This window comes from Mesorhizobium sp. M0587, from assembly GCF_040320945.1.
In the GTDB taxonomy this organism is placed as follows: domain Bacteria; phylum Pseudomonadota; class Alphaproteobacteria; order Rhizobiales; family Rhizobiaceae; genus Mesorhizobium.
In genome coordinates, this window is record NZ_JAMYQP010000017.1 from 1 (window position 1) to 54,490 (window position 54,490).

The 54,490-nt window shown below is 62.7% G+C and carries 59 protein-coding genes, 1 tRNA gene and 1 riboswitch; of the genes, 31 read left to right on the plus strand and 29 right to left on the minus strand.

The window, feature by feature from the left end; all coding sequences use genetic code 11:
• The coding region (locus NKI49_RS16955; protein WP_352695689.1) for an invasion associated locus B family protein at positions 1 to 604 on the plus strand (604 nt) is incomplete at its 5' end.
• 609 nt (positions 605 to 1,213) lie between these two features.
• Here NKI49_RS16955 and NKI49_RS16960 read toward each other — a convergent pair.
• Positions 1,214 to 1,290 (minus strand) — tRNA-Arg (locus NKI49_RS16960).
• Positions 1,291 to 1,374: 84 nt separating this feature from the next.
• Positions 1,375 to 2,538, minus strand: a complete 1,164-nt coding sequence (locus NKI49_RS16965; protein ID WP_352604606.1) for a M20 aminoacylase family protein — start codon at positions 2,536 to 2,538, stop codon at positions 1,375 to 1,377.
• 210 nt (positions 2,539 to 2,748) lie between these two features.
• On the opposite strand from NKI49_RS16965, the gene NKI49_RS16970 reads away from it, so the two are divergent.
• Together NKI49_RS16970 and NKI49_RS16975 are read left to right on the plus strand one after the other, a co-directional pair.
• Complete coding sequence (locus tag NKI49_RS16970; RefSeq protein WP_352604608.1) at positions 2,749 to 3,912, plus strand: D-alanyl-D-alanine carboxypeptidase family protein; 1,164 nt, start codon at positions 2,749 to 2,751, stop codon at positions 3,910 to 3,912.
• A 4-nt stretch (positions 3,913 to 3,916) separates the two neighbouring features.
• Complete coding sequence (locus NKI49_RS16975; protein ID WP_352604610.1) at positions 3,917 to 5,023, plus strand: CobW family GTP-binding protein; 1,107 nt, start codon at positions 3,917 to 3,919, stop codon at positions 5,021 to 5,023.
• Positions 5,024 to 5,034: 11 nt separating this feature from the next.
• Here the strand turns inward: NKI49_RS16975 and NKI49_RS16980 are convergent, their stop codons facing one another.
• The 5 genes from NKI49_RS16980 to NKI49_RS17000 all read right to left on the minus strand — a co-directional run bounded on the left by NKI49_RS16980 (position 5,035) and on the right by NKI49_RS17000 (position 8,984).
• The gene (locus NKI49_RS16980; RefSeq protein ID WP_352604612.1) at positions 5,035 to 5,274 is read right to left on the minus strand and encodes a sulfurtransferase TusA family protein; all 240 of its coding nucleotides are present in this window, start codon (positions 5,272 to 5,274) and stop codon (positions 5,035 to 5,037) included.
• A gap of 11 nt (positions 5,275 to 5,285) precedes the next feature.
• Positions 5,286 to 6,584 (minus strand): L,D-transpeptidase family protein, encoded by a 1,299-nt coding sequence (locus NKI49_RS16985; protein ID WP_352604614.1) that lies wholly within the window; start codon positions 6,582 to 6,584, stop codon positions 5,286 to 5,288.
• A gap of 257 nt (positions 6,585 to 6,841) precedes the next feature.
• Positions 6,842 to 7,792 (minus strand): acetyl-CoA carboxylase carboxyltransferase subunit alpha, encoded by a 951-nt coding sequence (locus tag NKI49_RS16990; protein ID WP_352604616.1) that lies wholly within the window; start codon positions 7,790 to 7,792, stop codon positions 6,842 to 6,844.
• Positions 7,793 to 7,890: 98 nt separating this feature from the next.
• Positions 7,891 to 8,802: a site-specific tyrosine recombinase XerD gene (locus NKI49_RS16995; protein WP_352604618.1), complete on the minus strand. Its 912-nt coding sequence runs from the start codon at positions 8,800 to 8,802 to the stop codon at positions 7,891 to 7,893.
• A gap of 29 nt (positions 8,803 to 8,831) precedes the next feature.
• Positions 8,832 to 8,984 (minus strand): hypothetical protein, encoded by a 153-nt coding sequence (locus tag NKI49_RS17000; protein ID WP_015315495.1) that lies wholly within the window; start codon positions 8,982 to 8,984, stop codon positions 8,832 to 8,834.
• Positions 8,985 to 9,200: 216 nt separating this feature from the next.
• Between NKI49_RS17000 and NKI49_RS17005 the strand changes: the two genes are divergently transcribed.
• Genes NKI49_RS17005 through NKI49_RS17015 form a run of 3 tightly spaced genes read left to right on the plus strand, consistent with a single transcriptional unit; the run spans position 9,201 to position 11,883 of the window.
• Positions 9,201 to 9,812, plus strand: a complete 612-nt coding sequence (locus NKI49_RS17005) for a shikimate kinase (protein ID WP_352604620.1) — start codon at positions 9,201 to 9,203, stop codon at positions 9,810 to 9,812.
• Entirely contained in the window at positions 9,809 to 10,993 is a 1,185-nt protein-coding gene (gene aroB, locus NKI49_RS17010; RefSeq protein ID WP_352695691.1) for a 3-dehydroquinate synthase, read from the plus strand. Before NKI49_RS17005 ends, aroB begins: the two co-directional genes overlap by 4 nt.
• A complete protein-coding gene (locus NKI49_RS17015; RefSeq protein WP_352604624.1) occupies positions 10,990 to 11,883 on the plus strand; it encodes an HlyC/CorC family transporter in 894 nt (297 codons plus the stop codon). The genes aroB and NKI49_RS17015 overlap by 4 nt, the downstream gene beginning before the upstream one ends.
• 54 nt (positions 11,884 to 11,937) lie before the next feature.
• On the opposite strand, the gene NKI49_RS17020 is transcribed toward NKI49_RS17015, so the two are convergent.
• The 4 genes from NKI49_RS17020 to NKI49_RS17035 all read right to left on the minus strand — a co-directional run bounded on the left by NKI49_RS17020 (position 11,938) and on the right by NKI49_RS17035 (position 17,259).
• The gene (locus NKI49_RS17020) at positions 11,938 to 13,470 is read right to left on the minus strand and encodes a SpoVR family protein (RefSeq protein WP_352604626.1); all 1,533 of its coding nucleotides are present in this window, start codon (positions 13,468 to 13,470) and stop codon (positions 11,938 to 11,940) included.
• A gap of 9 nt (positions 13,471 to 13,479) precedes the next feature.
• A complete protein-coding gene (locus NKI49_RS17025) occupies positions 13,480 to 14,793 on the minus strand; it encodes a YeaH/YhbH family protein (RefSeq protein WP_352604628.1) in 1,314 nt (437 codons plus the stop codon).
• Between the two features lie 18 nt (positions 14,794 to 14,811).
• Positions 14,812 to 16,761, minus strand: a complete 1,950-nt coding sequence (locus NKI49_RS17030) for a PrkA family serine protein kinase (protein ID WP_352604630.1) — start codon at positions 16,759 to 16,761, stop codon at positions 14,812 to 14,814.
• 204 nt (positions 16,762 to 16,965) lie between these two features.
• Complete coding sequence (locus NKI49_RS17035; protein WP_352604632.1) at positions 16,966 to 17,259, minus strand: hypothetical protein; 294 nt, start codon at positions 17,257 to 17,259, stop codon at positions 16,966 to 16,968.
• Between the two features lie 369 nt (positions 17,260 to 17,628).
• Between NKI49_RS17035 and NKI49_RS17040 the strand changes: the two genes are divergently transcribed.
• Positions 17,629 to 18,432, plus strand: a complete 804-nt coding sequence (locus NKI49_RS17040; RefSeq protein WP_352604634.1) for an alpha/beta hydrolase — start codon at positions 17,629 to 17,631, stop codon at positions 18,430 to 18,432.
• 114 nt (positions 18,433 to 18,546) lie between these two features.
• Here NKI49_RS17040 and NKI49_RS17045 read toward each other — a convergent pair whose 3' ends face one another.
• Complete coding sequence (locus tag NKI49_RS17045; protein ID WP_352604636.1) at positions 18,547 to 18,849, minus strand: BolA family protein; 303 nt, start codon at positions 18,847 to 18,849, stop codon at positions 18,547 to 18,549.
• Positions 18,850 to 19,033: 184 nt separating this feature from the next.
• On the opposite strand from NKI49_RS17045, the gene NKI49_RS17050 reads away from it, so the two are divergent.
• From NKI49_RS17050 to NKI49_RS17075, 6 genes are all read left to right on the plus strand, one after another.
• Positions 19,034 to 19,654 (plus strand): J domain-containing protein, encoded by a 621-nt coding sequence (locus NKI49_RS17050; RefSeq protein WP_027023331.1) that lies wholly within the window; start codon positions 19,034 to 19,036, stop codon positions 19,652 to 19,654.
• Between the two features lie 123 nt (positions 19,655 to 19,777).
• Complete coding sequence (gene cobS / locus NKI49_RS17055; RefSeq protein WP_027023330.1) at positions 19,778 to 20,764, plus strand: cobaltochelatase subunit CobS; 987 nt, start codon at positions 19,778 to 19,780, stop codon at positions 20,762 to 20,764.
• An 11-nt stretch (positions 20,765 to 20,775) separates the two neighbouring features.
• Positions 20,776 to 22,674 (plus strand): cobaltochelatase subunit CobT, encoded by a 1,899-nt coding sequence (cobT, locus tag NKI49_RS17060; protein WP_352604639.1) that lies wholly within the window; start codon positions 20,776 to 20,778, stop codon positions 22,672 to 22,674.
• Positions 22,671 to 23,690, plus strand: a complete 1,020-nt coding sequence (locus tag NKI49_RS17065) for an esterase-like activity of phytase family protein (RefSeq protein ID WP_352604641.1) — start codon at positions 22,671 to 22,673, stop codon at positions 23,688 to 23,690. Before cobT ends, NKI49_RS17065 begins: the two co-directional genes overlap by 4 nt.
• Before the next feature lie 279 nt (positions 23,691 to 23,969).
• Complete coding sequence (locus tag NKI49_RS17070; protein ID WP_352604762.1) at positions 23,970 to 24,332, plus strand: ArsR/SmtB family transcription factor; 363 nt, start codon at positions 23,970 to 23,972, stop codon at positions 24,330 to 24,332.
• Positions 24,329 to 24,814, plus strand: coding sequence for an SRPBCC family protein (locus tag NKI49_RS17075; protein ID WP_352604643.1), 486 nt, complete (start codon positions 24,329 to 24,331; stop codon positions 24,812 to 24,814). Before NKI49_RS17070 ends, NKI49_RS17075 begins: the two co-directional genes overlap by 4 nt.
• Positions 24,815 to 24,839: 25 nt before the next feature.
• Here NKI49_RS17075 and NKI49_RS17080 read toward each other — a convergent pair whose 3' ends face one another.
• The 3 genes from NKI49_RS17080 to rpmB form a co-directional block, all read right to left on the minus strand.
• Entirely contained in the window at positions 24,840 to 25,520 is a 681-nt protein-coding gene (locus NKI49_RS17080; RefSeq protein ID WP_352604645.1) for a spermidine synthase family protein, read from the minus strand.
• Between the two features lie 22 nt (positions 25,521 to 25,542).
• Complete coding sequence (locus tag NKI49_RS17085; RefSeq protein WP_352604647.1) at positions 25,543 to 26,229, minus strand: queuosine precursor transporter; 687 nt, start codon at positions 26,227 to 26,229, stop codon at positions 25,543 to 25,545.
• A gap of 161 nt (positions 26,230 to 26,390) precedes the next feature.
• The gene (gene rpmB / locus NKI49_RS17090) at positions 26,391 to 26,690 is read right to left on the minus strand and encodes a 50S ribosomal protein L28 (protein WP_352604649.1); all 300 of its coding nucleotides are present in this window, start codon (positions 26,688 to 26,690) and stop codon (positions 26,391 to 26,393) included.
• Positions 26,691 to 26,946: 256 nt separating this feature from the next.
• Here rpmB and NKI49_RS17095 point away from each other — a divergent pair, with 256 nt between their 5' ends.
• The 3 genes from NKI49_RS17095 to NKI49_RS17105 are packed head-to-tail and all read left to right on the plus strand — an operon-like array spanning position 26,947 to position 28,596.
• The gene (locus tag NKI49_RS17095; RefSeq protein WP_352604651.1) at positions 26,947 to 27,735 is read left to right on the plus strand and encodes a DUF3108 domain-containing protein; all 789 of its coding nucleotides are present in this window, start codon (positions 26,947 to 26,949) and stop codon (positions 27,733 to 27,735) included.
• 22 nt (positions 27,736 to 27,757) lie between these two features.
• Entirely contained in the window at positions 27,758 to 27,925 is a 168-nt protein-coding gene (locus NKI49_RS17100) for a hypothetical protein (protein ID WP_352604653.1), read from the plus strand.
• On the plus strand, positions 27,922 to 28,596 hold the full coding sequence (locus NKI49_RS17105) for a lysoplasmalogenase (protein WP_352604655.1): 675 nt from the start codon (positions 27,922 to 27,924) through the stop codon (positions 28,594 to 28,596). Before NKI49_RS17100 ends, NKI49_RS17105 begins: the two co-directional genes overlap by 4 nt.
• Here NKI49_RS17105 and NKI49_RS17110 read toward each other — a convergent pair.
• Positions 28,593 to 29,021, minus strand: a complete 429-nt coding sequence (locus tag NKI49_RS17110; protein ID WP_352604657.1) for a cupin domain-containing protein — start codon at positions 29,019 to 29,021, stop codon at positions 28,593 to 28,595. The genes NKI49_RS17105 and NKI49_RS17110 overlap by 4 nt on opposite strands.
• 21 nt (positions 29,022 to 29,042) lie before the next feature.
• Positions 29,043 to 29,810 carry a hydroxyacylglutathione hydrolase gene (gloB, locus tag NKI49_RS17115; RefSeq protein ID WP_352604659.1) on the minus strand — a complete coding sequence of 256 codons (768 nt, stop codon included), beginning with the start codon at positions 29,808 to 29,810 and terminating at the stop codon, positions 29,043 to 29,045.
• Positions 29,811 to 29,984: 174 nt separating this feature from the next.
• Between gloB and NKI49_RS17120 the strand changes: the two genes are divergently transcribed.
• The 4 genes from NKI49_RS17120 (at position 29,985) to NKI49_RS17135 (ending at position 34,239) form a co-directional block, all read left to right on the plus strand.
• Positions 29,985 to 30,767 (plus strand): class I SAM-dependent methyltransferase, encoded by a 783-nt coding sequence (locus tag NKI49_RS17120; protein WP_352604661.1) that lies wholly within the window; start codon positions 29,985 to 29,987, stop codon positions 30,765 to 30,767.
• A gap of 123 nt (positions 30,768 to 30,890) precedes the next feature.
• The gene (locus NKI49_RS17125; RefSeq protein WP_352604663.1) at positions 30,891 to 32,714 is read left to right on the plus strand and encodes an ABC transporter ATP-binding protein/permease; all 1,824 of its coding nucleotides are present in this window, start codon (positions 30,891 to 30,893) and stop codon (positions 32,712 to 32,714) included.
• Positions 32,715 to 32,799: 85 nt separating this feature from the next.
• Positions 32,800 to 33,603, plus strand: coding sequence for a DUF1194 domain-containing protein (locus NKI49_RS17130; protein WP_352604665.1), 804 nt, complete (start codon positions 32,800 to 32,802; stop codon positions 33,601 to 33,603).
• A gap of 315 nt (positions 33,604 to 33,918) precedes the next feature.
• Positions 33,919 to 34,239: a DUF1330 domain-containing protein gene (locus NKI49_RS17135; RefSeq protein ID WP_352604667.1), complete on the plus strand. Its 321-nt coding sequence runs from the start codon at positions 33,919 to 33,921 to the stop codon at positions 34,237 to 34,239.
• Positions 34,240 to 34,248: 9 nt separating this feature from the next.
• On the opposite strand, the gene metW is transcribed toward NKI49_RS17135, so the two are convergent.
• A complete protein-coding gene (metW, locus tag NKI49_RS17140) occupies positions 34,249 to 34,863 on the minus strand; it encodes a methionine biosynthesis protein MetW (RefSeq protein WP_352604669.1) in 615 nt (204 codons plus the stop codon).
• Positions 34,864 to 34,921: 58 nt separating this feature from the next.
• Positions 34,922 to 36,088 (minus strand): homoserine O-acetyltransferase MetX, encoded by a 1,167-nt coding sequence (gene metX / locus NKI49_RS17145; protein WP_352604671.1) that lies wholly within the window; start codon positions 36,086 to 36,088, stop codon positions 34,922 to 34,924.
• A 105-nt stretch (positions 36,089 to 36,193) separates the two neighbouring features.
• Positions 36,194 to 36,271: riboswitch (SAM riboswitch) on the minus strand.
• 135 nt (positions 36,272 to 36,406) lie between these two features.
• Here metX and hisC point away from each other — a divergent pair.
• Positions 36,407 to 37,516 (plus strand): histidinol-phosphate transaminase, encoded by a 1,110-nt coding sequence (gene hisC / locus NKI49_RS17150; RefSeq protein ID WP_352604673.1) that lies wholly within the window; start codon positions 36,407 to 36,409, stop codon positions 37,514 to 37,516.
• Positions 37,517 to 37,522: 6 nt separating this feature from the next.
• Complete coding sequence (locus NKI49_RS17155; RefSeq protein WP_352604675.1) at positions 37,523 to 38,458, plus strand: prephenate/arogenate dehydrogenase family protein; 936 nt, start codon at positions 37,523 to 37,525, stop codon at positions 38,456 to 38,458.
• Positions 38,459 to 38,572: 114 nt separating this feature from the next.
• Here the strand turns inward: NKI49_RS17155 and NKI49_RS17160 are convergent, their stop codons facing one another.
• Both NKI49_RS17160 and NKI49_RS17165 read right to left on the minus strand, forming a co-directional pair.
• Positions 38,573 to 39,499 carry a sugar kinase gene (locus tag NKI49_RS17160; protein ID WP_352604677.1) on the minus strand — a complete coding sequence of 309 codons (927 nt, stop codon included), beginning with the start codon at positions 39,497 to 39,499 and terminating at the stop codon, positions 38,573 to 38,575.
• 7 nt (positions 39,500 to 39,506) lie between these two features.
• Positions 39,507 to 40,505 (minus strand): DUF2125 domain-containing protein, encoded by a 999-nt coding sequence (locus NKI49_RS17165; RefSeq protein ID WP_352604679.1) that lies wholly within the window; start codon positions 40,503 to 40,505, stop codon positions 39,507 to 39,509.
• A 171-nt stretch (positions 40,506 to 40,676) separates the two neighbouring features.
• On the opposite strand from NKI49_RS17165, the gene NKI49_RS17170 reads away from it, so the two are divergent.
• On the plus strand, positions 40,677 to 41,207 hold the full coding sequence (locus tag NKI49_RS17170) for a gamma-glutamylcyclotransferase (protein ID WP_352604681.1): 531 nt from the start codon (positions 40,677 to 40,679) through the stop codon (positions 41,205 to 41,207).
• On the opposite strand, the gene NKI49_RS17175 is transcribed toward NKI49_RS17170, so the two are convergent.
• Positions 41,197 to 42,177 (minus strand): quinone oxidoreductase family protein, encoded by a 981-nt coding sequence (locus NKI49_RS17175; protein ID WP_352604682.1) that lies wholly within the window; start codon positions 42,175 to 42,177, stop codon positions 41,197 to 41,199. The two genes, NKI49_RS17170 and NKI49_RS17175, sit on opposite strands and share 11 nt — an antisense overlap.
• Before the next feature lie 146 nt (positions 42,178 to 42,323).
• On the opposite strand from NKI49_RS17175, the gene NKI49_RS17180 reads away from it, so the two are divergent.
• Together NKI49_RS17180 and NKI49_RS17185 are read left to right on the plus strand one after the other, a co-directional pair.
• Entirely contained in the window at positions 42,324 to 43,283 is a 960-nt protein-coding gene (locus NKI49_RS17180) for a GlxA family transcriptional regulator (protein WP_352604684.1), read from the plus strand.
• Between the two features lie 160 nt (positions 43,284 to 43,443).
• Positions 43,444 to 44,391 carry an aldo/keto reductase gene (locus NKI49_RS17185; RefSeq protein WP_352604686.1) on the plus strand — a complete coding sequence of 316 codons (948 nt, stop codon included), beginning with the start codon at positions 43,444 to 43,446 and terminating at the stop codon, positions 44,389 to 44,391.
• A 47-nt stretch (positions 44,392 to 44,438) separates the two neighbouring features.
• Here NKI49_RS17185 and NKI49_RS17190 read toward each other — a convergent pair whose 3' ends face one another.
• Positions 44,439 to 45,227 (minus strand): lysophospholipid acyltransferase family protein, encoded by a 789-nt coding sequence (locus tag NKI49_RS17190; RefSeq protein WP_352604688.1) that lies wholly within the window; start codon positions 45,225 to 45,227, stop codon positions 44,439 to 44,441.
• Between the two features lie 122 nt (positions 45,228 to 45,349).
• Entirely contained in the window at positions 45,350 to 46,252 is a 903-nt protein-coding gene (locus tag NKI49_RS17195; protein ID WP_352604690.1) for a LysR family transcriptional regulator, read from the minus strand.
• 115 nt (positions 46,253 to 46,367) lie between these two features.
• Here NKI49_RS17195 and NKI49_RS17200 point away from each other — a divergent pair, with 115 nt between their 5' ends.
• Both NKI49_RS17200 and NKI49_RS17205 read left to right on the plus strand, forming a co-directional pair.
• Positions 46,368 to 46,838, plus strand: coding sequence for a nuclear transport factor 2 family protein (locus NKI49_RS17200; protein ID WP_352604692.1), 471 nt, complete (start codon positions 46,368 to 46,370; stop codon positions 46,836 to 46,838).
• 26 nt (positions 46,839 to 46,864) lie between these two features.
• Positions 46,865 to 47,497, plus strand: a complete 633-nt coding sequence (locus tag NKI49_RS17205) for a pyridoxamine 5'-phosphate oxidase family protein (RefSeq protein WP_352604694.1) — start codon at positions 46,865 to 46,867, stop codon at positions 47,495 to 47,497.
• Between the two features lie 18 nt (positions 47,498 to 47,515).
• Here the strand turns inward: NKI49_RS17205 and NKI49_RS17210 are convergent, their stop codons facing one another.
• The 3 genes from NKI49_RS17210 to ftsE form a co-directional block, all read right to left on the minus strand.
• Positions 47,516 to 48,238, minus strand: a complete 723-nt coding sequence (locus NKI49_RS17210) for a YdcF family protein (protein WP_352604696.1) — start codon at positions 48,236 to 48,238, stop codon at positions 47,516 to 47,518.
• Positions 48,239 to 48,373: 135 nt separating this feature from the next.
• Positions 48,374 to 49,357, minus strand: a complete 984-nt coding sequence (locus NKI49_RS17215; RefSeq protein WP_352604698.1) for a cell division protein FtsX — start codon at positions 49,355 to 49,357, stop codon at positions 48,374 to 48,376.
• Positions 49,350 to 50,009 (minus strand): cell division ATP-binding protein FtsE, encoded by a 660-nt coding sequence (ftsE, locus tag NKI49_RS17220; protein ID WP_027023302.1) that lies wholly within the window; start codon positions 50,007 to 50,009, stop codon positions 49,350 to 49,352. Before ftsE ends, NKI49_RS17215 begins: the two co-directional genes overlap by 8 nt.
• A 304-nt stretch (positions 50,010 to 50,313) precedes the next feature.
• Here ftsE and NKI49_RS17225 point away from each other — a divergent pair, with 304 nt between their 5' ends.
• The 3 genes from NKI49_RS17225 (at position 50,314) to NKI49_RS17235 (ending at position 52,081) form a co-directional block, all read left to right on the plus strand.
• Entirely contained in the window at positions 50,314 to 50,958 is a 645-nt protein-coding gene (locus NKI49_RS17225; protein WP_352604700.1) for a hypothetical protein, read from the plus strand.
• Between the two features lie 134 nt (positions 50,959 to 51,092).
• Positions 51,093 to 51,635 (plus strand): hypoxanthine phosphoribosyltransferase, encoded by a 543-nt coding sequence (gene hpt / locus NKI49_RS17230; protein ID WP_352604702.1) that lies wholly within the window; start codon positions 51,093 to 51,095, stop codon positions 51,633 to 51,635.
• Positions 51,636 to 51,709: 74 nt separating this feature from the next.
• Entirely contained in the window at positions 51,710 to 52,081 is a 372-nt protein-coding gene (locus tag NKI49_RS17235; RefSeq protein WP_352604704.1) for a response regulator, read from the plus strand.
• Here the strand turns inward: NKI49_RS17235 and NKI49_RS17240 are convergent, their stop codons facing one another.
• A complete protein-coding gene (locus NKI49_RS17240; RefSeq protein ID WP_352604706.1) occupies positions 52,082 to 53,029 on the minus strand; it encodes a DMT family transporter in 948 nt (315 codons plus the stop codon).
• A 198-nt stretch (positions 53,030 to 53,227) separates the two neighbouring features.
• Here NKI49_RS17240 and NKI49_RS17245 point away from each other — a divergent pair, with 198 nt between their 5' ends.
• Positions 53,228 to 54,091 (plus strand): LysR family transcriptional regulator, encoded by an 864-nt coding sequence (locus tag NKI49_RS17245; protein ID WP_352604708.1) that lies wholly within the window; start codon positions 53,228 to 53,230, stop codon positions 54,089 to 54,091.
• On the opposite strand, the gene NKI49_RS17250 is transcribed toward NKI49_RS17245, so the two are convergent.
• Positions 54,088 to 54,450, minus strand: coding sequence for a glyoxalase superfamily protein (locus tag NKI49_RS17250; RefSeq protein WP_352604710.1), 363 nt, complete (start codon positions 54,448 to 54,450; stop codon positions 54,088 to 54,090). The genes NKI49_RS17245 and NKI49_RS17250 overlap by 4 nt on opposite strands.
• Positions 54,451 to 54,490: the final 40 nt, after the last annotated feature.

Here is a 54,490-nt window from a genome sequence, read left to right on the forward strand (position 1 = left end):
TCCTGCTCAGGTGGCTGAAGGGTTTTTTGTCCCTCTTGATCGCTCTCTTCCAACTCCGGCCCAAGCCGGTCGCCGCTTAGAGCCCGGATTGTTCACGGTCGACTATGTAGCGGCGGCTTTCATATCGCTCACCGCACCCGCATCCGCCCAGGAAAGCACGCTGCCGGGCGGTGCTTCATCCCTGCAGGAGGCGTACCAGGACTGGAATCTCAACTGTCAAGGTAGTCCCAAAATCGTCTGCGTGGTCTCGCAGCAGCAATCGCAGCAGAATGGACAGCGCGTGCTGGCGGTCGAATTGCGCAAGGGGGAGGGCGATGTCGTCTCCGGCAATCTGGTCCTGCCTTTCGGACTTCAGCTCGATTCGGGTGCAACCCTGCAGATCGATGATGGACAAGCAGGAGAACCAATGCGGTTTTCGACGTGTGTGCCCGGGGGTTGCCTCGTCCCGCTCAACTTCGATGCTCAGGCCGTCGCCGAGCTGCGTGCCGGCACGGTGCTGAAGATCAAGGTCAAAAGTGCCGACCAGAAGGATTTGACCCTTCCTGTTTCGCTAAAAGGTCTGGCAGCGGCGCTCGACAGGCTGCAGGTTCTAGCCGGAGGCTAAGAGGATCAACTGATCCCAGAGACCGAAGATTTGCCACTTCACTTAGGCTCGGTGGCGACGCTGGCGGCCCAAGGCTTCTCACGGGAGAGATTGCTGCATAATGCGGGCACGTCGGCAGGACGAGACTGTGTCGCAGTTCCCGTAGGTGTGCAGCCTGCGCGGCCGGATTTAGTCTAGGTTTTGCGTCGGGAAGCCGACAACATCAACACCCGCTGCCTCAAGCCTGTACCTGGTAGCCAGCCAGTTCGTGCGAATCTGATCGTGGTAGTGTGCTGACCAAGAGGAGAACTGAGGGCCACCATCGCCATGCTGCGATATGGTTCGAAGGAATGTCCGTTCTTCCAACACCGGCTGAATTCTGGAATCCAAGCCGGTGCGGTGGCGTTGGCGTGGCCGAAAATGCAGCAATTTCAATCGATGAAATGGTGCGCCCGAAAAGATTCGAACTCCTGCCCCCCAGATTCGTAGTCTGGCGATTCGTGAGTGAAAGACGCGAATGTGAAATGCTTCTGCAAATGCGTCCTTGGGGTTGGTTGCTGACTCTCAGTACGAACTTTGCCGTACCGATTAAAAAAGCACGGCGGCGATCCCGCATCTATTTGATTTAATTGGTGATCCCGACAGGAATCGAACCTGTGACCTACAGATTAGGAATCTGCCGCTCTATCCTACTGAGCTACGGGACCACGCGGCCCGACACATAGCCGCTTCGGATCGTTTCGCCAAGAGGCCGGGCGAATGCAAATCGCCCGGTCTTCTAGCGGCAGGCGTCAGGCCGCCAGCGCCGTCTCCGCCAGTTTCACCCAATAGCTCATGCCGTGCGGAATGGCCTCGTCGTTGAAATCATACGCAGGATTGTGCAGGCCGGCAGTGTCGCCATTGCCGATGAAGATGAAGGCGCCGGGGCGGGCTTCCAGCATATAGGAGAAATCCTCGCCGCCCATCACCGGCTGGATGCCGCGATGCACATGCGCGTCGCCGGCGACGTTTGCCGCGATATCGCTGGCAAACACCGTCTCTTCCGCGTGGTTGAAGGTGACGGGGTAATTTGCCTGGTAGTCGACCTCGATCCTGGCGCCAAACGCAGTCGCCAGCCCGTCGCAGATCGAGCGGATGCGCTCTTCGGATTTTTTTGCGATTTCCTTGCGCAAGGTGCGCACCGTGCCGGCGATCTCGGCCGTTTCCGGAATGATGTTATAGGCATCGCCGGCATGGAACTTTGTCACCGACACCACCACGGCCTCGACCGGATCGGTGCTGCGCGAGGCGATCGTCTGCAGGGCTCCAACAAGCTGGCTGGTGATGACGATCGGGTCGATCGTGCCGTGCGGCATCGCCGCATGGCCGCCCTTGCCTTTCACGGTGATGGTGAACTCGGCCGTCGCCGCCATGATCGGGCCGGGCCGGATGGCGAACTGTCCGACCGGCAGGCCCGGCATGTTGTGCATGCCGAAGACCTTGGAGATGCCGAAGCGCTCCATCATGCCGTCCTTGACCATTTCGTTGCCGCCGCCGCCGCCTTCCTCCGCAGGCTGAAAGATCACCGCCACCGAGCCGGCGAAATTGCGTGTTTCGGCGAGGTATTTCGCGGCGCCCAAAAGCATCGCCGTGTGGCCGTCATGACCGCAGGCATGCATCTTGCCCGGAACGGTCGAGGCGTAGGGCTTGCCGGTAATCTCGTTCAGCGGCAGCGCGTCCATGTCGGCGCGCAGGCCGATTGTGGCGCCTTCGCCCTGGCGGCCGCGGATGATGCCGACGACGCCGGTTTTGCCGAGGCCGGTCACCACGTCGTCGCAACCGAAGGCCTTCAGCTTCTCGGTGACGAAGGCGGCGGTCTTGAACACGTCGAAGTTCAGCTCTGGCGTCTGGTGCAGATGCTGGCGCCAGCCGGCAACCTCGTCCTGCATTTCGGCGGCACGGTTCAGGATTGGCATGATGGTTCCATTTCGTTGTTGGAGCAGCCGGTTCAGCCTGGTGTAATTGTGATTGCCGGGCACTTTGCCATGTTGACGTCACATAGGGTAAATAGCACCGCAACAATGCGGTCCGGGTTTTGAGGGTCGGACCCATCATGCTGGCGGTCGCGTAGCGAAACCTTACGGAGCCAGAGGCAATCAGGGCAAGAGGCGATTTCGGAATAGATCATGCGGCACAGGCATTTCCTCAAACTATTCTCGGCCGGCGCAATCGTCCTGTCGTCCCTGGCCGGCCCGGCGCTGGCCAATCCGGTGGTTCTGTTCGACCTGAACAGCGGCAAGATCCTGCAGCATCAGGACGCGTTCAAGCGCTGGTATCCGGCGTCGCTGAGCAAGCTGATGACCGCTTATGTGACCTTCCGCGCGATCGCCGCCGGCGAGGTCCAGCTCGATTCGCCGATCAAGGTGACGAAACACGCCGCGGGCGAGCCGCCGAGCAAGATGGGGTTCAAGCCCGGTTCGGTCATGCGGCTCGACAATGCGCTCAAGATGATGCTGGTCAAATCGGCCAACGACATCGCCATGGCCGTCGGCGAGAATGTCGGCGGCTCGCAGGCGGCCTTCGCCGAGCGGATGAATGCCGAGGCGGCGCGACTCGGCATGAACGGCACCCATTTCGTCAATCCGAACGGGCTCTATTCGCCGGACCAGTACACGACCGCGCGCGACCTTGCCGTGCTGGTGATGGCGATCCGCCGGGAGTTTCCACAATATACGTCGTGGTTCTCGATCGAGGGGCTCGCGGTCGGCAAGAAGGCGATCTCGAACTATAATCTGTTGATCGGCCGCTATCCCGGGGCCGACGGCATGAAGACGGGGTTCGTCTGCTCCTCGGGGTTCAACATGATCGGCTCGGCGACGCGCAACGGACGCACCCTGGTCGCGGTGGTGCTTGGCGAGAAATCGGCAATCACGCGCGCCGAGATGGCGGCGAAACTGCTCGACCAGGGCTTTGATACGCCCGCCGCCGGCGCGGTCACCGTCGCCACGCTGGCGCCCTACGGCGACACTGTCTCGCCCAACGACATGCATGACGAGATCTGCAAGAAGAAGGCGCCGGAAGAGCAGTCCGAGGCGCCTGCGGCCGCCGCCAAGGACAAACCGAAATCGCCCTATCAGGGAAAACTCGACCATGTGCCGACGCTTGTGGCTGTCGGACTCGGCGGCGCCACGGGTCCGGCGCCCAAGGCGATGCTCGACCAGGGCGGCCAGGAATACGCCGACGTGCCGATCCCGACCTGGCGGCCCGACCGGCAGGCGCCGGCCGGAGCAGGCCCCGTGATTGCCGGTTCCGCCGTGCAGGGCGACCAGCCGGCCAAGGCGGCGAACTAGCCCGATGAGCGGCTTTCCCATTCCCGTATCGGTGCTGACCGGCTTTCTCGGCGCCGGCAAGACGACTTTGCTCAACCGGCTCCTGAAGGATCCGGCGCTGGCCGACACGGCGGTCATCATCAACGAATATGGCGAGGTGGCGATCGATCACCTGCTGGTCGAGCAGGCGTCCGACGGCATCATCCAGCTTTCCGACGGCTGCCTGTGCTGCACGGTGCGCGGCGAACTGGTCGACACGCTGGCCGACCTTGTCGACCGCCTGCAGACCGGCCGCATCGCACGCCTTGCCCGCGTCATCGTCGAGACCACGGGCCTTGCCGACCCCGCGCCCGTGCTGCAATCGATCATGGCGCATCCGGCGCTGGTCCAGGCCTTCCGGCTCGACGGCGTCATCACGCTGGTCGATGCGGTCAACGGCAGTGCCACGCTCGATGCCCATGTCGAAGCGGTCAAGCAGGTCGCCGTCGCCGACCGCATCGTGCTGAGCAAGGCCGACCTGGTCACCGATCCCAGTGACCTCGAAACGCTGTCGGCGCGGCTGCGGCAGATCAATCCGGGCGCCGAGCTGCGCGAAGTCGCCGATACCGGGACGGCGGCGCTGTTCGACTGCGGCCTCTACAATCCCGCCACCAAATCCGCCGACGTGCGGCGCTGGCTAGGCGAGGAGGCCGAGCACGACCATCACCACGATCATGGCCGTGACCATGAGCATGAGCATGAGCATGGTCATGGCCATCGGCACGACCAGCGCGTGCGCTCCTATTCGCTCGTTCATGATGGAGCGGTACCGTTTTCAGCGATCGAGATGTTTCTCGACCTTCTGCGTTCGACGCATGGCGAGCGCCTGCTGCGCATGAAGGGCGTCATCGAATTGCAGGAGGACCCGTCGCGGCCGCTGGTGGTGCATGGCGTTCAGAAGACCCTGCATCCGCCGGTACGATTGCCGGCCTGGCCCGACGGCCAGCGCGGCACGCGCCTGGTGCTGATCACGCTCGATATGCCAGAGGACTATGTGCGCCGGCTGTTCGCCGCCTTCACCAACCGGCCGTCGATCGACACGCCCGACCGCGCGGCGCTGGAAAACAACCCACTGGCGATTGCCGGGCGATAGGCGTTCCCGAATCAGGCGGTCTCGCCGCGCTCGACCAGAAAACGATGGCCGCCCGAAACCGCTGCGGTTTCGACCAATTGATGGCCGGCATCCGAGCAGAAGGCCGGAATGTCGATGACGGCCAGCGGGTCGGTGGTCTCGAGCCAGAGCCGGCTGCCTGGCTGCATTCCGGCAAGGCGCTTTTTCGCCTTGAGCACGGGTAAGGGGCAGTTGAGCCCTTTCAGATCATAGACGCTCGCACGCTTGGCCAAGGCGAAAAACCTCAGCCGCCGAACATGCCGAGCAGCTTGTTCTTCAGCTTGGTGACCCGGCTCTCGTCGGCGCTTGCAGCCTGCGTTTCAGGCACGGGCGCCGCTTCCGTCGGAGCGGCGATGGTGGCGGTGGCGACAGGTGCCTCCTTGGCGGCCCTGGCCGCTTCCTTTTCGGCCAGCGCCTGCGCCTTGGCTGCTTCCTTGGCTTGCTTGGCAGCCTCTATGGCAGCCAGCCTCTGTTCCTCGGCCTTCTGCTTGGCGGCCTTTTCGGCATCAAGTGCCGCCATCTTGCGGCCGGCCGGCGAATCTATGCGGCCCATGCGCGCCGTCTCGGAAACCGAGCCGTCTGTATTGAGCGACGGCGGGTCGATCGGCACGCGCTCGCCGCGCGCACGGCGCTTGGACCAGTCGGAGACGATGCTGGCTTCCTTGATGCCGGCGATGGTAGGCTTGGGCGGGGGCACGCTGGCCTTGACCGCGCCGTTGAACGCCGCGTCGTAGGTGCTCATGTAAGAGCCGTAGGCGCTCTTCAGCGAATCCGGCTGCGTCGTTGCAGGGCAGGCGCCAGTCGGGTTGAAACTCGTTCCTTCGGGAGCGACCTGGTTGAAGACATAGCGCTTCTCGCAGACATCGACCTTCGGCGGCACCTTGGTGATCTCGAAATTGTCGTAGCCGACCTTCAGCATCTTCCAGAATTCGTAATTCGGGTCGTTGCGGTAGCGCGCCATATTGGCGGCGGTCATGCGGAACGGAAAGGCCTGGATCTGGAATTCGGTCTGGCCGCCCTGGAAGGCGTCGCGGCCGAAGGCATAGATCTGCTCGATCTGTGCGTCGGTCATCGAATAGCAGCCCGACGACGAACAGGCACCGTGAACCATCAGGTTGGAGCCGGTGCGGCCGTTGGCGCGGTCATACGCGTTGGGATAGCCGATGTTGAAGGACAGATGATAGTTCGAGCGTGGATTCATCTGCGCCGGGCGCACCGTGTAGAAGCCTTCCGGTGCCTGGCGGTCGCCTTCGGTGTATTTCGGCCCGAGCTTGCCCGACCATTTGCAGATATCGTAGCTCGCCACCATGTCATAGCGGCCGTTGGTCTTGGCCTTCCAGATTTCGAGCTTGCCCTCTTCCTTGAAGATGCGCGCCATCACCGACGAGGTGCGGACCATGCCCTTGGCCCTCATGTCGGCCAGGATCTTGTCCGGCAGCGGCTTGTTGGCCTCCGGGGCAAAGTCCTTCATCGACGAATCGTTGCAGCCGGCGACGACTATCGAGGCGATCAGGATTCCGGTGCGGGCAAGCTTGGCAAACATGGATACGGCTATGTCTTTTTTCTCGGGCCAATGGCTTCGAAATGCCGAGCCCGCATGCTGAACACCTACGGACCCTAAGCCCGTTAACCTTGAAAATTCCTTACCGCAAGCCTCGGCCAGCCCGTCGCGGCAATTTCCCAACCCTTCGGCAATTTCATTGAACCGAATCCGGCGGCATTTTTGTGGCGAAATTGCTCATAGCCGCCACATTGTCGCGGGCAGGGCTTTCCGATTGCCTTATCCAGCCGTCAGCGAGATCAGAGACTGCGGCCCATCGCCAGGTATTTCTCGCGGCGTTGTTCGCGGAAATCGACGTTGGCGCCGGCAAAGTCCTTCATCGTCTTGGCGATGAGGTCGCCGGTCGCGGCAATCACCGTTTCGGGCGCACGCTGGGCGCCGCCGATCGGCTCGGGGATGATTGCATCGATGATCTTCAGTTCCAGAAGATCCTGCGCGGTGATCTTCATGTTGGTCGCCGCGTCCTTCGATCGCGTCGTGTCGCGCCATAGGATCGAGGCGGCGCCCTCCGGCGAAATCACCGAATAGATAGAGTGTTCAAGCATGTAGACGCGGTTGGCGGTGGCGATCGCGATGGCGCCGCCCGAACCGCCTTCGCCGATGACCACCGAAATCGACGGGACCTGGAGCGACAGGCAGGCCGAGGTCGAGCGGGCGATGGCTTCGGCCTGGCCGCGCTCCTCGGCGCCGACGCCGGGATAGGCGCCGGCCGTGTCGACCAGGGTCAAGAGCGGAATCTTGAAACGATCGGCAAGCTCCATCAGCCGCACCGCCTTGCGATAACCTTCGGGGCGAACCGAACCGAAATTGTGCTTCAGGCGGCTGGTCGTGTCCGAGCCCTTCTCCTGGCCGATGATCGCCACCGGCTCGCCGCGGAAACGGGCGAAGCCGCCGACGATGGCCTGGTCCTCGCCGAAATTGCGGTCGCCGGCGAGCGGCGTGAAGTCGCTGAACAGTCCCTTGATGTAGTCGACGCAGTGCGGCCTGTCGGAGTGGCGCGCCACTTGCACCTTCTGCCATGGAGTGAGGGCCTTGTAGAGATCGCGCAGCGCATCGCGCGAGCGCTTCTCCAGCCTGCTGATCTCGTCGGCGACATCGACCGCCTCGCCATTCTCGGCAAGCTTCTTGAGCTCAAGGATCTTGAGCTCGAGATCCTGCACCGGCTTTTCGAAATCGAGGTAATTGTACATGCGTGGGCGGACCGATGCGTCGGAAGGCAATGACTGCGGAACCGTTGAATCCAAGGCTCCGGGCGGTGAAATGTCGTCCTCACATAGCGATATGAGGCCTAGTCGGCAAGCGGATGATGATCGTTGACCAGCCGCACGAGCCGCTCCTCCAGCACATGGGTGTAAATCTGTGTCGTCGATATATCGGCATGACCGAGCAATTGCTGCACGGCCCTGAGGTCGGCGCCGTTCTGCAGGAGATGGCTGGCGAAAGCATGGCGCAGCACATGCGGCGATATCTTCGCCGAGGCGATGCCGGCCCGCGCCGCCAGCCCCTTGAGGTCGCGCGCAAAGACCTGGCGCGAGAGATAGCCGCTGTCGGACGCGGCCGGAAACAGGAACGGGCTGCCGGCGAAGGCCGGGACCGTGGCGCGTGCGGCAAGCCAGCTGCGCATTGCCACGCGCGCCTTGCCCGACAGCGGTACCATGCGCTCCTTGTCGCCCTTGCCGCGCACCATGAAGAAGCGGTCGTCACGCTGTGCTACCGTCACCGGCAGGCCGACCAGTTCGGAGACGCGCAGACCCGTCGCGTAGAGCACCTCGACCAGCGCATGCAGGCGCAATGCCGCCAGCCTGTCACCGTGGGCAGGGTCGCCAGCCTCTTGTGCAGCGCGGTCGATGAGCCGGCCGGTGTCCGCCTCGCTCATGGTCTTGGGCAGCGGGCGGCCCTTTTTCGGGCTGTCCAGCGTGCCGGTCGGGTCATCGCCGCGCAGCCCCTCGGCGTAGAGGAATTTGAAGAACTGACGGATGGCCGATAGTTTGCGTGCCTGAGATGTCGGAGCGAAGCCGCGCGCGGCGATTTCGTCGAGGTAGGCACGGATAGAGGCGGCGGCCGCGCCGGCGAGCCCGCCATCGATCTCGTTCGACGCGTCTTCGAGGTCGCGGCGATAGGAGGAAAGCGTGTTCACGGCAGCTCCCCGTTCAGCGCTCATCATTTCCAGGAAGGCTTCGATGCGGGCGGCGCTGTTCATTTCCGTCGGGGTCGGTTTCTGCCTTGGAGTCAGTTCTTCTTTGGGTTCAGCTTTTCCGGGGGGATGCGCACGCTCATTTCCGCCTTTTTCGGCTCGACGAACATTACCAGCGCGAACATCGTACCATAGGCAATGCCGGCCAGAATCGCGAGCGTCACGACAAAGCGAAACAGTGTCGGCATCAATTTTCGCCCGTCTTGGTGTTCTGCGTTTCCAAACCCTGTGCCCTTATGGGACGCCAATCCGGCCAATTCAAGCAAGAAGCTGAGGCCTGTCAGCAGCTTCTGATGCAGGCGGCCTCAGCCCGATATCAGCCTCGGACCGCTCGCCACGCTTGACGCAAACGGGCTTTTCATGTCGATACGCCGGCAAAGAGGGCCCAGAAACGTCATGATCTGATGAACGCGCACCCTGCAAATCCTCCAGGCGAGATCCACGCCGCGCTGCTTGGCCGGCTGGGCAGCCGTTCCATCGTCTTTGTCGGGCTTATGGGCGCCGGCAAGACGGCGATCGGCCGCAAGGTGTCGACAATGCTGGCGCTGCCCTTCATAGACAGCGATCAGGAAATCGAAAGCGTCTCGCGCATGACCGTCCCGGAGCTGTTCGAGCGCTATGGCGAGACCGAGTTCAGGGCGCTCGAGCAGCGCGTCATCCTGCGTGTCCTGGAGAATGGCCCACAGGTGCTGTCCACCGGCGGCGGCGCCTTCATGAACCCGCAGACGCGCGAGGCCATCGCCGCGCATGGCGTGTCGGTCTGGCTCAAGGCCGAACTCGACCTTCTGATGGAGCGCGTTTCGAAGAAGCAGAACCGACCGCTGTTGAAAAGCGCCGAACCCAAGGCTGTGCTGGAGCGACTGATGAGCGAGCGCTATCCGGTCTACGCGACCGCGGATGTCACCGTGCCGACCCGCGACGACCGCAAGGAGGTCATTGCGGCCGAGGTGGTGGAGGCGCTGTGCCGGCATTTCGGCATCGACGAGATTACCGCGACGGGCGAGGTCGAATCGTGAGCGGGAATCAGCCGGTCACAGTCGAAGTCGGGCTTGGCGAGCGGGCCTACGACATACTGATCGGTTCAGGATTGTTATCCCGCGCGGGTGCCGAGATTTCGCGTCGCCTCCCTGGCACGCGCGCAGCCGTCATCACCGACGACAATGTCGCCGCGTCGCATCTCGATGCGCTGAAGGCCGGTCTCGAAAAGGGCGGCATCCAGCCAGCCGTGATCACGCTGCCGCCCGGCGAGAAGACCAAGAGCTTTTCCCGTCTCGAAGAGGTGGTGGACGGCATACTCGCCGCCAGGCTGGAGCGCGGCGACGTCGTCGTCGCCTTCGGCGGCGGCGTCATCGGCGATCTCGCCGGCTTTGCCGCCGGCATCGTGCGGCGCGGCATGAATTTCGTGCAGATCCCGACCTCGCTGCTGGCGCAGGTCGATTCCTCCGTCGGCGGCAAGACCGGCATCAACAGCGCGCGTGGCAAGAACCTTGTCGGCGTCTTCCATCAGCCGAGGCTTGTGCTGGCCGACACCGGAGTGCTCGACACGCTGCCGATCCGCGAATTCCGCGCCGGTTACGCCGAACTCGCCAAATACGGGCTGATCGACCGGCCGGAATTCTTCGCCTGGCTGGAAGCGAACTGGGCCAAGGTGTTCGCCGGTGGACCGGAGAGGGCCGAGGCGATCGCCGAGGCTTGCCGCGCCAAGGCCGACGTGGTCGCCCGCGATGAATTCGAGACCGGCGACCGTGCGCTGCTCAATCTCGGCCACACGTTCGGCCATGCGCTGGAAGCCGCCACCCAGTATGACGGAACCCGTCTCGTCCATGGCGAGGGGGTCGCCATCGGCATGGCGCTGGCGCATCGGTTCTCGTCTCGGCTCAACCTGGCGAGCCCCGACGACGCGGCGCGCGTCGAGGCGCATCTGCGCGCCGTCGGTCTGCCCTGGCGCATGGCCGACATTCCGGGCGAATTGCCCGATGCGGAGGCGCTGCTTTCATTCATCACCCAGGACAAGAAGGTGTCGCGCGGTGCGCTGACCTTCATCCTGACGCGCGGCATCGGCCAGGCCTTCATCGCCAAGGACGTGCCGGCGTCGGAAGTGTTGTCGTTCCTCGGGGAGAGCCATCCGGATCAGCGAGGAAGCCATCCGGGCCGGGAAAAAGGCCGTCCGGGCCGGCAACAAGGCCGTCCGGGATGAACGAGCCGGGCTGGATCGTCGCCGCTGCTCTTGCCGTCCTCGTCCTGCTGGCCGTCGCCCTGCGCACGCGCCTGCTTGCCGCTTTCGGCTATGAGCTGACGCGCATCGAGCCGCAGCGCTCGAGCCAGGACGAATTGCGTGGCGCGGTCGATGATTTCCGCCGCGACGGCCAGGTGGTGCGCGAGGATCGCGACCGTGTCGGCGGCCTGTTCGACCTTGAAGAGCTCGAAGTCTCCGACGTCATGGTCCACCGCACAAACATGCGCTCGGTCAATGCCGACAACGCGCCTGAAGCAGTGGTGCGCGAAATCCTGCAGAGCCCGCACACGCGCATGCCGCTGTGGAAGGGCTCGCTCGACAACATTGTCGGCGTGCTGCACGCCAAGGACCTGCTGCGCGCGTTGAACGAAGTCGGCAATGATTTCTCCAGGATCGACGTCATGAAGATCGCTTCGAGACCCTGGTTCGTGCCGGACACCACGACCTTGCAGGAACAGCTCAATGCCTTCCTGCGCCGCAAGGCGCATTTCGCCGTCGTCGTCGACGAATATGGCGAGGTCGAAGGGCTGGTGACGCTTGAGGACATCATCGAGGAAATCGTCGGCGAAATCGCCGACGAGCACGATATCGACATTCAGGGTGTCAAGCAGGAGGCAGACGGCTCTGTCGTCGTCGACGGCACGGTGCCGATCCGTGACCTGAACCGGGCGCTGGACTGGAACCTGCCGGACGAGGAGGCAACCACCATCGCCGGTCTCGTCATTCACGAGACGCAGTCGATCCCCGACGAGAAGCAGGCCTTCACCTTCCACGGCAAGCGCTTTACCGTGATGAAGCGCGACAAGAACCGGATCGCAAGGTTGAGGATCAGGCCTGCCGGCGATGCCTGATCCAGGAAACTGTGAAACGGCTTTCGGCCCAGAATCGCTCCGGGCCGCGCTGCGTCATTCCGGGATCTGGCTGGTCGAGCGTTCGTGGATCGTCGCGCCGGTCTGCGCATCGACGGACGCCAGGCTGACCTCATAGCCCCAAAGCCTGCGGATGTGACGAAGCGTTGCATCGCGGCCGGCATCCTCGAGAAGGATGCCGTCATTCACCTTGTGCTGCAGCCGCAAATGCCTGTCGCCGAGCAGATCGACATCGACCACCTGGATGTCCGGCCGGTTGGCGCCGACGTCGTAACTGTCGGCGAGCGCGGTGCGTATCTTTTCGTAGCCGCGCTCGTTGTGGATCGAAGCGACCTCGCAATGCGGCTGGTCGGCCGCGTCGCCGACCGCGAAAAGCCGCCATTTCCGGATCAAGGCCGGACTGAGATACTGGCGGATAAAGGACTCGTCGCGATGGTCCGCCCAAGCGTCGAGCAGGACCTCGAGCCAGTTGCCGTGGCCGGCGATCTCGGGAAACCAGTCCCGGTCCTCGGCCGTCGGATCGGTCGAGATGCGCTGGATGTCCTGCATCATGTCGAGGCCGAGAGCGTAGGGGTTGATGCCGGAAAAGCGCGGATCGTCGAACGCCGGCTGGAAGATCACGTTGGAATGGTTGCGCAGGATTTCGAACATGGCGCCTTCGCTGATCAGGCCGCGGTCGAACAGCATGTTCATCAGCGTGTAGTGCACGAAAGTGGCGCAGCCTTCGTTCATCACCTGCGTTTGCCGTTGCGGATAGAAATATTGAGCTATGACACGAACGATCCTGATGACCTCGCGCTGCCAGGGCTCAAGAACCAGGCTGTTCTTTTCCAGGAAATAGAGCAGGTTCTCCTCGGGCAGATTTAGCGATTTCTTCCACTCCGGATCTTCGTCCTTGTCGTTGGTTCGTTGCCGCGAAGGCGGCAGCGTGCGCCACAAATCATTGTAGGAGCGCTCTTCATATTCGAGACGCTCGCGAAGGCCTTCGCGCTGGCGCTCGGACGACAGCTTCGGCGGGCGACGATAGCGGAACACGCCTTGCTCCATCAGCGCGTGCGCGGAATCGAGAACAGCCTCGACGGCGGCGAGGCCGTGCCGCTCCTCGCAACGGGCAATGTAGCCCTTGGCAAACTCCAGGTAGCTGAGAATCGCCCCCGCGTCCGTCCATTGCTTGAACAGGTGATTGTTCTTGAAGAAATGATTGTGCCCAAGCGCGGCATGGGCTGTCACCAAGGCCTGCAGGGCCATGGTGTTTTCCTCCATCAGATAGACGATGCAGGGATTGGAATTGATGACCAGCTCATAGGCAAGTCCCCGCCCGCCTTTGCGATACAGCAGGTCCTGGTGGAGGAAATGTTTGCCGAAGGACCAGTGACGGTACATCAGTGGCATGCCGACCGACGAGTATGCGTCGAGCATCTGCTGGGAGGAGATGATCTCCATCTGCACGGGATAGGTGTCGAGATAAAGCTCTTCGACCGCGATCGCCTCGATCGCCTCATGGGCTCGCGACAATTTCTTGAAATCCCAGTCGGACCCGGAAAAAAGCAGACCGGCATGTCTGGCCATCGGCACCCCTCACGCGCTCTTGAGGAGAGCCGGCTGCCTGCCGAAGAGCTGGCGAAAGACCGGGTAGATATCGGCGGGTGTGGCGATGCGGCTCATCTGGAAGTTCGGCCATTTCTGGTCGATTGCGCTATAGGCGCGCCATAGCGACGTTCCGTTTTCGGTCGTGCCGAAAATGTGCGCTTCGCGCTTGTCGATGATCTCGACATAGGCGAAATACTGGCACAGCCGCATCAGCTGATCGTCGAGCAGGGCTATGCAGCGCTCGGAATCGGTGACGAAATTGTCTCCGTCGGAAGCCTGGGCGGCATAGATATTCCACTCGCTGGGCGGATATCGCTGCCTGATGATGCGATGCATCTCCTCGAGCGCGGTGGAAACGACGGTACCGCCGCTTTGCGTGCAGTAGAAGAATGTCTCCTCGTCGACCTCCTGTGCCTCGTGGGTGTGGCGGATAAAGACGATTTCGATGCGCTCATAGCGCCGTTTCAAGAACAGGTGCAGCAGAACGAAGAAGCGCTTGGCCAGATCCTTTTCGCGCTCGCCCATGGAACCGGACACATCCATGAGACAGAACATCACCGCGTTGGCGTTCGGCACCGGCTGGGGGTCGAAGCGGTTGAATCGGATGTCGACCGGGTCGACATAGGCAATTCGCTTGCGCCGCCGCTCCAGCCGGTGAAGCTCCTCGCGCAACGCCGCGATGCGCTGGCGTGTCGCCGCACTGGACGGCGCCGACTCAAGCGCGACGATTTCCCTGAGGATTGCGTCCAACTCCTCCTGCTTGGGGCGCCTCAGCGCAATGCGTCGGCCATGGCTGTTGCGCATCGTGCGCCCAACGTTGATGTTGGTCGGTGAACCAGTGGCGGCGAAGCCGGCCCGGCGTGGCTTGAAGGCCAGTATCTCCTTGAGATTGAGCTTGACCATGTCCGGGAGTTCGAGATCCTCGAAAAAAAGATCGAGCACCTCTTCGCGCGACAGCACGAAACGAAAGTCGTCCTCGGATGCCGTGTTTCCCGGCGAGGAGGCCCCCGCGCCGCCGCCCTGGCCGGGTTTGGGGATCAGGTCACCCGGGGAGAAATGCTTGTTGCCCGGCAGGATGTACTGGCGCCTGCCGCTGTTCCTGGCATTGTTGAAACTCGGCTCGGCCGTTCTTCTTTCGGGCATCGGCACGGCGTGCTCGGCATCCGCATCGGCGATCCTGCCGGTGCGGATCTGATCGCGTATGCTCCGCTTCAGTTCTTCGCGCGCACGCCTGAGGAAGCGCTGGCGATTGCCGAGGCTCTTGTCCTTTGGATTCAGGCGACGGTCGATGAAGATCGGCATGGGACCATCCGGGTTCTCTCAACCCGCCTTGTTCACCCGCATGTACCAGTCCACGAGACGATGCACCTGCCGCTCGGTGTAGCCGCGCTCGATCATCCGCTGCACGAATTCGTTGTGACGTTTTTCGGTGACGCTGTCCTGCTTGGAACCGAAGCTGATCACCGGCAGGAGGTCCTCGACCTGTCCGAACATCCGCTTCTCGATCACTTCGCGCAGCTTTTCATAGCTCGTCCATGACGGGTTGCGGCCGTGATTCCTGGCGCGGGCGCGAAGCGTGAACTTCACCACCTCGTTGCGGAAGTCCTTGGGATTGGCGATGCCCGCCGGTTTTTCGACCTGCGACAGTTCGTTGTCCAAAACCTCGCGGTTGAGGATCTGGCCGGTGTCGGGATCCTTGTAGTCCTGGTCCTCGATCCAGGCATCGGCATATGCGATGTAGCGGTCGAAAAGATTCTGGCCGTATTCGCTGTACGATTCCAGGTAGGCCTTCTGGATCTCATGGCCGATGAACTCGGCATACCGCGCCGCAAGTTCGGACTTGATGAACTCCAGGTAGGCGGCTTCCGTCTCCTTCGGAAACTGTTCGCGCTTGATTGCTTCCTCCAGGATGTACATCAGGTGGACGGGGTCGGCAGCCACCTCTTCGGTGTCATAGTTGAAGGTCTGCGACAGGATCTTGAAGGCAAAGCGCGTGCTGACGCCGGACATGCCCTCGTCGACGCCGGCGGCATCGCGATATTCCTGAACGGACCTTGCTCTGGGATCGACATCCTTCAGGTTCTCGCCGTCATAGGCGCGCATCTTGGTGTAGAGCGGCGAATTGTCGTGCTCGGCCAGGCGGGTCGATACGGTGAACCGGCTGAGAATATCCAGCACCTCGGGGGCGCAGGGGCTGTTGGCCAATTCACTCTCCCGCAGCAGCTTTCCGTAGATCTGCCTCTCTTCGGTAATCCGCAGGCAGTACGGCACCTTGACCACGAGGATCCGGTCGAGGAAGGCTTCGTTGTTCTTGTTGTTCTTGAACTGCTGCCATTCCGATTCGTTGGAATGGGCCACTATGATTCCCTGATAGGGAAAGGCGCCGAAATTTTCGGTGCCGTTGTAGCTGCCTTCCTGGGTCGCGGTCAGCAGCGGATGCAGGACCTTGATGGGCGCCTTGAACATTTCGACGAATTCGAGCAGGCCCTGGGTGGTCCGGTTCAGTCCACCGCTATAGGAATAGGCATCCGGGTCGGACTGGCTGAAATTTTCCAGCTGCCTGATATCGACCTTGCCGACCAGGGCCGAGACGTCCTGGTTGTTCTCATCGCCGGGCTCGGTCTTGGCGATAGCTATCTGGCGAAGTCGCGAAGGCATCAGCTTCACCACGCTGAACTTGGAAATGTCGCCGGATAGTTCGTCCAGGCGCTTGGCCGCCCATGGCGAGATAAGCCCGTTCAGCCGGCGTCGGGCTATGCCGTATCTGTCCTCCAGCAGGTCGCCCATGCGATCGGGATGGAAAAGTCCGAGCGGCGATTCGAAAACCGGGCTGATCTGATTGCCGACCTTCAGCGTGTAGATCGGACGCTGCTCCATCAATTTCTTCAGCCGTTCGGCAAGGGAGGATTTGCCGCCGCCGACCGGGCCGAGGAGATAGAGGATCTGCTTGCGCTCCTCGAGCCCCTGGGAAGCGTAGCGAAAATAGCCCGCGATGCGCTCGATCGTATCCTCCATGCCATAGAAATCGGCAAAGGAGGGGTACACCTTGACGGTCCGGTTGGAGAAAATGCGGCCGAGGCGCTCATCCTTGCTGGTGTCGACAAGGTTCGGCTCGCCGATCGCCTCGACCATTCGTTCTGGCGCCGAGGCATACATCGATTTGTCCTCACGGCAGGAAAGGAGATATTGCTGAAGACTGATCTCCTCCTGCGCGGCGCTCGTGTAGATCTCTGAAAATAGATTGAAGACGTCGGACTGGTTCTCTGGCATGGTACTCTCGTCCTCCGAGCCGTTCTGGCTGCCAGTCGGCTCATCGTGTAATCAACTGCCGGAAAGCATTGTGGTTCCCTTCACATGAAGGAGAGGATCCACAATCGGCGTTGAGGTTGTCAGACAGGCGGCCGGATGCTCGCCCAAGGATTCACTTGGTGATGGCGAGCAGATTTTGAAGGGCGCGTTGACTCATTTCTGCACCTACATGCCGTGGTCGGGAACGTAGAGGCAGAATGAATGCTGCGAATTCGCATCGCCGCCGGGCTTGCATTCGTGAAAGAACTCGTCACGAGACCGTTTGATCCGGCTATCGCTGTAGGGAATGAGTTCGCCGGTCGAGAGCTGGTAGCCGTATTTTGTTTCTTTCACATCCGATGTGGGCGCCTGATAGCAGTCCATTCCCGAGCAGCAAGAGCTGTCGTATTGCCAACCCTTCGGAGACTGGTGCGCAGCAACTGGATCCGAAAGGAACACGGCCACTGCGATCGCCGGCAACAGAGCTCGATGGAGCCTGCGTGCCAAAGGTCTGCGAGGCTGCAAACCGCCTGCGCACCTGCCGGGATGCTCGGCTGGAACTCGAGATATCATCTTCATTGTGGTCAACCATTCGGGGAGCGCCGGCCGAGGCCAATGGCTGCTCGATCTGACAATCGGTTCGTTCCGCAAAGCCTTGGGACCTCTGTGGAACGGTGCGGACAATCAACTGCCAGATCAGAGAAATGTTCCACATTCCTCATGGGCGACCGGTTGTCAGCCCCGCGTATTTCGACGAATTGGCCAAGTTCCTGCCTTGTTTCCAACCCTTGAGTGGACGCTCGCTATGCTCTGCGTGCACTTTTGCCCCGGGGCGGTCAGGAGAGAAAGATGATCGGCAGGCGAACCCTGCTCTTGGCGTCGATGACGGCGCTGTTGCCTTCGGGAACCGCAGCGCTTCGGGGCCGGCAACCGGTTCCCCGGAGCTTCGATTACGGGCCTGCCAAGCTCGACATCTATGCGCCCGAAGGCGCGGGCGGACTGCCGGTGGTCTTCTTCGTGCATGGCGGTGCGTGGCGGCTCGGCAAACGCAGCCAGGTGGACGCCAAGCCTGCCTTCCTGCTCGCCAACGGCTTCTGTTTCGTCTCCATCGACTATCGCATGCTGCCCGAAGCCGACGTCGCCACCCAGGCCGGGGACGTGGAAAAGGCCTATGCCTATGTGCGCGCCAACATCACCCAACATGGTGGCGACCCCAACCGCATCGTCGGCATGGGCCATTCGGCAGGCTGCCATCTGATTGCCTTGACCGGCATGCGCGGCGGGTTGCCGCGTGTCGCGGCGCTCATCCTCGACGACACCAGAGCCTATGATCTTGCGGCCCTTGCCAAAAATGGCGACATGGTCCGCGCCTATGCCCGGGCTTTTCCCGATCGCTCGCAATGGGCGGCACTTTCGCCGGCCAGCTATGTCGACGGCCGCAAACATCCGCCGACCTTCATCGCCTATTCGCGGGCGCCGGGGCGAGGCGCGGACTCGAAGGCCTTTGCCGAGCGCCTGCGCGCCACCGGCACCGAAGTCGTGCTGTTCGACGGCAGCGCCTACACGCACATGTCGATCAATCGCGATTTCGGCGAGGATGGCGACGCGCTGACAGACGCCGTGCTGGCGTTCCTGAAGTCGACTGTCGGCTGATCGCCGAACCTTCCGACGAACTGGCGGCTCGCGCCGACACCTGCGAGCGGCACGCTGTCGCAGCGCGGGCCACTCCTCATCGAAGCGGTGATCCGATGGCCGCGAAGGGCGGGCCTACCAGCGGGTATTCTCGCCGGGAGCGGCCGGCTCGATCGCCAGGGCGTGCACGCCAGCCTTCAGTTCGTCGGCGAGCAATTCGTTGACGGCGCGATGGCGCTCGACGCGGCTCATGCCGGCAAAAGCCGAAGCGACGACGCGGACGCGAAAATGCGTCTCGCCGCTGCCGTCAAAGGCGCCGTGATGGTCGGAACCGTGATGGTGATGGCCCGCGTGGAGATGGCTCTCGTTGATGACGACCAGCCGGTCCGGCGAAAATGCCTTGTTGAGCTTGTCTTCGATGATCGCCTGTATGGACATCGCCGTCTCCCTTCACCATCTATTGCCGGCATCACATATTGCTGGCGCACCAGCCTTGGGGGCCGCTGCCACACAACAAAATCCGCCATTCGCCCGCTTTATGCCGCGATTCAGCGGTTAGGGCGATCATCGCGAAAATGTCAATTCTTGTTTCGCATCTGCGAACGCCCCATAAATGGGTTAGATGAAGCCGTACCCAAAATATTTCGAGAAGATTCGCGTCCGCCCCGACAAGGACGCGGAGCTGAAGTCGCACTCGCCGATCTGTCAGTGGGATGGCTGCAAGGAGGCGGGCACTCATCGCGCGCCGGTCGGGCGCATGAAGGAGGGCGAATATTTCCGCTTCTGCTTCGACCATGTGCGCGAGTACAACAAGGGCTTCAACTATTTCTCCGGCGTGCCGGACACCGAGGTCGCGCGCTTCCAGAAGGAAGCCATGACCGGCCACCGGCCGACTTGGAAGATGGGCGTCAACGGTGCCTCGACGCGTTCGTCGCCCGACATGGCGCAGATGCGTTCCGGCCGTGCCGGTTATTACAATCGCATGCGAGACCCGTTCGATCTGTTCAAGGGGCCGAAGGATCCGCGCGAGGCGCGCGAGCGCAAGGCCAAGCCGCTTGAGGCCAAGGCACTGGAAACGCTTGGCCTTGATACAAAGGCGACTGGCAAGGAGATTAAGGCGCGCTATAAGGAGCTGGTGAAGCGCCATCATCCGGATGCGAATGGTGGCGACAGAGGTTCGGAAGACCGGTTCCGCGATGTGCTGCAAGCCTATCGCGTGCTCAAACAGGCGGGCCTGTGCTGAGCGACCACACGGTTCGTGTCGTTTTCCAACTTTCATAAGGTTGGAAAAGGCTTTAAGACCGCCCCCGGACAAAATCGATTGCCGGCGAAACGGCATGTTTCGCTCGTGGAGACGTTGAGAGATATGAACAAGGTCGATCGCGACATCGCCAACCTGCCCGATACGACGGTGTCGGTAAAGGAAAAATTCGGTTTCGAGTCCAAGATGGTGGTGCCGGCCTATTCGGTGACATCAGAGCATGTGCCCGACATCGATCCGGACTATCTGTTCGACAAGGCGACGACCATGGCGATCCTCGCCGGCTTCGCCTACAACCGCCGCGTCATGGTGTCTGGCTATCACGGCACCGGCAAGTCGACTCATATCGAACAGGTCGCCGCCCGCCTCAACTGGCCTTGCGTGCGCGTCAACCTCGACAGCCATGTCAGCCGTATCGATCTCGTGGGCAAGGACGCGATCGTCGTCAAGGAAGGGTTGCAGATCACCGAATTCCGCGACGGTATCCTGCCATGGGCCTACCAGCACAATGTCGCGCTGTGCTTCGACGAATACGACGCGGGCCGTCCGGACGTGATGTTCGTCATCCAGCGCGTGCTGGAATCGTCGGGCCGGCTGACGCTGCTCGACCAGAGCCGGGTCATCCGCCCGCATCCGGCGTTCCGGCTGTTCTCGACCGCCAACACGGTTGGCCTTGGCGACACCACCGGCCTCTATCACGGCACGCAGCAGATCAACCAGGCGCAGATGGATCGCTGGTCGATCGTCACTACGCTGAATTACCTGCCCCATGACAACGAAGTGAACATCGTGCTGGCCAAGGCCAAGCACTATCGCGATGCCAAGGGCAAAGACATCGTCAACAAGATGGTGCGCGTCGCCGACATGACCCGTTCGGCCTTCATCAATGGCGATCTGTCGACCGTGATGAGCCCGCGTACCGTCATCACCTGGGCCGAGAATGCCGAGATCTTCGGCAATATCGGCATGGCGTTCCGGCTGACCTTCCTCAACAAGTGCGACGAGTTGGAACGCTCGGTGGTCGCCGAGTTCTACCAGCGCGCCTTTGGCGAAGATTTGCCCGAAAGCGCCGCCAACGTGGTGCTGGGCTAAGCAGGGCCTCCATGGCAGGTCCGGGCGACAATACGCGCAACAAGTCGAAGACGGGGTCTGAAGCCGACAGCTTCAAGCGCGCCGTCACCGTCTGCATGCGCGCCATTGCCGGTGACAAGGAAATGGAAGTCGGCTTCGCCAAGGACCGGCCGGCACTTGCCGGCAGCCGGGCGCGCCTGCCCGAACTGCCGAAGAAAGCTTCGAAGACCGACATCGCGATCACCCGTGGACTCGGCGATTCCATGGCGCTCAAGCGCGCCTGCCACGATGTCCGCATCCACACCAAGCTGGCGCCGGAAGGCAAGGCGGCCCGCGCCATCTACGACGCGGTCGAGCAGGCCCGCGTCGAAGCGATCGGCAGCCGCGCCATGCAGGGCGTCGCCGACAATATCGGCTCGATGCTGGAGGACAAATACGCCAAGGCCAATCTCGTCGACGTCAAGGACAAGGCCGACGCGCCGATCGAGGAAGCGCTCGCCCTGATGGTGCGCGAGAAGCTGACCGGCCAGCCGATTCCCAAGAGCGGCGAGCGGCTTGTCGAGCTCTGGCGCCCCTGGGTCGAGGAAAAGGCCCATGCCGATCTCGACGGCCTGTCGGCCAAGCTCGGCGACCAGCAGGCCTTCGCCCGCGTCGTGCGCGAAATGCTCGCCTCCATGGAAATGGCCGAGGAACTCGGCGACGACCAGGAGACGGAAGATTCCGAGGACAATGACGACAACCAGCCGCAGGGCGAGGAGCAGAGCGAGGAGGGCGGCGACGACGATTCCGGCTCCGAGCAGTCGCAGTCCGAGGACGCCGAGGCGTCGGCCGACGACGAGCAGTCGGCCGAGACGGAAGCTTCCGACGCCACCGCCGACGACCTGTCCGACGAAGACGACGCGGATGCCGAGACGCCCGGCGAGGCGCGCCGCAACGACAATCCCTTCACCAATCTGCCGAAGGAAATCGATTACAAGGTTTTTACCACCGCTTTCGACGAGACAGTCGGTGCGGAGGAGCTTTGCGAAGAGGAAGAGCTGGATCGGCTGCGCGCCTTCCTCGACAAGCAGCTTGCCAATCTGTCCGGCGTCGTCGGGCGGCTTGCCAACCGGCTGCAGCGCCGACTGATGGCGCAGCAGAACCGATCCTGGGATTTCGACCTGGAAGAGGGCTATCTCGACCCGGCGCGTCTGGTGCGCGTCGTCATCGACCCGATGCAGCCGCTTTCCTTCAAACAGGAACGCGACACCAAGTTCCGCGACACGGTGGTGACGTTGGTGCTCGACAATTCGGGTTCGATGCGCGGCCGGCCGATTACGGTCGCCGCCACCTGCGCCGACATATTGGCGCGCACGCTGGAGCGTTGCGGCGTCTCGGTCGAGATTCTCGGCTTCACCACCAGGGCCTGGAAGGGCGGGCAGGCGCGCGAGAAATGGCTGAAGGACGGCAAGCCGCCGAATCCCGGCCGGCTCAATGATTTGCGCCACATCATCTACAAATCCGCCGACCACCCATGGCGGCGGGCACGGCGCAATCTCGGCCTGATGATGCGCGAAGGCCTGCTCAAGGAAAACATCGACGGCGAGGCGCTGTTGTGGGCGCATAACCGGCTGATCGCGCGGCCGGAACAGCGCAAGATCCTGATGATGATCTCCGACGGCGCCCCGGTCGACGATTCGACCCTGTCGGTCAATCCGGGCAATTATCTCGAGCGCCATCTGCGCGCCGTCATCGAACTGATCGAGACGCGCTCGCCGGTGGAACTGCTGGCCATCGGCATCGGCCATGACGTCACGCGCTATTACAGGCGCGCCGTCACGATCGTCGATGCCGAGGAACTGGCCGGCGCCATGACCGAGCAATTGGCCTCGCTTTTCGCCGAGGAAAGCGCGCGCGATACGCGCCGTGGCGGCATGCGGCGCGCCGGATGATCTTTTCTGCGGGCGGCTTTCGGCAGACGCTCTTCGCAGCCATCACCCTGGCTTCCAGCATGGCTTCGGCGCTGGCAGGCTCGACCTCGGTCGAACCAGTCGAAATCTCGGCCCGCCCGATCACGCAGTTCCAGATCGGCCGCGCCGACAAGCAGTTCGGCCCACTCGAGTTCGTCGGCGGGCTGGAAATGACCTCGCCGAGGCGCGATTTCGGCGCGCTGTCGGCCTTCCGCTTTATAAGGGCGGGCAGCGATTTCATTGGTGTCGCCGATACTGGCTTCTGGTTTTTCGGCACGGTGGTCCGCGACGCCGACAGGCGGCCGTCCGGTATTCAGAACTTCAGTATGCAGCAGATGGTCGACGAGACCGGCCAGCCGATCGACGAGAAATGGGAAGTCGATGCCGAAGGTCTCGCCGTCAAGGATGGCATCGCCACTGTCGGCTTCGAGCGCAGCCACCGCATCGCCCAGTTCAAGGTCGACCCGAGTGACATGAAGGCGCCGTTCCGGCAGCTGGATTTCCTCATTCCGGCCAGGGAACTGCGCCAGAATCGCGGCTTCGAAACCGTTACCCATGCCAATGCCAGAGGCCAGCATCAGGGCGGGCTGGTGGTGGTTTCGGAAAAGAGCCTCGACAAGGCCGGCAACATCTATGCCGCCATTATCGAAGGCCCGCACAAGGGCGTGTTCACCGTCAAGCGCAACGGCGACTTCGACATCACCGACGGCGCCTTCCTGCCGGATGGCGACCTACTCTTGCTGGAGCGCAGCTTTTCGATGGCTCGCGGCGTCAAGATGCGGCTGCGGCGCATCCATGGCGAAGGCGTCGAGAAAGGCGCCATCGCCGACGGGCCGGTGCTGCTGGAGGCCGACATGGGCTACCAGATCGACAATATGGAAGGGCTCGACGTCTGGACCCGCGACGACGGCGCGCTGATGGTGTCGTTGATCTCCGACGACAACCACTCGATCCTGCAGCGCAATCTCTATCTGGAATTCATCCTGCACCAGGACTGATCGGCGCTCCAGCTGCGAAGCTGAAGTTGAGGAATATTCAACGCCAGGTTCGATTTGGTCGGACGCCTTCCCCCACTCCGTCGCTGCTTCGCAGCGCCACCTCTCCCCCCTCCGGAGGGAGAGGAAGGGAGTCTGGTTTGGCGAACGCATGCCCTTCCTCTCCCCCGTCGATCGGGGGAGAGGTGTCGAGCGAAGCTCGACGGAGTGGGGGACGACGACTGTTCGAAATACTTTAGTGCTAACTTGACAATTCTTCTTATCGAGACAATACTCAAGCCCATGCTTAACTATTCCGAGATTGATGGCATTCTCCGTGCGCTAGTCGAGCCGACCCGTCGCCAGATCCTGGAACGGTTGAGCCGCGGACCGGCCACGGTCAGCCAGCTGGCGGAGCCGTTCGGCATGACGTTCGCGGCCGTGCTGCAGCATCTCCAGGCGCTGGAGGCCTGTGGGCTTATCCGCAGCGAAAAGACCGGGCGGGTACGCACCTGCCGGATCGAGCCGGGCGGGCTCGGCCCGCTCGCCGACTGGATTGCAGAGCGCCGCATACCGGCGGAACGTCACCTCGACCGTCTCGGCCAGATCCTGGCGGAGACAGACCAATCGCCCCCGAAAAATCAGGAAAAGGACGAACAGCAATGAACCAGATCGCCCCTGTCAAAGACGAGCATTCCGTCATCCACTCCACCTTCAACATCGAGCGGATCTACCCGCAGTCGCCGGCCCGCGTTTTCCATGCCTTCGCCGACAAGGCGACGGTCCGGCGCTGGAGGATCGAAGGTGATGGCTTTGCCATCGCCGAATTCAGCTTCGATTTTCGCGTTGGCGGCGGCGAGGTGTCGCGCTTCAGCTATGGCGGTGGCCCAGAGGTCAGGCTTGATGCTCAGTTCCAGGACATCGTTGCGGACCAGCGCATCGTGTTTTCCTACAGGATGGCAATCGGATCGCAACCGATGTCGGCATCGCTGACTACGGTTCAACTGACACCCTCGGGTGGTGGCACAAGGCTGACCTATACCGAGCAGGGCGCCTTTTTCGACGGCGTCGATTCCGCGCAGGGACGTGAGGAAGGAACCCGCGGGCTGTTGGAAGCCCTTGCGGCGGAACTCCAGAAGTCGAAGTAAACCGATCCGCTGCCCGGCTCTCCGGTCAGGATAGCGAGCCGTTGGTGGCGATCCAGATGACATGGCGCGCGCCGCGCTTGCCATTGGCGCGCGTGTTGACCTCCTCGACTGTGAAGCCGGCCTGCTTCAGCCGCCGGGTGAAGCCGCTGTCGGGGCCTTGCGACCACACCGCCAGCATGCCGCCCGGCTTGAGGGCGGCGCGAGCGGCGCCAAGGCCGGCCAGGCTGTAGAGCGCGTCATTGGATTTGTGGACGATGCCTTCCGGGCCATTGTCGACATCGAGCAATATAGCGTCATAGCTCGATGCTTGCGCCCGTAGCAGCTGCCCGACATCAGTCTCCTGGATGGTGACGCGCGGATCGTCGAGACAGCCGCCAAAGACCTCGGCCATCGGGCCGCGCGCCCAGGCGACCACGGCTGGCACCAGCTCGGCGACCACGACGCTGGCATCACTGCCGAGTTCGGCGAGAGCGGCGCGCAAAGTAAAACCCATGCCAAGCCCGCCGATGAGGATTCTTGGCTGGCGATGGCCGGCAATCCTCAGGCAGGACAGTTTTGCCAACGCTTGCTCGGAGCCGCTGAGACGGCTGTTCATCAGCTCGTTGGTGCCCAGCATGATCGAAAATTCTGACCCGCGCCGTTTGAGGCGAAGCTCCTGCGCGCCGTCGGGCGTCTTTGCAGAGTCTAGCTGAACCCAGGGAATCATTGCCTGGTTCCACTCTTCGGAATCACGGCGATGCGGCCAGTGCCGGCTGGCTCCAGCGGGTAGCGAGCAGCCGGTAAGGGATGAGCGCCACCACGGCGATGATCAGCTTCACGCTGAGATCGCCCAATGCCCACGAAACCCAACGCATGGCGTCGACATGGAAAACGCCCATCAAGGGCGCGGTTTCGAGCGCGAAACTGTCGTTCGGACCAGTGAAGGCGAAAGCGGTGGAAAAAGCGACAGTAAAGAAAACGGCGGTGTCGAACACCGATCCGACCAGCGTGCCGACGATCGGCGCGCGCCACCAGCTTTGCCGGCGCAGCCGGTTGAACACGGTCACATCGAGCAATTGCGCACTGAGGAACGCCGCGCCGGATGCCGCCGCGATGCGCACCAGCCGGTCGGCGGCGGTCTCGAATTCGATGAGACCATGGCGGAACAGGAAGGGTGGGACAAGGATCGAGCAGACCACCGCGGTCATGAAGCCGACAAAGACGATCCTGCGCGCCACGGCGGGGCCGTAGCGGCGGTTGGCGAGGTCGGTGACCAGGAACGAGAAAGGGTAGGTGAAGGCGCCCCAGGTCAGCAGGTCGGCCAGCGACAGGCCGCCGACCTGGCCCTGCATCGGGAACTGCACGAGAATGTTCGATGCCACGACGACAAGCGCCATGGCGGCCACGAAGGGCAGGTATCGCGAGAAGGAAGTCATTTTTTTATCCTGGGTAATGGAACCAGCGGAGCACGATGCCCATCCGGGCGATGCTCGCTTCGTATCTGGGCATCGGATTGTCGAACCTTGCGGTTGCTATCCGATGCCCACGGGCCAACAAGAAGTTGGCTAGGGCGGTCGTCCCCCGCCTTGAAAGGGTGTCAGGCTGCGACGGACTGCTCTGCGAGCTTCTTGGCGATCTGCTTCTTCAAGAGGCGCGCGCGCTGCGACAGGTCCTTGACGTCGGCCTTGGCCAGGAAGGCGTCGAGACCGCCGCGATGTTCGACCGAACGCAGCGCGTTGGCGGAAATGCGCAGACGCACATTCTGGTTCAGCGCTTCCGAGATCAGCGTCACATTGACGAGGTTGGGCAGGAAGCGACGCTTGGTCTTGTTGTTGGCGTGGCTCACATTATTGCCGGTCTGGACTGCCTTGGCAGTGAGTTCGCAGGTGCGGGACATGGTTCTACCTTCAGTTCTCTCGGCCCTGTCAAACCTTTGTGCCCACGCCGGGTGGCGCGCGGTTCTGGTCAGGCGGCCTTATGGAAAAAGTTGGCGTTCCATAGTTGCATTTCGCCAATGCGTCAAGCTCCGGCTTGCCTTCGCTTGCGACGGGCATTTCACATTAAGGCCGGATTTCATCCTATAAGCGGTCCAACAGGGACATGCCAAGCCGGAGTTGCATACCTCCGGCCGAAAATCGAGGACCGATCCCGCCATGCTTCGTTCGTCGCCTGCCCTTGTCGCCGTGCTTGCCATCGCCTTGCCATCGGCTGCGTCCGCCGCTTCGCCGCAGTCCTTCAAAGGCGAATACACCGTATCGTTTCTCGGTCTTTCGATAGCGAAATCGACCTTTTCCAGCCGTTACGAGAACGGCATCTATTCGATCGACGGAAGCGTCTCCGCGGCGGGTCTCGCCAGACTGTTCGACGATACGCGCGGCACGGTCTCGTCCAAAGGCACGATTTCGGGCCAGAAGATGGTGCCGCAGGCGTTTCGTGCCGACTACACCTCGGGCAAGAAAGCGTCCGCGATCGACATCCGCTTCGCCAATGGAAACGTGACCTCGACGCAGGTCATTCCGGCGCCTGGCAAGCGCGACCCCAAGAGCTGGGTGCCAATCAGCGCCGGCGACCTGGTATCGGTGCTGGATCCGATGGCGGCGACCGTCATCCATGCCGACAGTCTCGATAAGGTCTGCGGCCGCACGGTAAAGTTTTACGATGGCGAGATGCGCGCCGACCTGACGCTGACCTACGCCTCGAAAGGCACGATCTCGGTGCCGGGCTATAAGGGCGAGACCGTCACCTGCCGGATGGGCTTCGAGCCGGTGGCGGGCTACCGCAAGGGCCGCAAGGCGCTCAATTATCTCAAAAACCGCAGCCGCATGATGGTGACGTTTGCGCCGCTTGGCCAAACCGGCGTATATGCGCCGATCCACGCCACGGTCGGAACGCAGATCGGCACCTTGACCATCAGCGCCCGGCATTTCGAAGCTATACAATAGGCCAGGCGCGCTGGAGGCGGGAATGGGGCGCGCAATGTTGATCGGCTTTTCGGCGGTCGCGGGCATGTGGGCCAAGCCTTCGCTGCGCATCCTTGCCGCCGGCATGCTCGTCGCGGGGAGCGCGGGGCTGCCGGAAAGGTTGCTGTTCCTGCGCAAGTCGGCCACGGTTGGGGACGGAGCCAGGGCATGACGATGCCATTTGCCGGCGGCATTGACGCCAATGCCAATGCGACGCTGATCTTTTCGCTGGTAGCGGCGGTGATCTACGCGTTCACCCTGGGCATGCCGCCGACGCTCGCCCGCTCGGCGGCGAAGACGCTCGCCGTAGCGATGCTTGCCGTGCTGGCGGCGCTGCAAGGCGGCCCACCGCTTTTGGTCGCAGCCCTCGCGTTCAGCGCCGTTGGCGACGCGTTCCTGTCACGTGACGGCGAAAAGGCGTTTCTCGGCGGGCTGGCCAGTTTTCTCGTCGCCCACATCGTCTATATCGCGGTTTTCCTGCGCAGCGGCGGCGGGCTGGAATTGCTCGGCGCCGAATCGTGGCGTGGCGCGATCGCGCTGGCCATGGCGGTGTTTGCGGCGGTCATGCTTACGGCGCTTTGGCGCCGCATCGGTCCCGGCCTGCGTCTTCCGATCGCCGTCTATATCGCAGCGATCCTGGCGATGGGCATGTCGGCGCTGACGACAAGCAATCTATCGCTGATCGGCGGCGCCATCCTGTTCATGACTTCCGACGGGCTGCTCGCGACGGACAAATTCCTGGTGGCTGCCATCTCGCCGCATCGCGTCTGGATGCGCTTTGCCGTCTGGACGTCGTACTACGCTGCTCAGCTTGCGATTACGCTTGGTTTCTTGCTGAGCTAGGATTGTTTCGGCTGCCAGCCCGGCGCGGCCAACTCGAAGGCCGCGAAATCAAAGCCCGGCGCGACGGTGCAGCCGACCAAGGTCCACTCGCCCAGGCTGCGCGCCGATTGCCACCAGCCCGCCGGCACGACGACCTGCGGCCGCTCGCCCGCTGCCAGTTCGGCGCCGAGCACCTGTTCGATCACCGCACCGCCTTCATCCCACATCGACAGCGCCAACGGGGCGCCGGTATAAAAATGCCAGACCTCGGCGGCGTCCTTGACCCGGTGCCAGGCCGAAACCTGGTGCCGCTCCAGCAGGAAATAGATAGCGGTCGAATGGCCGCGCGGGCCGCCGGCGCCATCGCGAAAGGTCTCGGCGTACCAGCCTCCCTCCGGGTGCGGCTTCAGTCCGAGCGTCGCGATAATTTCGGCGGAACTGGTCATGGGCTCGACAATACCACCAGGCTAGAAATTGTCCTTGCGCTTGCGGATCTCGGCAAAGACTTCGGCGTCCGAAGCTTTCTCCAGCCCAAGATGTTTGCGGATCGCCGGATCGTGCCAGCGCAGGAACGGATTGGTCGACAATTCCTCGCCGATCGTCGTGGGCAGCGTCGGCTTGTTGTCGGCGCGCAACGCCTCGATCCGGGCAGCCCGTTCCTTCAGCGCCGAATTGCTCGGGTCGACGGTCAACGCGAAACGGGCGTTGGCGAGCGTGTATTCGTGGCCGCAATAGATGACGGTCGCGGCCGGGAGTGCGGCAAGCTTCTTCAGCGAGTCGTACATCACTGGCGGCTTGCATTCGAAAAGCCGCCCGCAACCAAGCGCAAACAGCGTGTCTGCGGTGAACGCCACTTTCGATGCAGGCAGGTAGTAGGAGACATGGCCGGCGGTATGGCCGGGGGTGGCGATCACCTCTATCCGCTCGCCGCCGAGATGAAGGACCGACCCCTCTTCAACGGTCTCGTCAATGCCGGGGATCTTGGCCTTTTCCGCTTCCGGGCCAACGATGCGCAGCTTGAAACGCTCCTTCAGCGCCAGATTGGCCTCGACATGGTCGATATGGTGATGCGTGGTCAGGATCATCGTCGGCGTCCAGCCGGTGCGCTTGATCGCGGCCAGAATCGGCGCCTCTTCAGGGGCATCGATGATAGCGGTCTGCCCGCTTTCCGGGTCATGCACCAGCACGCCGAAATTGTCGGTGCGGCAGGTGAATTGTTCGACTTCAACGGGCATCGCATCTCTCCATTGTCGCCGCAGACATAGGGTCCCAACGCGCCGATGTCATCACGAGAAGTCAAATGTCATCCCGGGATGTCGAACGCCGCCCAGGGACTCCCAAGTCATCCTGCAATGTCGGCGGCACCGGCCTTTGTTGAATCCCGCGCGCTTCACGGCTACATCCCTCACATGCATTCCGACATCGTCGATCTTCGTTCCTTCTACTCGACAACGCTCGGCAGGTTCGCCGAACGCTCGATCACCATGGCGCTATCGTCGATATGGGCCGCCGTGCCCAATGAACGGCTGGTTGGCCTCGGCTACACCTTGCCCTGGCTGGAGCGTTTCGGCACCGATGCCGAGCGAGTCTTTGCCTTTATGCCGGCGACCCAGGGCGCCGTGGTCTGGCCGGCGGTCGGGCCGACGGCGACGGCACTGGTCTTCGACGAGGAACTGCCGCTGGTCGATTCCTGCATCGACCGCATGCTGCTCGTCCATTCGCTCGAACATGTCGAGAATCCGCGCGAGACGCTGAACGAGATCTGGCGGGTGTTGTCGCCCGCCGGGCGCGTCGTCATCGTCGTGCCAAACCGGCGCGGTGTCTGGGCGCGCTTCGAGCACACGCCGTTCGGCAATGGGCGGCCTTTCTCACGCGGACAGCTCACCGAATTGCTGCGCGAGGCGAATTTTACGCCCGCGGCATGGTCCGATGCGCTGTTCTTCCCGCCATCGCGGCGGCGCTTCATGATGCGGTTCCACAACGTGCTGGAGCGGGCCGGCCGGCGGTTGTGGCCGATCTTTTCCGGCGTTATCGTCGTCGAAGCGCAGAAACGGCTTTATCAAGGCGTGCCGGTCGTCCAGCGCGCGTCTCGCCGCGTTTTCGTGCCGGTGCTGTCGCCGCATGGCGCGACACGGCTCGGCCGCCGGGCCGTGGAGACCACGCCGCCGGCTCCGCAGATGACACCTTCGTGATCATGACAGGAACTTGCGCCGCCCGGCGTTTCCCGACCTATCTGTCGCTTGCGGCTCATTGAGACCAATGCGGCCGACCATCAGCGGTTTCAGCACTCAATCTGAACGCAAGGACCTTTGGGTATGGCTTACCATCCGGACAACGATGCCTCCGCCCTGCCGGTTGCGGTCGAAGCCAGCAGTCTGCGCGATCAGGTGGCGACGATCAGGCAGGCGCTGGCGGAATCGCCGGTTCGCAAGTGGCTGTTCTGGACGTCGGTCGGCATGATGGCTGTCATCGTCGCGACCTCGATCGGCCAAGTTCTGCTCAACCGCTGGAACCAGCCTTTCTACGATGCGCTCGCGCGCCGCGACATGGCTGCCTTCCTGCACCAGCTTCTCGTCTTTGCAGTCATTGCCGGCGGGTTGCTGGTGCTCAACATAGGGCAGACCTGGCTCAACCAGATGATTAGGCTGAAACTTCGCGAGGCGCTGACGCTCGATCTGATCGACCAGTGGATGCGGCCGGCGCGCGCTTTCCGCCTGGCCAATGCCGGCGCCATCGGCGTCAACCCCGACCAGCGCATGCAGCAGGACGCCGCGCACCTCACCGATCTGTCCACGGATCTCGGCGTCGGCCTGCTGCAGTCGTTGATCCTGCTGGTGTCCTTCGTCGGCGTGCTGTGGGAGCTGTCTTCGGGCTTCGTCTTCCATATCGGCGGGACCTCGCTTGCGATACCGGGCTACATGGTCTGGGCCGCCATCCTTTACGCAGGCACCGCGTCATGGCTGAGCTGGCTGGTCGGACGGCCGCTGATCCGCCTCAACAGCGACCGTTATACGCGCGAAGCCGAGTTGCGCTCCTCGATGGTGCGCGTCAACGAGAATGTCGATGCCATCGCGCTGTACCATGGCGAGGCGGATGCCAGGCGACGGCTCGGACTCGACCTCGGCACTGTGCTGGGCGCCATGCGGCGCATCTACACCGCCCAGATCAATCTGTCCTGGGTGACGGACACCTATGGCTGGATCACCGTCGTGGCCCCCATCCTCGTTGCCTCGCCGGTCTATTTTTCGGGCGACATCAGTTTTGGCGGGCTGATGATGGCGGTCGGCGCCTTCAATCAGGTGCATTCCTCATTGCGCTGGTTCATCAACAACATCGGCAGCATCGCCGACTGGCGCGCAACGCTGATGCGCGTTGCGGACTTCCGCATCGCGCTCGCTGAAACCGATGTGCTGCACGATAAGGAAAAGCGCATCGAGTTCGGCGACAATGCCGATGGCAGCCTGACTTTCGAAAAGCTCGAAGTGGCCTCACCGGATGGATGCACCAAGCTCGCCGACCAGCATGTCGAGATACGTCCCGGCGAGCGCGTCATGATCACCGGCGATCCGGGCGCCGGCAAGACATTGTTCTTCCGCGCCATTGCCGGCCTATGGCCATGGGGCAGCGGGCGAATCGGCCTGCCCGCGGGAGAAACGCCCATCTTCGTGCCCCGCGTCCCGTATTTCCCGACCGGTACGTTGCGCGAGGTTCTCGATCACCCGAATGGACGCGACCCGGCGAGCGATGCCGAGATTTCGGCGGTTCTTGCCGAGGTCGGCCTGCAACGGCTGTCGTCCTCGCTCGACCGCTCCGCGCGCTGGGAGCGGGAGCTGGGCGATGACGAACAACGCTCGCTCGCCTTCGCCAGGCTCGCCTTGCGGCAACCAAAATGGGTAATCATCGACGAAGCCCTGGATGCGTTCGACGGGCCGTCGTTGAGGCGGGTGCTGTCGATGCTGGAGAAGCGTCTGCCCGGAGCCGCGGTGCTCAACATCGGACGCGGCCAGCACAACAATCATTTCTTTCCACGCGCTTTTACAATCGTGAAGGATGCCGGCGTGCCGGCGCTGAAACCCGTCCGCGTCAGGGCCGGCGCCATCGAGCCGCCGCCCGCCGCCGCCGCCCGCCGCAAGGCGTAGCCATTGTTCCGGTTTCTGGCGCGAAGCTTTATTTTGCCGTGATCGCGAGGGAATATCCGCCGGAGAAACAACCCCGGCATCGGCCATGCTTGATGCTCTGCGCCTGCTTGCCTGTCTTGCCTGCGCCCAGGCAGTCCCCGTTGCCTCGCCGCCGGATGGGCTGGCCGTCGACGTCGAACTGGTACTGGCGGTCGACATCTCGCTGTCAATGGACGAGAAGGAGTTCGCCCTGCAGCGCGCCGGCTATGTCGAGGCGCTGCGGCATCCCGATTTCATCCAGGCGGTCCGCGCCGGCAAAACTGGCCGCATCGCGCTCGCCTATTTCGAATGGGCCGGCACGGTGCGCGACGACGCCGTCATCGGCTGGCAGATCGTCGACAGCGCCGAGAGCGCCGGCGCCTTCGCCGACAAGGTGGCGGCGCGGCCGTTCCGGAGCTTCCGAGGCACTTCGATCTCCGGTGCTCTTGCCTTCGGCGCTGAGCTTTTCGATCGCACGGCTTTCGAGGGCGATCGCAGCGTTATCGACATTTCCGGCGACGGTCCGAACAATATCGGGCCGCCGGTCACCACGACGCGTGACGCGGCAATCGCCAAGGGCATCGTCATCAACGGCCTGCCGATCCTGGTCAATCCGTCGCCAACGTTCAGCCATCTCGATCAGTATTATGCGCAGTGCGTCACCGGCGGGCCCGGTTCCTTCGTGCTGCCGATCTACGCGGCCGCCGAATTCTCGACGGCGATCCGGCGCAAGCTGATCCTCGAAGTGAGCGGCATTCAGGACAGACCCGGGTTCATCCCCGTCGACACCGACGCGCCCGTCGACTGCCTGCGGGGCGAGCGGGACAGGCGGTTCTTGTCCGATCCGTATTTCCCAGAACTCGACCGCTGAGCCTCTTGGCCCGACCAGCCTAGATGGGAGGTTCATTGTTTCACGGAAACGGTGAACGATAAAAAACCGCCGCTCGTGTCATCCATCGCACTGCCGTCCAACCGCCGCCAAATGATGATTCCGGGGACCTAGCGCCTCAATTGCAACACCCTCGCCAATAGATGACGTCTGAAACGCTATCGCGAAGCCAAAGCGGCCCTGCCTGCGATCGCATGGAATCCTATTACGTCAGGCGTAATCGCCTTGCGGCCGGCACCGGGGCAGATTGCCCTTGCGAGGCCGGCTGATGAGGCTTCGGATCAGGGAGTTTCCATCATGACTGCTTACGCCGTCGCCCATATGCGCAAAGCCACAATGGGTGCACAGATTATTGAATATCTGCATAGGATCGACGCCACGCTGGAGCCCTTCGGCGGCCGTTTTCTCGTCCATGGCGGCGATGTGGAGGTGATCGAGAACGACTGGCCGGGCCACCTCGTCATCATCGAGTTCGCCGACCGGCAGCATGCGCGCCGCTGGTACCATTCACCAGCCTATCAGGCGATACTGTCGCTGCGGACCGATAATTCCGAGGCTGACGTGGTATTCGCCGACGGTGTCGAACATCCACACAAGGCCACCGATATCCTGGAGTAGGACTAGGCTTTATCGCTTCAGCAAAAACACTGCCTGCTGGCCGAAGAAATTCCAGAACCACCACGGCATCGACAGGCCGATCTTCTGGCCGTTGGCGTCGAGCGCGGTTGCCCTCTCCACCGTCGCGCCAAGCTCGTCGCACAGATTGACGAAGTCGCGGATGGTGCAGAAATGGATGTTGGGCGTGTCGTACCAGGAATAGGGCAGGTCCTTGGTCACCGGCATGCGGCCCTTGACGAACAGCGACAGGCGCACCCGCCAATGCCCGAAATTGGGGAAGGAAACGATGGCGCGGTTGCCGATCCTGAGCAATTCGTCGAGCACCAGTTTCGGATTGCGGGTCGCCTGCAAGGTCTGCGACAGCACGACGAAATCAAAACCCTTGTCGGGATAGAATTGGAGGTCCTTGTCGGCATCTCCCTGAATGACCGAGAGGCCGCGCGCCACGCATTCGTTGACACCGCGCTGCGACAGTTCAAGACCGCGGCCGTCGACCTGCTTGGTGTCCTGCAGCAATTCGAGCAGCAAACCATCGCCCGAGCCGACATCGAGCACGCGGGATCGCGGCGGGATGAGGTTGGCGACGACTTCGAGGTCGACGCGCTGGTCGCGGTTGACGCTCATGGTTCTTTCCTTGGCCAGGCACATTTTCCCAATCCGGACGATGCCCGATTTTGCCGGATCATAGACTTAGCCCTCTCGCCCTCGCGGCCGAGCCGATGAAGCCGTTGATGGCGGCAAACAGTTCCGGTTCGTCGAGCAGGAAGGCGTCATGGCCACGATCGGTCTCGATCTCGACGAAGGACACCGATGCGCCGGCGGCGTTGAGCGCATGCACGATCGAGCGGCTCTCCTCGGTCGGAAACAGCCAATCCGAGGTAAAGGACACCAGGCAGAAGCGGGTCTTGGTGCCGGCGAAGGCGTCGGCCAACAGGCCGCCATGGTCGGCGGCGAGGTCGAAATAGTCCATCGACCGCGTCATATAGAGGTAGGAGTTGGCGTCGAAACGATCGACGAAGGTCATGCCTTGATGGCGCAGATAGCTTTCGATCTGGAAGTCGGCGTCGAAGCCGAAGGTGAGCGCCTCGCGATCCTGCAAATTGCGGCCGAATTTGCGGTGCAGGGCAGCTTCCGAAAGATAGGTGATGTGGGCGGCCATGCGCGCCACCGCCAGCCCTTTTTCCGGGCGCTTGCCATGTTCGAAATATTTGCCGGCATGCCAGTCCGGGTCGGCCATCACGGCTTGCCTACCGACCTCGTGGAAAGCGATGTTCTGCGAGGAATGGCGGGCGCCAGTGGCAATCGGCAGCGCCGAGAAGACGCGCTCCGGATAGCTCGACGCCCATTGCAGCACCTGCATGCCGCCCATCGAGCCGCCGAGCACGCAAAACAGTTTTTCGATGCCGAAATGGTCGATCAGCATCTGCTGCGCGCGCACCATGTCGCGGATGGTGATGACCGGCAGGTCGAGCCCGTAGGGTTTGCCGGTGACGGGATTGGTCGAGGCCGGACCGGTGGAGCCAAGACAGCCGCCGATGACGTTGGAGCAGATGACGAAGAAGCGATTGGTGTCGATGATCTTGCCGGGGCCGATCAGCACTTCCCACCAGCCGGGTTTGCCGGTCACCGGATTGGTGCTGGCGACGTGCTGGTCGCCGGTCAGCGCGTGGCAGACCAGGATGGCATTGGAGCGGGCGTCGTTCAGCGTGCCGTAGGTCTGATAGGCGATCTGGAATGGCGACAGCAGCGTGCCGGCGTCCAGCTTCAGTGGCTTGTCCGCCCCAAAGCGCAACACCGGGCTCGACGGTTGGTCGGCCTCGTTGGTCTTCCCAGCGCGCAGAGCGGCCATTCGCATCTCTCTTGCTGCACCTTGCCTTGCGAAAATCGCCGCCGATGCGTTCGTCCGGCCGGCAGCGGACAACAAAAAACCGGCATTGCCTTCACAAAGCCGGTTACGTCCACGCAAACGGCCCTTTAGCGAATTGTTTAACGTGGCTGCAAGCCGACCGGCCAAATCACCACGGAACTGATGCTGCCCTTCTAGAACTCGCCCGCCTTGCCGTCAATGCCGAGGACTGGCCTCACTGCCAGCTCTCGACATTGCCGGTCACGGCTTGTATTTCCGCAGCGGCTTCCCTGCGGAAGCGTTCTCGACGGATTTTGCGACATGAGCCAGACACCGGATAAGGCACGTCCAACCCCGCGCGCGGGCATCATGGATATCGCTGCCTATGTGCCGGGCAAAAGTGCCGCGCCCGCCGGCGTCGTCAAGGTGTATAAGCTGTCGTCCAACGAGAACCCGCTCGGGCCCTCGCCAAAGGCGATCGAAGCCGCGCGCGAGGTCGCCGGAAAGCTCGACGTCTATCCCGATGGCACCGCCCGGCGGCTACGCGAGGCGATCGCCGAGGTGCATGGCCTCAACGCGCAGAACATCATCTGTTCCAACGGTTCCGACGAGATCCTCGGCCTGCTGGCGCAGACCTATCTCTCGCCCGGCGACGAGGCGATCTTCACCGAACATGCTTTCATGGTCTACAAGATCTACGTCCAGTCGGCAGGCGCCACGCCGGTCGCGGTCAAGGAGACCGACGAGCGAGCCGACATCGACGCGATGCTTGCCGCCGTCACGCCGCGCACCAAGATCGTCTTTCTCGCCAATCCCAACAATCCGACCGGCACCTATGTGCCGTTCCAGGAAGTGCGTCGCCTGCATGCGGGCCTGCCGCGCAACGTGCTTCTGGTGCTCGATGCCGCCTACGCCGAATATGTCCGCCGCAACGATTATGAGGCCGGCATCGAACTGGTCGGCAGCGCCGAAAACGTGGTGATGACCCGCACCTTCTCCAAGATCGGGCTTGGCGGCGCGCGGATCGGCTGGATGTATGCGCCGATGCACATCGTCGACGCGATCAACCGGGTGCGCGGCCCGTTCAACGTCAACGCGACGGCGATCGAAGCCGGTATCGCGGCGATCCGCGATCGCGCCCATGTCGAGCGCAGCGTCGCGCACAACGAGACCTGGCTGGCATGGCTGAGCGAGGAATTGACCAAGCTCGGATTGCGGGTGACGCCCAGCGTCGGCAATTTCATTCTTATCCATTTTCCCGACGACCAGAGGCATTCGGCAGCCGCGGCGGACGATTATCTGACGGCGCGCGGCTATATATTGCGGCGCGTTTCCGGCTATGGCTTTCCCAACGCGCTGCGCATGACCGTCGGTACCGAAGAGGCCAATCGCGGCGTTGTCGCCGCACTCACTACATTCCTGAAAAGCTAGAACGCCATGACATCACCGATGTTCGAAAAGATCGCGCTGGTAGGCATCGGCCTGATCGGCTCGTCGTTGGCCCGCGTCATCCGCCGTGAGGGTTTGTCCCGCCACGTCGCCATCTCGACCCGCAGCGCCGCGACGCTGACGCGGGCGAAGGAGCTTGAGCTTGGCAACTCCTACACCACCGATGCGAAAGAGGCGGTCCGCGACGCGGATCTGATCATCGTGTCTGTGCCGGTCGGCTCGTCCGGCGCTGTGGCGGCGGAAATCGCGCCGGAGCTGAAGCAAGGCGCGATCCTCACCGATGTCGGCTCGACCAAGGCATCGGTCATCGCGCAGATGCAGCCCTACGTGCCGGCAGGCGTCCATTTCATTCCCGGCCATCCGCTGGCGGGTACGGAAAAATCCGGTCCGGATGCCGGTTTCGCCGATTTGTTCGACAATCGCTGGTGCATCTTCACGCCGTTGCCCGAGACCGACCCGGATGCGCTGGAAAGGCTGTCGGAATTCTGGCGCCGCTGTGGCGCCAATATCGACACGATGGACCCGCAGCACCACGACATGACGCTGGCCATCGTCTCGCATCTGCCGCATATCATCGCCTACAATATCGTTGGCACCGCCGACGATCTGGAATCAGTGACCAAAACGGAAGTGATCAAGTATTCCGCCTCCGGCTTTCGCGATTTCACCCGTCTCGCCGCATCCGACCCGACCATGTGGCGGGATGTATGCCTGCACAACAAGGACGCCATCCTCGAAATGCTCGCGCGATTCTCGGAAGACCTGGCGTTCCTGCAAAGAGCAATCCGCTGGGGCGACGGCGAAAAACTCTTCGATCTGTTCACCCGCACCCGTGCCGTACGCCGTTCGATCATCGAGGCCGGCCAGGACATCGACGTGCCTGATTTCGGCCGTCAGGCGGTCGAGCATCCGGCAAAGAGCTAGGTGTTCCCCGCCTTAAGCGCGTCGCGTTTGAACGGATTCATGCGACGCGCTTAAGTTCTTGTTTTAATGCATGTTGTTATCGCAAAACCGCTTCGCACTTTTGCGCAACATGCGTTAGCTCGCTGGCCAGTGGCTTTCCATCATCGCCAGCGTCTCAGTCCGGTCTGGCGCGCCCAGCCTGCCGCCGAAGCGCAGGCATTTGAGCGCGGCGGCGGCACTGGCAAAACGCAGGGCCTGCTCCACCGGCATGGCTTCCGCCAGCCCGACGGCAAAGGCGCCGTGAAAAACGTCCCCGGCGGCCAGCGTGTCGACGGCCTCGACTTTTGGCGCCGCGACATGACGGGACGATCTCGCCGTTCGATCGAACCACCAGCTTCCCGCCGCGCCGCCGGTCACCGCGACAAATGCATCGGCGCGCCCGGCCAGCACCTCGCAGGCCAGGGATGGATCGAGGTGCTGACCGCACAGAATGCGCGCCGCCGGCTCGGAGGCCACGACGTGCGATGCCCGCGGCAACAGCTGCTCCAGCACATCTCGCGGCGCGGTGTCGGCATCGAGGATCGCCGGCCGGCCGATGGCGCGTGCCGCCTCCAGGGCAAGAGCAGCCGCACCCGGCCAGCGGACATCGACCAGCACGGCATCGAATGCGGAGAAATCGGCGACCGGCAGAGCCTCGGGATCGGCCTGCGCGAGCCTGTCGTAGAAAGGCACGATGATGCGTTCGCCTTGCGCATCAACCAGGATCGAGGCCAGTGCCGAGCGGGCGCCAGGAACGCGGCGGACATGAGTGCAATCGACGCCCTCGGCCTCGATCGCGGCAACCAGATGGTCGCCAACCAGATCATCGCCGGCGCTTGCCCACAACGACACTTCGGCTCCCAGCCGATGCGCGGCGCAGGCAGCACTGGTCGCCATGCCCGAGGCGATCTGGATGCCGTCGGAGGCGATGAACTTCCCCTGATTGGCGGGCAGGGTCTCGACGCGCAGGATGGTGTCCAGCGTCAGCGCGCCAACACTCAGCAGCTTCACGGGTCTGGCCATGGCAGCGCTATTCCACCGGCTTGATCTTGCCCAGCGGGATGAAGCCGAGCGACGCCTTGCCCTTGATCACCTTCAGCGGCAACGACGGTGCGTTACCGAGCATGGCCAATGCGGAAAATCCCTGTTCGATCGCATTCTTCTGCTCGGGTATGGCGCCAGCAAGGATCGATGCCACCGCCTTCGGATCCTTGATTCTGATCATCAGATCGGCATCGACGAGGCCCCCGGCATCGACCGAGAGCGGTCCCGAAACCGTGACGCGCGCCGTGCCCGACGACAGATCGAGGTTGCGGATCTCGATCATCTGGCCGCGCAGGCTTTGCACATGCGTGCCGATCAGAGCAACGCCGTTTTTCAGCGTGACGTCGCCGCTGGCATCGAACGGCGGCAGCACGCGTCCGCCGACGGCATCGGGATCGATCTCAAGATCGATGAAGCTGCCGAGATAATCGAGATCGCCGCCGTTCGGCTGCAATTGGCCGGCCGCCTTGCCGGCGCTGAACAGTTCCACAGGATCGGCGTCGTCAGCCGGATCGGTCTGACCGGACAGGCCCTCCGCCCGCAGCGAAATCCGCCGTGGCAGCGGCCATGACAGGTTGATATTGGCCTGCAGACTGTCCCAGTCGATCCACAGCGGCACCATGCCCGGAACCGAGGTTCTGAGCGGACCGCGCATGTCGGCCACTGGCGACAGGGGCTGGATGATTTGGGCGACGGCATGGATGGAGCCGGCGGATGCCGCGATGTTCCTGGTGTCGTCCTGATAGGCAAGGCTATCGCAGGAGACGACAAAGCTCAGGGGATAGCCGCTGACCTGGAGATTGGCGCAGCCGGCCTCGACGCCATTCTTGTTGAGCGCGGCGACTGCCTTGTCTGCTTCGCTCCTGACCCTGTCGGCCAGATAGAACCAGCCGCCGCTATAGACGGCGAACAGCACGACGATGAACGCCGCAAGCCACCACAGACGGCGACGGTTACTCGGTTGGCGCTCGTCGCTTGACGTCATGCTTTGGCTCTCATTAACGCAGGTGTTGTGAAACGTATGGGGGTGTTGTGAAAACGCATGGGATGTTGCGGACGGATTTTCGATTCCGACGACAATAGGTAGACAGAGACGGACGGAAAAAACACCGATTCCCTTGCGGTGTTGCCATTCTTTGCAATCATGCGCGGCGATATGGGCGATTTTTGGGTGTTTGGCTATGGTTCGCTGATATGGCGGCCGGGTTTCGCGCATGTGGAGACGCAGCGCGCGCGCCTTTACGGCCATCGGCGCTCGCTTTGCGTTTATTCCTTCGTGCACCGCGGCACGCGCCGCCGCCCGGGCCTGGTGCTCGGCCTCGACCGTGGCGGCTCCTGCGTGGGCCTGGCGTTCCGTGTTCCCGGCGAACTACGCGACGAGGTCATCGCCTACCTGCGCGAGCGCGAACTGGTCACAAGCGTCTATCTCGAACGCATGCTCAAGATCCGCCTCGACGATGCGCGGGTGGTCGAGGCGGTGGCTTACATCGTCGACCGCAAGCACCAGCAATATGCGGGCGCGCTGGACGTCGCGGATGCGGCGACCGTGGTGCGCGGCGCTGTCGGCCAGTCCGGCAACAATGAGGAATACGTGCTCAGCACGCTGAAGCACCTAGAGGCGCTGGGCATCCGAGACCACTGGCTGGAAGAGGTAGCCAGGCTGGTCGCGCCCGACGCTACATGGTGAAGATCTGCTTTCCGAGGTCGGCGTGGTCCAGGCTGTTGGCGATGGCAAGCTTGAACGATGCCAGCGGATGAAGCCCGCCAACTGGAACATGAAAATCCGGTTGGCCGAAGACATCGACAATCTCGCGCAGGGTCGGACTGTCGGCTTCGACCGGTGGCGAGAAGAAGTAGCGGTAGATATTGGCCCTGATTTCGACGCCGCTCAGCAGCACGTCGAAATTGTGCAGTTCGTAGCGTTCCGTGCTCATGCCGCCATTGATGACCATCTGACCGCCAAGCGCGAGGCTGCGGATCAGTTCGCCGCTGACAGGCCCGCCGACATTGTCGACGATGCCGTTCAATCCGGTGCCGCCGGTCATGTCCAGAACCGTTTCGCGGACACCGGCCTTGAGGTCCGAGAGGTCGAGGACGGCGGTTGCCCCAAGCGTCTTCAGATCCAGGCCTTCATGGAAGCGGCGCACCACTGACAGCACGTTGATGCCGCGCCGCTGGGCGAATTGCATGACCATTGTCGATATCGACGAATAGCCGGCCGTGACGGCCAGCCACTGGCCCGGTTGGACGCGAGAATCGGCCAGCAGATCCCAAGCGGTAATCGGGTTGACCATCTGCCCGGCGCGTTCGAGCGGGTAGTCGGCCGGCAACGGGATCAGCCATTCAGCCGGCACGGCGGCATACTCGGCCCAACTGTTGTAGTAGCTGAATGCGACCAGCGTGCCGGGTCGCAGGGCGACATTAGCGCCCACCCGCTCGACAATGCCGGCACCGTGGTTTCCGGCGACCTGGCGTGGAAAGAGCGGCTTCTTCGGTTCGGGGTAGAGGTTTTGAATGAACAGGAAATCGCCCGGGTTGACCGACGCCGAGACCATCCTGACCAGCACCTCATTGTCGCCGATCTGCGGGACGGGAATGTCGTCGAGATAGAGAACGTCGCGCGGGGAACCGATCCCGTCGAACACGATTGCCTTCATTTTCAGTCTCCAAGGGCAAGCCCGGCGCCATACCCGCATCTGCTATGCCGGGAAGCTAGGATCGCCTCGAAGGAATTCGAATTGGCAGATTTGACAATCTATGTGCTAAAACTGTCAAATTCGTATGATCCGCGGAGAGGAACCTGGTGGCCACTGTTCACGCCGCGATCTGGCTACCGTCGACCTTCTATTCGGCGGTCGCCGCCACTCTTGTCGAGATGTTCGATCTGGTGAACACCATCCGGGGCGAGCCGGCGATCTCCTTCGAATTCGTGGCGCGGCAGCCGGACGCCACCACCACGCCCGGGATTTCCTTTCAAACCAGGCGCGAGCCGTCCAGGCGGATGGACGTGCTGATCCTGCTCGCCATGCCCGGCATGCAGATACCCGAACTGGTGGCGTCGCTGGAGAAAGAGGCGCGCCATGCCGCGTCCATCATCGCCAGGGCGCAACGCGAGGACGCCATCATCGCCGGACACTGCGGTGCCGGCTACTTCCTCGCCGGTGCCGGTCTTCTCGACGGCAAGCGGGCGACGATCTCGTGGTGGCTGAAGACCGACGCACGTCGCCGCTTTCCGAAGGTGCGCTGGGACGCCTCCCGCGTCCTCGTCCAGGAGGGGCGCATCTACACGTGCGGCGGGGGTTTTTCCGGCCTCGAACTTGGCCGGGCCTTGCTCAGGGATCTTGGCTTTGCCGAGGAAGAACGCCTCGTGCGCAAGCTGCTGGTGCTGCCGCCGTCGCGGCAGGTGCAAACACCCTACGAGTTTCCCCTGCCGGACCTGCCGTCGCGGGAACCTTTTCGCGACCGGGTCGAAGCGTTGGCGAAAAAACAACTGCGCAGACTGGATCTCGCTCTTCTCGGCAGTGAGCTCGGCCTCGCTCCGAGGACGCTTGCCCGTCGGTTCTCCGACGAACTGCACACGACACCCGGACGCTGGATTCAGGACCAGCGCATCGAAGCGGCGAAATCGCTGCTGGAAAGCACCAGGCTCGGAATTCTCGAAGTCTGCTATCAGGTCGGCTACCAGGATGCGGCGTCCTTCAGCCGGCTGTTTACGCGTGCGGTGGGGCTGCCCCCCGGCGAATACCGGCGTCAGAACCAGTAACCCGAAAAATTGTCGGCGTGGCGAATGACGCCGATTTGAACCCGCCGCCAGATCGAAAAGACTGCCAGCCCTTTGACGTCGGCCAGGCAAGACCTAGGTTAGGCTCCGAACCTCAGCCGCGGGCCGTCCCCGCCCATCCCAGCCATCACGGAGATACGTCTTGCAGAAACGCCGCCTCGGTCGTACCGACCTTTCGATCGCGCCGCTGGTTCTGGGCGGCAACGTTTTCGGCTGGACCGCCGACGAGAAAACCTCGTTCGACCTGCTCGACCGCTTCGTCGGCGCCGGTCTAAACGCCGTCGACACGGCGGATGCCTATTCGCGCTGGGTGCCCGGCCACAAGGGCGGCGAATCGGAAACCATCATCGGCAAGTGGATGAAGGATCGCGGCAACCGCGATCATGTCGTGGTGGTCACCAAGGTCGGCTCGGATATGGGCCAGGGCCACAAGGACCTGTCCGCCGCCTATATCGAAAAGGCCGTCGATGCGTCGCTGAAGCGGCTGCAGACCGACTTCATCGACCTCTATCTGTCGCACTGGCCGGATCCGACGACGCCTTATGAGGAAACGCTTGGAGCTTACGAGAAGCTGCTCGCCAAGGGCAAGATCCGTTACGCCGGCTGCTCCAATCTCGACGCCAGCCAGTTGCGCGCCGCGCTCGATGTGGCGAGCCTGCGCAGCCTGCCGCGCTACGAGGTGTTGCAGCCGGAATACAATCTCTACGATCGCTCGTCCTTCGACGGGCCATTGCGCGATCTGTGCGTGGCCGAGGATATCGGCGTCATCACCTATTTCAGCCTGGCCAAGGGCTTCCTCAGCGGCAAATACCGCAGCGAGGCCGATCTCGGACAGAGTCCGCGTGGTGGCGGGGTGAAGGACTACCTCAATGCGCGCGGCATGCGGATATTGGCAGCACTCGACGCAGTGTCGGCCAGGCATGCGGCCAAGCAAGCGGAAGTGGCGCTTGCCTGGGTAATGGCGCGGCCAGGCGTCACCGCCCCGATCGCCAGTGCCACAAAGGCGAGCCAGATGGACAGCCTGATCAAGGCTGCGTCGCTGAAGCTGAGCGCCGACGACATGGCCGAGCTCGACAAGGCCAGCAGCTGAAGCGCTGGCGGTGTTTGGCTGATCGCTCTTGCAGGCGAACCTTCGCTTCAGGCTTTCGCGCCGAGCTCTCGCAACCGCTTCACCGCCGTGGCCGGAAGAGGCGGCGGGCTGGGCGCGCGGGATGCTTCGATAAGGAGTTGGTCGCAGGCAGCCTCCGTTTCACCGATCAGCCGTGCCATGAATTCGTCCTTGCCCAATCCCGGTGGTATCGGCGGCAGGAAGCGCGCCTTGATAATGCCGGGGTAACGCAGAAATTTCCGACGCGGCCAATAGAGGCCGGCGACATGGGCGACCGGCACCACCGGAACCCCAAGCTGCGAATAGATTTCGACAATGCCGTATTTGTAGGCCGGCTCGTCGCCCGGGGCCCGGCGCGTACCTTCGGGATAGATGATCAGCTGGCGCGGATTGCGCGCCATTTCCTCCCTGGTCGCGGCGACCACGGCCTTCAAGGCCTTGGAGCGGCTGCCGCGATCGACCGGGATCATGCGCATCTTCAGGATGTACCAGCCGAAGAACGGAATCCAGGTCAGCTCGCGCTTGAGGATATAGAGCGGGTCCTGGAGGTAAGGAAAAAAGGCGATAGCATCCCAGAACGACTGGTGCTTGGGCGCCAGAATGAAGGAACCCTCGGGCAGGTTTTCCTGGCCGGTGATGTCGTTACTGGTGCCGGCGATCCTGTCATAGAGCCACATCGACGTGCGCGACCAGAATTTCGGCACGAACCAGGCGCGATGACGCGGCGACAGGAAATAGTAGGGGGTCCAGAGGATCATCTGGACGATCAGATTGACGTAGAAAACGAAATTGAACGTCAGCGATCTGACATAGAGCATGGGGCAGGTCCGATGAGGAGGTGTGCGTTGGTTACACCAAGCGCGGTAAAAAAGGAAATGGCCGAGATACGTCCTGGCCGGTACTGGAAGCAAGGTTCGCCTCGGCGGGCGGTGTTGGGGTGCTAACTCAATCGCGCCAGCCGCTCCTTGAGGCGCGGGGCGGCGAAATCGAGGAACGCACGCAGCTTGAGCGGCAGCAGTCCGTGGCCCGCATGCACCAGGCTTACCGGCCATGGCTCCGGCTCGTACTCCCGCAGCAGGATGCGCAATGTGCCCGATCGCAGCGCGGCATCGACCTGGTAGGAGAGCACTTTAGTCAATCCGACGCCGGCGATCGCGGCATCGATCGCCGCCTCGGCGGTGTTGACCTGGAGTCGGGAGCGGACCTGGATCGGAACTTCCGTCTTGCCATGGGCGAAGCTCCAGCTAACGGATGAGGCAAGCCCCTCGAAGGTGATGCAACTGTGCGTTTCCAGATCCGCCGGTGTGGTCGGCATGCCATGTTCGGCCAGATAGGCCGGACTGGCGCAGACAACGCGCCGGATCGAGCCGACACCAAGGGCGACCAGGCTAGAATCAGGCAATTGGCCGATCCGGATGGCGACGTCGATATGATCCTCGGCAAGCTGAATTATACGATCCGCCAGCGTCAGGCGGATGTCCACGTCGGGATAGGCGGCGAGAAAGCCGGTGACGACCGGCAGCACGTGCAGGCGGCCGAAGACGATCGGCGCGGTGATGGCCAGTTCACCGGTCGGGGCGCTGTACTCGCCGGCCGCCGCGCGTTCCGCCTCGCCGACGTCGTCCAGAATGCGACGGCAGGCGGCAAGATAGGCCTGACCTGCATTGGTCGGCGTCAGCCGGCGAGTCGAACGGTTCAACAGCCGCGTGTTCAGATGGCGTTCCAGATCGGACACTTTGCGGCTGACCGTCGCCAGCGGAATGCCAACATTGCGGGCCGCGGCGGAAAGGCTGCCGGCCTCCACTGCGGCGACGAAGAGCGACATGGCGTCGAGACGATCCATAGCTTTCCCATAAAGTGGAAGAATAGCTTGCAAATCTGCCACCTGCTTTTGAGGAATGGAAGGTCCTATATTGGTTTTGCCAGCCAGCCTGGCTCCGATCCGAGAAGGAGTTTCCATGTCCGAACCCCGGCCACCATTGCCGCCGTTCACCGCGCAGACCGCAGCGCAAAAAGCTCGCATGGCGGAGGATGCCTGGAACTCCCGCGATCCGGCCCGCGTCGCGCTCGCCTATACGGCGGACAGCCATTGGCGTAACCGCGCCGAGTTCCTGCAGGGGCGTGATGCCATCCAGGCTTTCCTGGCGCGCAAATGGAGCCGTGAGCTCGATTATCGGCTGATCAAGGAGGTCTGGGCCTTTCGCGACAATCGCATTGCCGTGCGCTTCGCTTATGAATGGCAGGATGACAGCGGCTCGTGGTTCCGCAGCTATGGCAACGAGAACTGGGAATTCGACGAACACGGGCTGATGCGCCTGCGCATCGCCAGCATCAACGACCTGCCGATCGGCGCGGCCGACCGCAAATACCACTGGCCGCTCGGCCGCCGTCCCGACGAGCATCCGTCGCTATCGGAGCTCGGGCTTTAAGATCCATTCCGGGCAAGGAGGTTTTCATGAACACGCGCGCTGTCACCAGCGATGTCGCCTTCACGCGGACAGTCAAGGCCATCCAGGCCCGCAAGGGTTCGCGCCAGTCCTACGCCCGCGTCGAGGAGCGCGGTGGTTGGCAATCCGTGATCACACCAGATCTGACCGCCTTCATCGAGATGCAGACCAGCGTCTTTCTGTCGACGGCCAATGGCGATGGCCAGCCCTATATCCAGCATCGCGGCGGGCCCGCCGGCTTCCTCAAGGTGCTCGATGAAAAGACGATCGGGTTAGCGGACTTTGCCGGTAACAGGCAGTTCATCACGCAGGGCAATCTGGCCGACAATGCGCAAGCCTTCCTGTTCCTGATCGACTACATGCACCGCCAGCGCATCAAGATCTGGGGCACGGCACGGATTGTGGAAGACGATGCCGAACTGATCGCCAAGCTGATGCCGCAGGACTACAAGGCGCGGCCTGAGCAAGTCATTCTGTTTACCGTGTCGGCCTGGGATGCCAATTGCCCGCAGCACATTCCGCAGCGCTTCGAAGCCGCCGACGTGGCGGCGGCACTTGCCGAACGGGACAGACGGATCGAACGTCTCGAACAGGAAATCACCCGGTTGAAGGAAGCATCGAGAGCCACCGCCGGGGAATGACGAGCAGCCGGTTAGGGTTCAACCGCCGGCGGCTGTCTCGGCGACAGCAAAGCCGTCGGGAGTCGGCTTCACCGGCAGGATGCCACGCGCCAACGCCAGCAGATATTTGTTGTATTCGGTGAATAGGACGCGCAAAGCCCGGGGCTTGGTCAGCCAGCCGCCATTGTCGAGATTGGAATTGACGACGGGATAGGGCTCGAGCTTGGCCCTGTGCAGCAGGCGGCCCATTTCGAGCAGGCTGCGCGGCATGTGATAGTTGTTGGTGACCAGGATCACCGTGCCATAGGCATGGTTTTCGACCCATTTGGCGCTTTCCTCAGCATTGCCGATCGTATCCAGTGCTGCGCGGTCGATGTCGACGCAGCAGGAAAACAGCCTTTTGTCGCCGCCGGTCGCGGCCTGGAGCTGGCGGCGGCTGGCCGAGGGATGCACGCCGCTGATCAACAGCCGCTCGCCCTTGCCTGATGCCAGCAACTCCATCGCTGCATCCAGGCGCGACTGGCCGCCGGTCAGCACGATGATCGCGTCGGCCTTGGTCGGGTTGGCAGGCGTGGTCAGATGGCTGACCTTGTTCACGAACCAGCCGAAGCCGCCGGCAAACAATGTAGCGATCAGGAGCAGGGACAGAGCGGAAAGGCGTAGCGCGGCTCTGAGACGACTAGCCTTGCCGTGGTCGCGCAAACGAACAACCACTGGCATCTGTCCAGCCGTCCCGGTGGAATCCCGCGCGTCCATCGTCATATGGTTAACCCCGAAATGCAGCCTTTGATAGCTGAAAGACGCACTTTGCGTTACGCCGCTTCTCCATCCGTGATCAGCCCTGCCTTATCTCAGCCCTGCCTTATCAATGCCGCCGTCTCCATGCGCTCCCGCTCTTCATGCCTCGGGTTGGCGAACGTCGATGTCGCTGAGATAGGTGACGACGGTGGCGTGCGAGGTTGCCGCTGTCAGCGCGCCGATCACCAGCACCATGAGAACGACACCAAGATAGCCCGCCGATCCAATGGCGAAATTGCCGAACAGGGCGGTCGCCTGATCGGCCTGGGGCGTCGCCATGTTGCGCGACGACCACCAGGAAAAGACGATGAAGACGAGCACGGCGGCAGCGCCACCGGCGGCAGCGCCCTTCATGCCGGTGACCAGGAAGTGGCGCCGGAACTCGCGCGCGATGAAGCGGGCCTCGGCACCGACGAAATGCAGCACCTCGATGATGTGGCCATTGCCGGCCATGGCGCCGCGGGTAGCGAACACCACGGTCAGCACGGTCGCCGACAGCATCAGCGCCAGCACGGCAATGCCGATGGTCACTGTGGTGCGGGCCATGGCCACCAGCCGGTCCACCCATGTGCGGTGATCGTCAAGCGATGCGCTCGGCAGTTTCGGGGTGATCGCGGCGCGGATGGCGGCGAAATCGGGCGGGTTGTTCTCGTCGATGGTGACGATGATCAGGCGCGGCACCGGCAGTTCGTCGATATTGAGGCCCGAACCAAGCCACGGCTCAAGGAGCCTGGCGGTTGCTTCACGGTCGATTATGCGCGTCGCCTTCACGCCGGGAAATTCGCCGGCGATCTGCGAGGCCTGGGCAAGGGCCGCCTCCATGTCGAGGCCGTCCGCCGGCTTGATCTGGATCGTCGCTTCGCGCGAGATCTGGTTCTCCCAGACCGAGGCCGTGTCGCGCACCAGCGTCACCGCGCCGAAGGTCAGGCAGGACAGGAAGGTCATGATGGCAATGACCAGCACCAGCGCGCGGCCGGCAATGTTCTGGGCCGGCACGATCGGTGCCATCCGGCGCTGGGTGCGCTCTCTAGCAACGGTCGCTCCGGCGTCGTCCTCACGGTGTTCGGCGGACAGCTCAGTCATAGATGTCCAGCCTTCCGCCGGCCAGGATCATGCGGCGCGCGTCGACCTGTTCCATCAGGCCGAGATCGTGGGTGGCGATCACCACGGCGGTGCCGAGCCGGTTGAGTTCGATGAACAGCCGCAGCAACCGTCGCGCCAGCGGCGGATCGACATTGCCGGTAGGCTCGTCGGCCAACAGGATCTCCGGCTGCTCGATCAGTGCGCGGGCGATCGCGGCGCGCTGTTTCTCGCCGCCCGACAGGACCGGCGGCAGCACATGCATGCGCTCGCCCAGTCCAACCCATTTCAACAGCTCGGTGACGTCGGTGCGGTAACTTGCTTCCTCGCGCCCGCGCACACGCAGCGGTAAGGCGACGTTCTCGTAAGTGGTCATGTGATCGAGCAGACGAAAATCCTGGAACACCACGCCGATACGGCGCCTGAGGTGCGGCAGTTCGGCTCGCGAGATGCGCGAGCGGTCCTTACCGAAGATGGTGATCAGCCCACGCGTCGGCTTCAGCGACATGAACAGGAGGCGCAGCAAGGTCGTCTTGCCGGCGCCCGAAGGCCCGCTCAGGAACTGGAACGAGCGCTCCGGGATGTGCAGGGAAATATCGCGGAGGATTTCCGGACCCATGCCATAGCGGAGGCCGACATTTTCGAAGCGAATCAATTTCGACGACCTGAAATTGTCAGAGCATGATGCCGAAAAGTGTGAAGCGGTTTTCGGGCGACATCATGCTCTGTCTCTTTGATTCAGAGGCGGATTCAGACTTCAGGTCGATTCGATCTGAAGTCATCCGACCCTGGCGGCGGCGAGCCGGCCGGTTCTGGGAAAAGACCTTCGGCCGGCATGGTTAACCGGCGGTTAATTCCAGAGTTCTTTCGGCTTGTCACGAGGGCTCCGATGGGGAAGCGTTAACCATTTGCGTTTACGCAAAAGAAACGAAAAAGCGAACGAGGGCTGCAACTAGGCCATGATGGCTGACCAGCGAACCGCGCGCCCGGTTTCCGGCGAAATCATGACCGATCCGGCGGCAATTGCCGCAACGGACCGGATCGTGCGCGGCCCGGCAGCCGATATCATCGATGCCGACTATGTGGTGATGCCGCGCACAGTCGCAGCCGGGGAAGCTGCGGCACCACAGCCGCGCGCAATCGTCACACCGTCCATCGAGGGCATGGACATGCTGCGCAAGCCCGAGACACCGCTGGAACGGCCACCGGCCTCGCGCGGCGGGCCGATCTTCTGGATTGCCGGCATCGGCGCCGCGCTTGCCGCCTTCTGGGTCTCCGGCGGACACGCGCTGGTGCGCCAGACCCCGTTGTTGTCCAGCGGGCAGGCATCGGCGCTCAGTATTTCAGGCGTGACGTCACGCGTCGACGGCTCCGGGCCGGACCCGGTGCTGTTCGTCGACGGCGAGGCCGCCAACGATGGCGCGAAGCCGGCACGGCTGCCGCCGCTCGAAATCCGGGTGACCGGCAATGACGGGCGCACAATCCGCTATACGTTGGGGACATCCGGCCGTTCACTGGCATCAGGCGAAAGATTCGGCTTTGCCAGCCGGCTCGAGGTGCCTAGAAACGGCGTAAGGACAGTGTCGGTCACCTTCGCCGAATAGGTGTAGTGATATTCAGGTGATGCCGGTCTGCAAACGGTCGCTTCGCGCCCATCTTCGACTCCGGCTCGGCTTGACCTGAATCTCAATACGCCTTGGCGCGACAGCGTGCGGGTAAACATCGTTAGGGGCAAAAAATGCCAATTGTACGCGGCAAGGACATCGAGGTCCTGTTTTCAGCATCGGCGATCGCACGGCGCAATCTGGAGCTCGCCAAGGAGATTGCCGAGCACGATTATCACGATCTTCTGGTGATTTCGGTGCTGAAGGGATCGTTCATCTTCGCCGCCGACCTCATCCGCGCCATGCATGATGTCGGTCTGTCGCCGGAAGTCGAGTTCATCTTCATTTCCAGCTACGGCGCCGGCACCACCAGCGGCGAGGTGAGGGTGCTGCGCGACATCGACAATGAGGTCGCCGGCCGCGACGTGCTGTTGATCGACGACATTCTCGAATCGGGCAAGACGCTGACATTCACCCGCGACCTGATGCTGTCGCGCGGCGCCAGAAGCTGTTCCATCGCCGTGCTGCTCGACAAGCGCATGCGCCGCCAGACCGCGCTCAACGCCGATTATGTCGGCTTCGACTGCCCCGACTATTTCGTCGTCGGCTACGGCATGGACGTCGCGCACGCCTTTCGCGAATTGCCATTCGTCGGCGTCGTAAAAGGCGATGTGTGAGCGACTTCCAAAAAGTCCGCTGATCCTCTGCGCCTTCAGGAAAAGTCAACTTTTCGCGGCCAACTATGTCGGCCATGGCAAAGCTTCTGATCGTCGAGGACGATGAGTCCGTCCGCACTCTCGCAGCCCGCGCGCTCGAACGCGCCGGCCACGCAATCGATATCGCGGCGGACGGTGCGCAGGGACTGTCGCTGATCCAGGCCGCGAAAGGCGGCTACGATCTCGTCGTCTCCGACATTCGCATGCCGGAGATGGACGGCATAGAGATGGCCACCGCCGCGGCAGCCCTTTTCCCGTCGATGAAGATCATGCTGATGACCGGCTATGCCGACCAGCGCGAGCGCGCCGAGGAATTGGACGGCATCATCCTCGATGTCGTGCAGAAGCCTTTCACGCTGGCCGAAATCCGCTCGCGCGTCGAACGGGCGCTTGTCTGCTTTGCCTGATCAGGCTGGATCGGTGGCGGCGAGTGTGGGCGCGGCGGTCTTGCTGCGCCCGGTGTTGAGTGCCAGCAGACCGGCGCCAATGATGAGGGCCGCACCGATTACGGTCGCCGGCCGCGGCACTTCGGCGAAGAACAGAAATCCCCACAGCGGCGACCACAGGATGCCGGTGTATTCGAAGGTAGCGACGCGGTTGGCGGGTGCCATACGATAGGCCTGCGATAACAGGATCATGCCGGCCGAGGCGACAAAGCCGCAGGCCGCCATCTTGAGAAAATCCGGCAGCGTCGGCCACAGCCAGGACCGCACCAGGAATTCCACGCTTGGGTGGACGGCGTGCGTTACGCCGGCAAGGTGAAACGCGCCGGCAACCACCGCAGCGCCGACCAGATAGGCGCCGTTCTGATAGAAAGCCATGACGGTGGACGATTCGGTATCGCCGATCTTGCGCGCCATCAGCTGCGAAAAAGCGTAGAGCGCCGCCGAACCCAGCGACAGCAGTGCGGCCCAGTCGAACAGCCCGGCACCAGGGCGTAGCATCACGAGGACGCCGAACAGCCCGATCAGCACGGTCGCCAGCGTTCGCCAGGAGACGTGCTCGCCGAGATACGGCCCGGCCAGAGCCATGATGCACAGCGGTGTCATGAAATAGAGCGCCACCGCGTCAGCCAGTGGCAAGGCGGCGATGGCCAGATAGTACGCTGTGTAGGACGTGAACTGGATGAAGGCGCGCACCGTCAGCAGGCCGAACCGCCGCGACAGGATGGCCCGCAAGCCGACATCGGCGTGGACGAGAACGATCAGGATCGGCAGAGCGACGATCGAGCGGATCGCCATCACCTCGGTCACCGGATAGCCGCTCGACACGGCTTTGACGAGCGGGTCCTGCAACGAGAAGACCAGCACGCCCAGGCACAGGCTCAGGATGCCAAGCACCATCCTATTCTGCATGTGAATTTAGGGCTCCCTGCGGCGTAAAAAGAACCCGCCACCGTTTCGGGCAGCGGGCACGAGTGAGGACTTTTGATTGGTCCGCAGCCGATTTCGCAGCCACATATCCAATGGGTGAGGACCACTATCGTCCGACATTTGACATGTTGCAAACGAATTGGAATGATACCAGCAATCAAGTTTTCTAATGACGGTATCATGCGCCCAACCCTCGACAGCGATCTCCTGCGCACCTTCGTGGCCATTGCCGAAGCCGGCAATTTCACCAGGGCAGCGGAGCAGGCCGGCCGCACCCAGTCGGCGGTGTCGATGCAGATGAAGAAGCTCGAGGCGCTGGTGGGCGACAGCCTGTTCGAGCGCGGGTCGCGCGGCGTCGCGCTGACACGGCGCGGCGGCGAACTTATCGTCAATGCCCGCCGCATCGTTTCGCTGCTCGACGAGACTGCCGCCTCGATGGCTGCAGCGCCGCTGGGCGGGCCCGTGCGCATCGGCATTCCGGAAGAATATGGCCATGCCATCCTGTCGCGCGCTCTCGGTGCATTCTCGAAACTTCACACCGAGGTCGAGGTCACCGTGCGCTATGCACATTCGGGTGCGCAGATCGCGGCTCTGGCTGCCGGCGAACTCGATCTGTGCGTGGTGTTCGAATGGCAGGATCCTTCCGGGGGTGAAGTGCTGATGCACGATCCGACCGTGTGGGTGACATCGAACCTGCATCACATGCATGAGGAGCACCCGGTGCCGATCGCCCTCTACAACAGGGCCGGCTGGTGCAAGGACTTCGCCATCAAATCGCTAGAGCAGAGCGGGCTTGCCTATCGTGTCGCCTATACCAGCGACACCACCGGCGGCCTGAAGCTTGCCGTCACGTCGGGGCTGGCCATCGCGCCGATTTCGCGCAGCAATATTCCGGCGGATTGTCGCGAACTCACGTCAGCGGATGGGTTCGGCGACATCGATTCCTCGAATGTGGTGATGCACCGCAACCCGAATGCGTCAGGCGAGGCGATCGACGGCATGCAAGAGGCAATTCGCGAAGCGTTCGTCAACAGGCAGAGCTAACCGGTCACATCCTCGTAGAAATGCAGCCGGTTGCCGAACGGGTCGGCAACCGAAACCTCGCGGGTCTTCCACGGTGTTTCTTCCAGGCCGGGCCTGGCGAAGCGGTATTTCTTGGCTCTCAGTTCGCGATGCAGGGCAGCGATGTCCTCGACCTTGATGCGTACGGCAATGCCAGGCGCGCCGTCGCCGTGGTGTTCGCTGAGGTGCAGGACGCAGCCGTCGCGGCCGATCGCCATGTAGAGCGGCGCGTTGTCGTCGAAGCGATGTTCCCATTCCACGTCGAAGCCGAGGAAGCCGACATAGAATTCGCGCGCCTTGGCAATGTCGAAGATGCGCAGGATGGGGCGTGACGGTGCCAAGTCTGGGCATTGTGGTGCAACCGTTGCGGAAACGTCCGGG

Excerpts from the sequence above, each read along its gene's own strand:
- NKI49_RS16965 (WP_352604606.1), bottom strand. The coding sequence starts at position 2,538 with ATGCCAATCCTGAACCGTGCCGCCGAAATGCAGGACGAGGTTGCCGGC.
- NKI49_RS16970 (WP_352604608.1), top strand. The coding sequence starts at position 2,749 with ATGCGGCACAGGCATTTCCTCAAACTATTCTCGGCCGGCGCAATCGTC.
- NKI49_RS16975 (WP_352604610.1), top strand. The coding sequence starts at position 3,917 with ATGAGCGGCTTTCCCATTCCCGTATCGGTGCTGACCGGCTTTCTCGGC.
- NKI49_RS16985 (WP_352604614.1), bottom strand. The coding sequence starts at position 6,584 with ATGTTTGCCAAGCTTGCCCGCACCGGAATCCTGATCGCCTCGATAGTC.
- NKI49_RS16990 (WP_352604616.1), bottom strand. The coding sequence starts at position 7,792 with ATGTACAATTACCTCGATTTCGAAAAGCCGGTGCAGGATCTCGAGCTC.
- NKI49_RS16995 (WP_352604618.1), bottom strand. The coding sequence starts at position 8,802 with ATGAACAGCGCCGCCCGCATCGAAGCCTTCCTGGAAATGATGAGCGCT.
- NKI49_RS17000 (WP_015315495.1), bottom strand. The coding sequence starts at position 8,984 with ATGCCGACACTGTTTCGCTTTGTCGTGACGCTCGCGATTCTGGCCGGC.
- NKI49_RS17005 (WP_352604620.1), top strand. The coding sequence starts at position 9,201 with ATGAACGCGCACCCTGCAAATCCTCCAGGCGAGATCCACGCCGCGCTG.
- NKI49_RS17015 (WP_352604624.1), top strand. The coding sequence starts at position 10,990 with ATGAACGAGCCGGGCTGGATCGTCGCCGCTGCTCTTGCCGTCCTCGTC.
- NKI49_RS17020 (WP_352604626.1), bottom strand. The coding sequence starts at position 13,470 with ATGGCCAGACATGCCGGTCTGCTTTTTTCCGGGTCCGACTGGGATTTC.
- NKI49_RS17025 (WP_352604628.1), bottom strand. The coding sequence starts at position 14,793 with ATGCCGATCTTCATCGACCGTCGCCTGAATCCAAAGGACAAGAGCCTC.
- NKI49_RS17030 (WP_352604630.1), bottom strand. The coding sequence starts at position 16,761 with ATGCCAGAGAACCAGTCCGACGTCTTCAATCTATTTTCAGAGATCTAC.
- NKI49_RS17040 (WP_352604634.1), top strand. The coding sequence starts at position 17,629 with ATGATCGGCAGGCGAACCCTGCTCTTGGCGTCGATGACGGCGCTGTTG.
- NKI49_RS17045 (WP_352604636.1), bottom strand. The coding sequence starts at position 18,849 with ATGTCCATACAGGCGATCATCGAAGACAAGCTCAACAAGGCATTTTCG.
- NKI49_RS17050 (WP_027023331.1), top strand. The coding sequence starts at position 19,034 with ATGAAGCCGTACCCAAAATATTTCGAGAAGATTCGCGTCCGCCCCGAC.
- cobS (WP_027023330.1), top strand. The coding sequence starts at position 19,778 with ATGAACAAGGTCGATCGCGACATCGCCAACCTGCCCGATACGACGGTG.
- cobT (WP_352604639.1), top strand. The coding sequence starts at position 20,776 with ATGGCAGGTCCGGGCGACAATACGCGCAACAAGTCGAAGACGGGGTCT.
- NKI49_RS17065 (WP_352604641.1), top strand. The coding sequence starts at position 22,671 with ATGATCTTTTCTGCGGGCGGCTTTCGGCAGACGCTCTTCGCAGCCATC.
- NKI49_RS17070 (WP_352604762.1), top strand. The coding sequence starts at position 23,970 with ATGCTTAACTATTCCGAGATTGATGGCATTCTCCGTGCGCTAGTCGAG.
- NKI49_RS17075 (WP_352604643.1), top strand. The coding sequence starts at position 24,329 with ATGAACCAGATCGCCCCTGTCAAAGACGAGCATTCCGTCATCCACTCC.
- NKI49_RS17080 (WP_352604645.1), bottom strand. The coding sequence starts at position 25,520 with ATGATTCCCTGGGTTCAGCTAGACTCTGCAAAGACGCCCGACGGCGCG.
- NKI49_RS17085 (WP_352604647.1), bottom strand. The coding sequence starts at position 26,229 with ATGACTTCCTTCTCGCGATACCTGCCCTTCGTGGCCGCCATGGCGCTT.
- rpmB (WP_352604649.1), bottom strand. The coding sequence starts at position 26,690 with ATGTCCCGCACCTGCGAACTCACTGCCAAGGCAGTCCAGACCGGCAAT.
- NKI49_RS17095 (WP_352604651.1), top strand. The coding sequence starts at position 26,947 with ATGCTTCGTTCGTCGCCTGCCCTTGTCGCCGTGCTTGCCATCGCCTTG.
- NKI49_RS17100 (WP_352604653.1), top strand. The coding sequence starts at position 27,758 with ATGGGGCGCGCAATGTTGATCGGCTTTTCGGCGGTCGCGGGCATGTGG.
- NKI49_RS17105 (WP_352604655.1), top strand. The coding sequence starts at position 27,922 with ATGACGATGCCATTTGCCGGCGGCATTGACGCCAATGCCAATGCGACG.
- NKI49_RS17110 (WP_352604657.1), bottom strand. The coding sequence starts at position 29,021 with ATGACCAGTTCCGCCGAAATTATCGCGACGCTCGGACTGAAGCCGCAC.
- gloB (WP_352604659.1), bottom strand. The coding sequence starts at position 29,810 with ATGCCCGTTGAAGTCGAACAATTCACCTGCCGCACCGACAATTTCGGC.
- NKI49_RS17120 (WP_352604661.1), top strand. The coding sequence starts at position 29,985 with ATGCATTCCGACATCGTCGATCTTCGTTCCTTCTACTCGACAACGCTC.
- NKI49_RS17125 (WP_352604663.1), top strand. The coding sequence starts at position 30,891 with ATGGCTTACCATCCGGACAACGATGCCTCCGCCCTGCCGGTTGCGGTC.
- NKI49_RS17130 (WP_352604665.1), top strand. The coding sequence starts at position 32,800 with ATGCTTGATGCTCTGCGCCTGCTTGCCTGTCTTGCCTGCGCCCAGGCA.
- NKI49_RS17135 (WP_352604667.1), top strand. The coding sequence starts at position 33,919 with ATGACTGCTTACGCCGTCGCCCATATGCGCAAAGCCACAATGGGTGCA.
- metW (WP_352604669.1), bottom strand. The coding sequence starts at position 34,863 with ATGAGCGTCAACCGCGACCAGCGCGTCGACCTCGAAGTCGTCGCCAAC.
- metX (WP_352604671.1), bottom strand. The coding sequence starts at position 36,088 with ATGGCCGCTCTGCGCGCTGGGAAGACCAACGAGGCCGACCAACCGTCG.
- hisC (WP_352604673.1), top strand. The coding sequence starts at position 36,407 with ATGAGCCAGACACCGGATAAGGCACGTCCAACCCCGCGCGCGGGCATC.
- NKI49_RS17155 (WP_352604675.1), top strand. The coding sequence starts at position 37,523 with ATGACATCACCGATGTTCGAAAAGATCGCGCTGGTAGGCATCGGCCTG.
- NKI49_RS17160 (WP_352604677.1), bottom strand. The coding sequence starts at position 39,499 with ATGGCCAGACCCGTGAAGCTGCTGAGTGTTGGCGCGCTGACGCTGGAC.
- NKI49_RS17165 (WP_352604679.1), bottom strand. The coding sequence starts at position 40,505 with ATGACGTCAAGCGACGAGCGCCAACCGAGTAACCGTCGCCGTCTGTGG.
- NKI49_RS17170 (WP_352604681.1), top strand. The coding sequence starts at position 40,677 with ATGGGCGATTTTTGGGTGTTTGGCTATGGTTCGCTGATATGGCGGCCG.
- NKI49_RS17175 (WP_352604682.1), bottom strand. The coding sequence starts at position 42,177 with ATGAAGGCAATCGTGTTCGACGGGATCGGTTCCCCGCGCGACGTTCTC.
- NKI49_RS17190 (WP_352604688.1), bottom strand. The coding sequence starts at position 45,227 with ATGCTCTATGTCAGATCGCTGACGTTCAATTTCGTTTTCTACGTCAAT.
- NKI49_RS17195 (WP_352604690.1), bottom strand. The coding sequence starts at position 46,252 with ATGGATCGTCTCGACGCCATGTCGCTCTTCGTCGCCGCAGTGGAGGCC.
- NKI49_RS17200 (WP_352604692.1), top strand. The coding sequence starts at position 46,368 with ATGTCCGAACCCCGGCCACCATTGCCGCCGTTCACCGCGCAGACCGCA.
- NKI49_RS17205 (WP_352604694.1), top strand. The coding sequence starts at position 46,865 with ATGAACACGCGCGCTGTCACCAGCGATGTCGCCTTCACGCGGACAGTC.
- NKI49_RS17210 (WP_352604696.1), bottom strand. The coding sequence starts at position 48,238 with ATGACGATGGACGCGCGGGATTCCACCGGGACGGCTGGACAGATGCCA.
- NKI49_RS17215 (WP_352604698.1), bottom strand. The coding sequence starts at position 49,357 with ATGACTGAGCTGTCCGCCGAACACCGTGAGGACGACGCCGGAGCGACC.
- NKI49_RS17225 (WP_352604700.1), top strand. The coding sequence starts at position 50,314 with ATGATGGCTGACCAGCGAACCGCGCGCCCGGTTTCCGGCGAAATCATG.
- hpt (WP_352604702.1), top strand. The coding sequence starts at position 51,093 with ATGCCAATTGTACGCGGCAAGGACATCGAGGTCCTGTTTTCAGCATCG.
- NKI49_RS17235 (WP_352604704.1), top strand. The coding sequence starts at position 51,710 with ATGGCAAAGCTTCTGATCGTCGAGGACGATGAGTCCGTCCGCACTCTC.
- NKI49_RS17240 (WP_352604706.1), bottom strand. The coding sequence starts at position 53,029 with ATGCAGAATAGGATGGTGCTTGGCATCCTGAGCCTGTGCCTGGGCGTG.
- NKI49_RS17245 (WP_352604708.1), top strand. The coding sequence starts at position 53,228 with ATGCGCCCAACCCTCGACAGCGATCTCCTGCGCACCTTCGTGGCCATT.